Annotated in this window: 27 protein-coding genes (1 of these 27 running past the window's edge); 7 read left to right on the top strand and 20 right to left on the bottom strand. The window is 72.8% G+C overall.

What is annotated here, in order from left to right; translation table 11 throughout:
• From ACTMVF_RS34975 to ACTMVF_RS34935, 9 genes are all read right to left on the bottom strand, one after another.
• Positions 1–7,381, bottom strand: the 5' portion of a protein-coding gene (locus ACTMVF_RS34975) for an amino acid adenylation domain-containing protein (protein WP_441275078.1). 3,146 nt of this gene lie to the left of the window's left edge; only the first 7,381 of its 10,527 coding nucleotides appear in the window; it begins with the start codon at positions 7,379–7,381; its stop codon lies off the left edge, out of view.
• Positions 7,382–7,469: 88 nt separating this feature from the next.
• The gene (locus tag ACTMVF_RS34970; protein ID WP_441275077.1) at positions 7,470–10,661 is read right to left on the bottom strand and encodes a non-ribosomal peptide synthetase; all 3,192 of its coding nucleotides are present in this window, start codon (positions 10,659–10,661) and stop codon (positions 7,470–7,472) included.
• Complete coding sequence (locus ACTMVF_RS34965) at positions 10,658–18,616, bottom strand: amino acid adenylation domain-containing protein (RefSeq protein ID WP_441275076.1); 7,959 nt, start codon at positions 18,614–18,616, stop codon at positions 10,658–10,660. The genes ACTMVF_RS34970 and ACTMVF_RS34965 overlap by 4 nt, the downstream gene beginning before the upstream one ends.
• 44 nt (positions 18,617–18,660) lie before the next feature.
• Positions 18,661–20,442, bottom strand: a complete 1,782-nt coding sequence (locus ACTMVF_RS34960) for a fatty acyl-AMP ligase (protein WP_441275075.1) — start codon at positions 20,440–20,442, stop codon at positions 18,661–18,663.
• Positions 20,439–21,872 carry a class II 3-deoxy-7-phosphoheptulonate synthase gene (locus tag ACTMVF_RS34955; protein WP_441275074.1) on the bottom strand — a complete coding sequence of 478 codons (1,434 nt, stop codon included), beginning with the start codon at positions 21,870–21,872 and terminating at the stop codon, positions 20,439–20,441. Before ACTMVF_RS34955 ends, ACTMVF_RS34960 begins: the two co-directional genes overlap by 4 nt.
• Positions 21,869–22,645 carry an indole-3-glycerol phosphate synthase TrpC gene (gene trpC, locus ACTMVF_RS34950; RefSeq protein WP_441275073.1) on the bottom strand — a complete coding sequence of 259 codons (777 nt, stop codon included), beginning with the start codon at positions 22,643–22,645 and terminating at the stop codon, positions 21,869–21,871. Before trpC ends, ACTMVF_RS34955 begins: the two co-directional genes overlap by 4 nt.
• Positions 22,642–23,667 carry an anthranilate phosphoribosyltransferase gene (gene trpD / locus ACTMVF_RS34945; protein WP_441275072.1) on the bottom strand — a complete coding sequence of 342 codons (1,026 nt, stop codon included), beginning with the start codon at positions 23,665–23,667 and terminating at the stop codon, positions 22,642–22,644. The genes trpC and trpD overlap by 4 nt, the downstream gene beginning before the upstream one ends.
• On the bottom strand, positions 23,660–24,268 hold the full coding sequence (locus ACTMVF_RS34940; protein WP_441275071.1) for an anthranilate synthase component II: 609 nt from the start codon (positions 24,266–24,268) through the stop codon (positions 23,660–23,662). Before ACTMVF_RS34940 ends, trpD begins: the two co-directional genes overlap by 8 nt.
• Entirely contained in the window at positions 24,265–25,758 is a 1,494-nt protein-coding gene (locus tag ACTMVF_RS34935) for an anthranilate synthase component I family protein (protein WP_441275070.1), read from the bottom strand. Before ACTMVF_RS34935 ends, ACTMVF_RS34940 begins: the two co-directional genes overlap by 4 nt.
• A 256-nt stretch (positions 25,759–26,014) precedes the next feature.
• Between ACTMVF_RS34935 and ACTMVF_RS34930 the strand changes: the two genes are divergently transcribed.
• Together ACTMVF_RS34930 and ACTMVF_RS34925 are read left to right on the top strand one after the other, a co-directional pair.
• A complete protein-coding gene (locus ACTMVF_RS34930) occupies positions 26,015–26,311 on the top strand; it encodes an acyl carrier protein (protein WP_441275069.1) in 297 nt (98 codons plus the stop codon).
• An 18-nt stretch (positions 26,312–26,329) separates the two neighbouring features.
• The gene (locus tag ACTMVF_RS34925; RefSeq protein ID WP_441275068.1) at positions 26,330–27,349 is read left to right on the top strand and encodes a MupA/Atu3671 family FMN-dependent luciferase-like monooxygenase; all 1,020 of its coding nucleotides are present in this window, start codon (positions 26,330–26,332) and stop codon (positions 27,347–27,349) included.
• A 33-nt stretch (positions 27,350–27,382) separates the two neighbouring features.
• Here the strand turns inward: ACTMVF_RS34925 and ACTMVF_RS34920 are convergent, their stop codons facing one another.
• The gene (locus ACTMVF_RS34920; protein ID WP_441275067.1) at positions 27,383–28,429 is read right to left on the bottom strand and encodes a class I SAM-dependent methyltransferase; all 1,047 of its coding nucleotides are present in this window, start codon (positions 28,427–28,429) and stop codon (positions 27,383–27,385) included.
• 245 nt (positions 28,430–28,674) lie between these two features.
• Here ACTMVF_RS34920 and ACTMVF_RS34915 point away from each other — a divergent pair, with 245 nt between their 5' ends.
• Together ACTMVF_RS34915 and ACTMVF_RS34910 are read left to right on the top strand one after the other, a co-directional pair.
• Positions 28,675–31,110, top strand: coding sequence for an HAD-IC family P-type ATPase (locus ACTMVF_RS34915; RefSeq protein ID WP_441275066.1), 2,436 nt, complete (start codon positions 28,675–28,677; stop codon positions 31,108–31,110).
• 600 nt (positions 31,111–31,710) lie between these two features.
• Positions 31,711–33,600 (top strand): BTAD domain-containing putative transcriptional regulator, encoded by a 1,890-nt coding sequence (locus ACTMVF_RS34910; protein WP_441275065.1) that lies wholly within the window; start codon positions 31,711–31,713, stop codon positions 33,598–33,600.
• 228 nt (positions 33,601–33,828) lie between these two features.
• On the opposite strand, the gene ACTMVF_RS34905 is transcribed toward ACTMVF_RS34910, so the two are convergent.
• The 7 genes from ACTMVF_RS34905 to ACTMVF_RS34875 all read right to left on the bottom strand — a co-directional run bounded on the left by ACTMVF_RS34905 (position 33,829) and on the right by ACTMVF_RS34875 (position 39,338).
• A complete protein-coding gene (locus tag ACTMVF_RS34905; protein ID WP_030250624.1) occupies positions 33,829–34,044 on the bottom strand; it encodes an MbtH family protein in 216 nt (71 codons plus the stop codon).
• Positions 34,045–34,156: 112 nt separating this feature from the next.
• Complete coding sequence (locus ACTMVF_RS34900; protein ID WP_441275064.1) at positions 34,157–35,347, bottom strand: alpha/beta hydrolase family protein; 1,191 nt, start codon at positions 35,345–35,347, stop codon at positions 34,157–34,159.
• A 190-nt stretch (positions 35,348–35,537) separates the two neighbouring features.
• A complete protein-coding gene (locus ACTMVF_RS34895; RefSeq protein WP_441275063.1) occupies positions 35,538–35,975 on the bottom strand; it encodes a hypothetical protein in 438 nt (145 codons plus the stop codon).
• Positions 35,976–36,004: 29 nt separating this feature from the next.
• On the bottom strand, positions 36,005–36,862 hold the full coding sequence (locus tag ACTMVF_RS34890) for a prephenate dehydrogenase (protein ID WP_441275062.1): 858 nt from the start codon (positions 36,860–36,862) through the stop codon (positions 36,005–36,007).
• A gap of 80 nt (positions 36,863–36,942) precedes the next feature.
• Positions 36,943–37,395, bottom strand: a complete 453-nt coding sequence (locus ACTMVF_RS34885; RefSeq protein ID WP_302001148.1) for a phospholipase — start codon at positions 37,393–37,395, stop codon at positions 36,943–36,945.
• Between the two features lie 185 nt (positions 37,396–37,580).
• Complete coding sequence (locus tag ACTMVF_RS34880) at positions 37,581–38,378, bottom strand: ABC transporter permease subunit (RefSeq protein ID WP_302001147.1); 798 nt, start codon at positions 38,376–38,378, stop codon at positions 37,581–37,583.
• Positions 38,379–38,384: 6 nt separating this feature from the next.
• Positions 38,385–39,338, bottom strand: a complete 954-nt coding sequence (locus ACTMVF_RS34875) for an ABC transporter ATP-binding protein (RefSeq protein ID WP_441275061.1) — start codon at positions 39,336–39,338, stop codon at positions 38,385–38,387.
• A gap of 135 nt (positions 39,339–39,473) precedes the next feature.
• On the opposite strand from ACTMVF_RS34875, the gene ACTMVF_RS34870 reads away from it, so the two are divergent.
• Positions 39,474–41,174 (top strand): sensor histidine kinase, encoded by a 1,701-nt coding sequence (locus ACTMVF_RS34870; protein WP_441275060.1) that lies wholly within the window; start codon positions 39,474–39,476, stop codon positions 41,172–41,174.
• A gap of 65 nt (positions 41,175–41,239) precedes the next feature.
• Entirely contained in the window at positions 41,240–41,905 is a 666-nt protein-coding gene (gene absA2 / locus ACTMVF_RS34865; RefSeq protein ID WP_302001144.1) for a two component system response regulator, read from the top strand.
• A 59-nt stretch (positions 41,906–41,964) separates the two neighbouring features.
• Here absA2 and ACTMVF_RS34860 read toward each other — a convergent pair whose 3' ends face one another.
• From ACTMVF_RS34860 to hppD, 3 genes are read right to left on the bottom strand one after another with little or no spacing between them, the layout of a single operon-like run.
• The gene (locus ACTMVF_RS34860) at positions 41,965–43,290 is read right to left on the bottom strand and encodes a PLP-dependent aminotransferase family protein (RefSeq protein WP_441275059.1); all 1,326 of its coding nucleotides are present in this window, start codon (positions 43,288–43,290) and stop codon (positions 41,965–41,967) included.
• Positions 43,287–44,456 carry an alpha-hydroxy acid oxidase gene (locus ACTMVF_RS34855; RefSeq protein ID WP_441275058.1) on the bottom strand — a complete coding sequence of 390 codons (1,170 nt, stop codon included), beginning with the start codon at positions 44,454–44,456 and terminating at the stop codon, positions 43,287–43,289. Before ACTMVF_RS34855 ends, ACTMVF_RS34860 begins: the two co-directional genes overlap by 4 nt.
• On the bottom strand, positions 44,453–45,526 hold the full coding sequence (hppD, locus tag ACTMVF_RS34850) for a 4-hydroxyphenylpyruvate dioxygenase (protein ID WP_441275057.1): 1,074 nt from the start codon (positions 45,524–45,526) through the stop codon (positions 44,453–44,455). Before hppD ends, ACTMVF_RS34855 begins: the two co-directional genes overlap by 4 nt.
• Positions 45,527–45,840: 314 nt before the next feature.
• On the opposite strand from hppD, the gene ACTMVF_RS34845 reads away from it, so the two are divergent.
• Positions 45,841–57,671: amino acid adenylation domain-containing protein (locus ACTMVF_RS34845; protein ID WP_441275056.1), on the top strand; the 11,831-nt coding region annotated here is incomplete at its 3' end.

Raw genomic sequence — 57,671 nt, 5'->3', positions numbered from 1 at the left:
GATCCCCCGACACATCCGCCCGCAGCACCAACGTGTTCACGAAGAACCCGACCAGATCCTCCAGACCCTCATCCGAACGCCCCGCCACCGCCGTACCCAGCGCGATGTCCTCCCCCGCCCCCAACCGGGACAACAACCCCGCCACACCCGCCTGCAGCACCATGAACACACTCGCGCCCGAACCCTGCGCCAGCCCCACCAACCGCTCATGCGTCCCCGCCGACAACCCCAACGACACCACCCCGCCCCGACCGCTCGACACCGCAGGCCGCGACCGGTCCACCGGCAACACCAACTCCTCCGGCAGGTCCGTCAACTCCCTTCTCCAGAAGGACAGTTGCTCCGAGCCCAAGCTCCCCGGATCACCCACCTCGCCCAGCAACTCCCGCTGCCACAACGCGTAATCCGCGTACTGCACCGGCAACCGCGCCCACCCCGGGCCCCGCCCCTCACAACGCGCCGCATACGCCTGCCCCAGATCACGCGCCAGCGGCCCCATCGACCAGCCGTCGGCCGCGATGTGGTGCACCACGAGCAGCAGCACGCTCTCGCCCGGCGCGACCTCGAAGAGCCAGGCCCTCAGGGGTACTTCGGAGCTGAGGTCGAAGAGGTGGTCCGCGCGGGCGGCCAGCTCCCGGCCCAGTTCCGCCGGGGCCACCCGCGCCACCGTGAGCAACTCGCCCACCTCGGCCATGTCGAGCACCCGCTGATACGGCACTCCCCCCGGAGCCGGCGGGAACACGGTCCGCAGGCTCTCGTGCCGCTCGACCACGTCCCGCAGCGCCGCCGCGAGGGCGGCCGCGTCCACGGCGCCGGTCAGCCGGACCGCCATCGGGATGTCGTACGTCGCCGACGGGCCCTCCAACTGGCCGAGGAACCACAGCCGTTGCTGGGCGTACGACGCCGGGAGCCGGTGCGGCCTGGCCCGGGTGCCGAGCGCCGGGCGCGCCGTGCCACCGGACGGGAGCCGCCCGGCGAGCGCCGCGACCGTGGGGTGGTCGAAGAGGGTGTGGATGCGCAGCTCGACGTCGAGCGCGGACCGCACCCGGCTCACCAGGCGGGTCGCGAGCAGCGAATGCCCGCCCAGGGCGAAGAAGTCGTCGTCGACGGTGACCGACGGCACGCCGAGGACGTCGGCGAAGATCCCGCAGAGCACCTCCTCGCGCGGCGTCCGCGGCGCCCGGCCCGCCCTCGCGTGCCTCACTCGCGGCGCGGGCAGGGCCCGCTGGTCGAGCTTGCCGGTCACGGTCAGCGGCAGGGCGGCCACGGCCACCACGGCCGACGGCACCATGTACTCGGGCAGGTGCCCGCCGGTCAGCGCGGCGGGGTCCACGTCGTCGACGGCCTCCCGTGCCACGCCCGCGCCCGGCACCACGTATCCGACGAGCCGCCGGTCGCCGGGGCGGTCCTCGCGGACGACGGCCGCCGCCTGCGCGATGTCCGGATGGGCCAGGAGCGCCGCCTCGACCTCGACGAGCTCGATGCGGAAGCCGCGCACCTTCACCTGGGTGTCGACGCGCCCGACGAACTCGAGCCGCCCGTCGGGCGCCCAGCGCGCCAGGTCGCCGGTGCGGTACATGCGCGCACCGGACAGCCCGTACGTCGCCGCGAACGGGTCCGCCACGAAGCGCTCCGCCGTGAGGCCGGCGCGGTGCGCGTACCCGCGCGCCAGACCGGTGCCCGCCACGTACAGCTCTCCGACCACACCCGGCGGGACGAGGCCGAGGCCCGCGTCGAGCACATACGTCCGGGTCCCGTCCATGGGCCGCCCGATCGGCGGCGACACCGCGGTGAGGTCCGTGTCGGAGACGGCTCCGCACGTGGCGAAGGTCGTCGCCTCCGTCGGGCCGTAGACGTCGATCACGGTGGTCGTGGGGCAGGCTCGCCGTACCCTTCCGAGGACCGCCGAGGGCACCGGTTCGCCGCCGGTCCACACCTCCTCGAGTCCGGCGAAGCAGTCCGGCGCCTCCTCGGCGAGGACCCGGAAGAGACCGATCGTGAGGAACAGCGCGGTGACACCCCGCCCGCCGGCGACCCGCTCGACTCCCGCTGGGCTCAGCTCGCCCGGTCCGGCCACCACCACCGTTCCGCCGCCGAGCAGGGGCACCCAGATCTCGTACGTCGACGCGTCGAAGACGTGCGCCGAGTGGAACAGCACACGCCGGTGCGCGTCGGCGCCGAACCGCCGGTCCGCGGCCAGCCCCATGACACCCCGGTGGGTGACGGCGACCCCCTTGGGCCGCCCGGTCGAGCCGGATGTGTACATCACGTACATCAGGCCGTCGGGTCCGGCACCGCGCCCGCGCGGCATGTCCCCGAGGAAGGCCGGCCCGTTCTCGCCCGCCCCCTGCTGGTCCTCGCCGATGTGGACGCATACGAGACGGTCGTCGGCACCGGGCCCGAGGTCCGATGTGCCGTCCGTGAGGAGGATCGTCGCTCCCGTGTCCCGGAGGATGAAGTCGATCCGCGAGCCCGGCCACCGGCCGTCCAGCGGCACATAGGCACCCCCTGCCTTGACCACCGCGAGCAGCGCGACGACCAGTCGCGCCGAGCGCTCCATGAGTACCGCCACCGGGTGTTCGGGCCCCACGCCCGCCGCGACGAGGCGCCGGGCGAGGCGGTCGGCGCGGGCGCCGAGTTCGGCGTACGACAGCTCGGTTCCGTCCGCGTCGACGACGGCCGTCCGGTTCGGGATGTAGCGGGCCCGGGCCTCGAAGAGGTCCGCGACGTTCGGGTGCGGGAGTTCCTGGCGGGCGCCGTCCCCGACGGCGAGCAGGCGGGTGCGCTCGTGCGGGTCCAGGATGCGGAGGGCGCCGAGCCGCCGGTCCGGGTCGCCGGCGGCGGCGTCGAGGAGCCGGGTGAGGCGGTGCGCCATCGCCTCGATGGTCGCGTGGTCGAACAGATCGGCGGCGTAGGTGATGCCGCCCTCGACGCCGGCCGGGGCGCCGTCGGCCGTGAACCGTTCGGTGAAGTCGAAGGAGAGGTCGAACTTCGCGGCGCCGGGCTGGACGCCGACGGGCTCGGCCGTCACTCCGGGGAGCGCCAGCCCTGCCTGCCGGTCCGCGTGCTGGAAGCCGAGCATGACCTGGAACAGGGGGTGCCGGGCCGGCGACCGGACGGGATTGAGCGCTTCCACCAGCTGCTCGAAGGGCAGATCCTGATGCGCGAAGGCCGCCAGATCCACCGCCCGCACCCGCCCCACCAGCTCACGGAAACTCGGATCCCCCGACACATCCGCCCGCAGCACCAACGTGTTCACGAAGAACCCGACCAGATCCTCCAGACCCTCATCCGAACGCCCCGCCACCGCCGTACCCAGCGCGATGTCCTCCCCCGCCCCCAACCGGGACAACAACCCCGCCACACCCGCCTGCAGCACCATGAACACACTCGCGCCCGAACCCTGCGCCAGCCCCACCAACCGCTCATGCGTCCCCGCCGACAACCCCAACGCCACCACCCCGCCCCGACCGCTCGACACCGCAGGCCGCGACCGGTCCACCGGCAACACCAACTCCTCCGGCAGGTCCTTCAACTCCCCGCTCCAGAAGGACAGTTGCTCCGAGCCCAAGCTCCCCGGATCACTCACCTCGCCCAGCAACTCCCGCTGCCACAACGCGTAATCCGCGTACTGCACCGGCAACGGCCCCCACCCCGGGCCCCGCCCTTCACAACGCGCCGCGTACGCCCGCCCCAGGTCACGCAGCAGGACGTCCATCGACCAGCCGTCGGCCGCGATGTGGTGCACCGCCAGGGCGAGGGTGTGTTCGTCGGGGCCGGTCGTGGTCAACCACGCCCGTAGCGGCGGCTCCGCCGACAGGTCGAACTCGTGGGCCGCCGCCGTGTGCGGCAGTTCCTGCGGGTCCGCCTCCACCACGCCGAGCGGTTCGCCCACCTCGGCCATGTCGAGCACCCGCTGGTACGGCTCGCCCCCGGCCTGACCGATCACCGTCCGCAGGCTCTCGTGCCGCCCGACCACGTCCCGCAGCGCCGCCTTGAGGGCGGCGACGTCCAAGGGGCCGGTCAGCCGGGCCGTCAAGGGGATGTTGTAGGTCGCCGAGCGGCCCGACAACTCCCCCAGGAACCAGAGCCGTTGCTGGGCGAAGGACACCGGGAGCCGGTCGGGCCGGTGCCGGACGGCGCGTACGGGCGGGCGCGGGCTGCCGCCGGTCTCGGAGAGTTCGCGGGCCAGTGCCTCCACCGTCTGCGCCGCGTACAGCTCCGCCATGCCCAGGTCGACGCCGAGTTCGGTCCGCACCCGGCTCACCAGACGGGTGGCGAGCAGTGAATGCCCGCCCAGGGCGAAGAAGTTGTCGTCGATCGTCACCTCGGGCAGGCCGAGGATCTCGGCGAACAGCGCGCACAGGACGTGTTCGCGCGGGGAGCGGGGGGCGCGGCCGCCACGGGTCGCGGCGACGGGGCCGGGGTGCGGCAGGGCCGCGCGGTCCAACTTGCCGTTGGCGGTGAGCGGCAGCGTCCGAAGGAGCACGATCGCGGACGGCACCGCGTGGTCGGGGAGCACGGTCCGGGCGTGGCGGAGGATCGCCTCGGTGTCCACGGGCTCCGGGGCACCGTCGGGGGCCGGTTCCTGCCGACCGCGTTCCGGAACGACGTATCCGATCAGGTGCTTGTCGCCGGAGCCGTCCTCCTTGACCGCCGCGACCGTGCGCGCCACGTCGGGGTGGTCGAGGAGCGCGGCCTCGACCTCGCCCAGCTCGACGCGGAAGCCGCGCACCTTCACCTGGTCGTCGACGCGGCCCGCGAACTCCAGCTGCCCGTCGGGCAGTCGGCGGGCCAGGTCTCCGGTGCGGTACATGCGCTCGCCCCCGGCTCCGTACGCCGTCGCGTACGGGTCCGCCACGAAGCGCTCCGCGGTCAGGCCGGGGAGGTGGGCGTAACCGCGCGCGAGGCCCGTGCCCGCCACGTACAGCTCCCCCACCACTCCGGGCGGCACGAGGGCCAGGCGAGGGTCGAGGACGTAGGTGCGCATGCCGTCCATCGGGCGGCCGATCGGCACCGTGTTCGGGACGCGGTCCGGGTTCCCGGTGAAGGTGCTGAGCGTGCTGAAGGCCGTCGTCTCGGTGGGGCCGTACGCCGCCGTGACCACGGTGTCCGGGCAGGCGCGCAGCACGGCGCGGACCCCGGCGGCGGAGACGACGTCACCGCCGGTCGTCACCTCGCGCAGCTCCTTGAAGACCTCCGGTTCCTCCTCCGCCCAGACGCGGAAGAGGCCGGCGGTGACATGGAGGCGGGTCAGACCGTGCCGGGTGATGTGCTCGGCCACTGCCGCGCCGTTCAGGGGGCCCGGCGGCGCGATCACCACGCGGCCGCCGTGGGCGAGCGTGGCCCACACTTCGTAGGTCGACGCGTCGAAGGCGTGGTTGGCGTGGAAGAGCACGCCGTCCGGGGCGCCGTCGCGCAGCCACGGCCGGTGGGCCGCGAACGCCGCCACGGCCGCGTGCGGCGTCACGACGCCCTTCGGCCGGCCCGTCGAGCCGGACGTGTACATCACGTACAGGGTGCTGTCGGGGTGGATGAGGGCGGGCGGCGGCGTCCGGTGCGTACCGCCCTCGTCGCGGTGGGCCGTCGCGTCGTGGTCGGCGGTGACGTCGAGGACCGGGACGGCGATGTCCGGCGGGAGTTCGGCGGTTCCGTCGGTGAGCAGGAGCACCGCGCGCGTGTCGTCGAGGACGAGGCGGGTCCGTGCCGGGGGTGCGGCGCGTTCGAGCGGGACGTAGCCCGCGCCGGTCTTGAGGACCGCGAGGAGCGTCACGACGAGGTCGGCGGAGCGGTCCATGACCACCGCGACCAGGCGTTCGGGGCCCGCGCCCCGGGCGCGCAGGCGCTGGGCGAGACCGTCGGAGCGGGTGTCCAGGTCGCGGTAGGTGAGTTCGGTGTCCCCGAAGACGAGCGCGGTCGCGTCCGGGCGCCGCGCCACGCGCGCCGCGAACAGCCCTGTCACCGTGTCCGGCCGGGCGGCCGGGTGGTGGGTGCCGTGTCCCTCGGCCAGGAGGAGTGCGCGTTCGGCCGGGGCGAGGAGGTCGAGGGCGGTGACCGGCCGCCGTGGGTCGTCGGCGGCGGCGGTCAGGAGGCGGACGAGGCGCTCGGCGATGCGCCGGGCGGTGTCGGGGGTGTACAGGTCGGTGGCATGGCCGAGGGTGCCGGTGATGCCGGCCGGCCGGCCGTCGGCGTCGTGCCGTTCGGTGAGGTCGAAGGAGAGGTCGAAGTGGGCGGCGGGAGTGCCGAGCGGCAGCAACTCGGCCTGAAGCCCCGGGAGTCGGGGGGCGGTGTCGGTGAACTTTTGGAAGGCGAGCATCACCTGGAACAGCGGGTGGCGGGACGGCGAGCGCGTCGGGTTCAGCGCCTCCACGAGCCGCTCGAACGGGATCTCCTGGTGTGCGAGCGCCGCCAGGTCCGCGTCCCGTACGCGCTCCACGAGGTCCGTGAACGTCGGCTCACCGCTCGCGTCGGCGCGCAGCACGAGGGTGTTGACGAAGCAGCCCACCAGCTCGCTCAGGGCGTCGTCGGTGCGGCCCGCCACCGGTGTGCCGATGGTGATGTCGTCGCCCGCGCCGAGCCGGGACAGCAGGGCCACCAGCCCGGCTCGCACCACCATGAACAGGCTCGCGCCCAGCTCGTGGGCGACCTCGGTGAGGCGGCCGTGCAGCTCCGGGCCGAGCTCCAGGGGGACGGTGCCGCCGCGCCGGCTCGCGACCGGGGGCCGGGGCCGGTCCGTGGGCAGGGCCAGTTCCTCCGGAAGGCCCGCCAGCCGGTCCTGCCAGAAGGCCAGCTGGCGGGCGGCGAGACTGTGCGGGTCGCCCTCGTCGCCGAGCAGTTCGCGCTGCCACAGGGTGTAGTCCGCGTACTGCACCGGCAGCGCCTCCCACGCGGGGGCCCGCCCCTCGCGTCGTGCCGCATAGGCCTGCCCGAGGTCGCGCAGCAGGACGCCCATCGACCAGCCGTCGGCCGCGATGTGGTGCACGACCAGGGCGAGGAGGTGCTCGTCGGGCCCGGTCCCGTACAGCCGGGCCCGCAGCGGCGGCTCCGCCGTGAGATCGAACTCGTACGTGGCGAACTCGCCCAGGAGCACGGCGGGTTCGGTCTCGCTCGGGGCGCCCGTGGCGGTCGGTGTCACGTCCGTCAGGAGCTCGCCCACGTCGTCGGCGTCGAGGATCACCTGGCAGGGCTCGCCGTCGTGCCGCCCGATCACCGTCCGCAGGCTCTCGTGCCGCTCCACCAGGTCCCGCAGCGCCGCCGCCAGTGCCGCCCGGTCCAGGACCCCGGTCAGGCGCAGGGCGAGGGGGATGTTGTACGTGGCCGAGCGGCCCTCCAGCTGCCCGGTGAGCCACAGACTCCGCTGCGCGAACGATAGGGGGATCACTCCGGGTTCTCCTCTGTGCCGGGTGCGATGTACGGCGATGTACGGCGCCGGGTGCGGTGTACGGCGCCATGTGCGGTGTCCCTCCCGGTCAGCGCATGCGCCGCAGAGCGGGACGCCGCGGGGCGGCCGCGGTGGGCTGCTTCAGTCGGGGCTCCAGGGATGCCACCGTCGGGTGCCGGAACAGGAGCGGAAGGTCGAGGTCCACGCCCAGGGCGGAGCGGACCCGGCCCGCCAGGCGCAGGCTCGTCAGGCTGTCGCCGCCGAGCGCGAAGAAGCTGTCGTCGATGGTGACGTCGGGCAGCGCGAGCACCTCGGCGAACAGGGCGCACAGGGCGCGCTCACGCTCCGAGCGCGGCGCACGGCCGCCGGCCGCCGCGGCCCGCCCGGGAGCCGGGAGGGCCGCCCGGTCGAGCTTGCCGTTGACCGTCAGTGGCAGGGCGTCGAGGACGACGACCGCCGAGGGCACCAGAGGGCCCGGGAGGCGCTCGGCCGCCGCCGCGGTCACCTGCGCGGGGTCGACCTCCTCGCGTGCGACTCCGCCGGCCGGCACCACGTACGCGACGAGCCGCCGGTCGCCCGGGCGGTCCTCACGCACCACGACCGCCGCGTGCCCGACGCCTTCCTGCTCGCCCAGTACCGCCTCGACCTCGCCCGGCTCGATGCGGAAGCCGCGCACCTTCACCTGGTCGTCGACGCGCCCGGCGAACTCCAGCTGCCCGTCGGGCGTCCAGCGCGCCAGATCGCCGGTGCGGTACATGCGCTCACCGGACAGCCCGTACGTCGCCGCGAACGGGTCCGCCACGAAGCGCTCGGCGGTCGGGCCGGGGCGGTGGGCGTACCCGCGCGCGACGCCCGCGCCCGCCAGGTACAGCTCCCCCACGGTGCCGGGTGGCACGAGGCCGAGGGCGCCGTCCAGGACGTAGGCGCGCGTGCCGTCCAGCGGGCGGCCGAGCGGCACCGCGTCCGGGACTCGGTCGCCGGGGGCGAACGCCCGGCAGGTGGCGAAGGTCGTCGCTTCGGTCGGCCCGTACGCGGCGACCACGGTGGTGCCCGGGCACGCGTCCAGCACGGCGCGCAGCGGCTCGGGCGGCACCCGCTCGCCGCCCGTCCACACCTCGCGAAGCCCCGCGAAACAGCCCGCCGCCTCCTCGGCGAGGACCCGCAGCAGGCCGGCCGTCAGGAACATGCCGGTCAGCCCGTGCCCGGCGACCAGCTCCTCGACGCGGGGCGCGGTCAGGGGGCCGGGCGGTGCCACGACGATCCGGCCGCCGTTGAGGAGCGGCACCCATATCTCGTACGTGGACGCGTCGAAGGCGTGGGAGGAGTGCAGCAGGACCCGCTCGTGCGCGCCGCCGCTGAGCTTCGCGTCGGCCGCGAGGGCGATCACGTCCCGGTGCGTGACGGCGACGCCCTTGGGCACGCCCGTCGAGCCCGAGGTGTGGATCACGTACGCGAGGACGTCCGGGTGGGCGACCGTGGCGTGGCCGCGTGCGGTGACCGGGCCGAGGGCGCGCGCTGCCTCCCCGTCGGTGAGCAGGACGCTCGCGCCGGTGTCGGCCAGGACGAACCGCCGCCGTTCCTCGGGCCAGAGGGTGTCGAGCGGCACGTAGGAGGCGCCGGTCCGCACCACGGCGAGGAGCGCCACCACGAGGTCCGCCGAGCGGTCCATCGCGACGGCCACCCGGCGCTCCGGGCCCGCGCCGCACGCGACGAGCTCGCGGGCCAGCGCCGCGGCGCGCGCGTCCAGTTCACGGTAGGTGAGGCGGGTGCTGTTCTCCTCGACGGCCACCCGGTCGGGGGTCCTCGCCGCCTGGGCGGCGAAGAGTCCGGGCAGCGTGGGGGCGGGCTGCCGCCCGGGGCCGGCCGGGGGCGCGCCCCGGCCCCAGTCGGTGAGGGCGCGCCCGCGTTCCTCCTCGGTCAGGACGTCCGTTCGGGCCACTGGGCGCCCCGGGTCCGTGGCCGCCGTCCGAAGGATCCGGACCAGGCGGTCGAGGAAGCCGCGCGCCGTGGCGGCGTCGAAGAGGTCCGCGCGGTGCTCCAGGCGCAGCCTCAGCCGGTCGCCGGGGTGCGTGATCAGGGCCAGCGGGTAATGCGTGCCGCCCCGGTCCCGCGTGCCCGTGATGCGCGGACCGTTGCCGTCCGGGTCCACGGGCGCGAGGTCGACCGGATAGCTCTCGTGGACGACGACCGTGTCGAACAGCTCGCCGGTGCCCGCGAGACGCTGGAGCTCGGCGAGTCCGATGTGCTGATGGTCGATCAGCTGTGCCTGCCGCTCCTGGAGTCGCACGCAGACGGCGGCCAGGCTGTCGTCGGGGGCGGTCCGCACCCGCACGGGCACGGTGTTGATGAGCAGCCCCACCATGTCCGCGACACCGGGAAGTTCCGGCGGCCGCACCGCCACGACGCTGCCGAACACCACGTCGTCCTGCCCGGTCAGCTTGTGCAGGAGAACGCCCCAGGCGCCCTGGACCAGGGTGCTCAGGGTGACTCCGTGCGCGGCGGCGCACTCGCGCAGCTCCCGGGTGAGCCGCTCGGAGAGGTCCGTGGTGAGGTGCGCGGGCGCCCCGGGTGGCCGGTCGGCGCGGGTCACCTGCCGGTCCTGCCCGGGGCGGGCCGCCGTCGACAGGCGCGTGGGCCCTTCGAGTCCGGCGAGTGCCGAGGACCACGCCGCCCGGGTGGCGTCCTGATCCCGTTCGGCGAGCCAGACGAGGTAGTCGCGGTAGGGGTGGACCTTCGGCAGCCGCGCCGGGTCGCCGCGGTGCGCGTAGAGGGTGAGCAGTTCCCGTACGACGACGGGGACCGACCAGCCGTCGAGGAGGATGTGGTGGTACGTGAGGGTGAACAGGTGTTCCTCGTCGGCCAGTTGGAGGAGGGTGAAGCGCAGCAGAGGCGGGCGGGTCAGGTCGAAGCCGCGGTCGCGTTCGTCGGCGAGCAGCCGGTCCGCCGCCGCCTCCCGTGCGCGCGGCGCGTCCGCGCCCCGGCCCGTGTCCCGCAGGTCCCACTCCTGCCACGGGGTGTCCACGTCGGCGGCGATGACCTGGACGGGCCGGTCGAGGTCCTGGTGCAGGAAGCCCGCACGCAGGTTGGCGTGCCGGCGCAGCAGGGCCCGGCAGGCTGCGCGCAGCAGGCCGTGATCCACGGTGCCCGCCAGGCGCAGCGTCAGCTGCACGCCGTAGCCGTCCACCGTGCCCGCGGGGCCCGCCGTGCCGTGCTGGGCGTGGTACAGCAGTCCTTCCTGCAGCGGCGTCAGCGGCAGGATGTCTTCGATGTCCGCGCTCACCGCGCTGTCCTCCAGGTGTGTTCGAGCCGCTCGATCTGCTCCTGACTGAGGGAGACCAGGCCGAGGTCGGACGGGGACCGGCCGCCCGCGCCCGGCCGCTCGGCGTGGCGGGCGAGGCCCCGCAGAGCCTCCAGCCACGTCCGGGCGAGTGCGGCCACCTCCGCCTCGGCGAGCAGGCCGCCTGGCCAGGAGAGGGTGGCGCGCAGGCGCGGTCCCGTGCCGTGGTCCTCGACGAGCGTCGTGATCTCCAGTACGTGGGACAGGGCCGGGCCCGGCGTGCCGTGCGGCGGTCCCTGCGGGGCGGCGACGGGTCGCCAGGGGGTGGGCGCGAGGGAGTCGGCGACGGCGAGTCTGCCCAGGTGGTTGAAGAGGATCTGGGGGCGGGCGAGCGCGGCGAGCGTGTCCGCCGTGTCGCTGTTCAGATGGCGCAGCAGACCGTGGCCGACGCCGTTGTCCGGAACCGCCCGCAGCTGTTCCTTGACCCGCTTCAGCGCGGCACCGAGCGCGGGGCCCCCGGCCCGGATGTCGTCCCGGTCGGTGTCGTCGAGGCCCGCGTCCAGCCGTACGGGGTGCAGGGCCGTGAACCAGCCCACGGTGCGGGACACATCGGCGCCCGGCACGAGAGACGTCTCGCGGCCGTGCCCCTCCACGTCGATCAGCACGCTCCCGCCCCCGGCCCTGCCGCGGTCGCGGCGCCATGCGGTGAGGGCGACGGCGAGGCCGGTGAGCAGCACGGTGGGCACGTCGGTGCGGAAGGCGGCGGTCACCCGGTCCAGGAGCGGTTCCGTGTCCGCCGCCCGGAGTGTCACCGTGTGGGAACGGGCGGTCTCGCCCAGGTCGGTCCGCGGGTCCAACGGGCGCTCGCCCAGGGGCGGTTCGGTCTCTTTCAGGAGTGCGGTCCAGAAGGGCAGCTCCGCCAGCCGTTCCGGCGTCCGCGCCTGTGCCACGAGGGCGGCGGCCCAGCTCCGCAGGGAGGTCGGCACGGGCGCCAGTGCCGGACGGTACCCCTCGGCCACGGCCTCCCGGGCGGCGGCGAGGTCGGCGAGCAGGATGCGCCAGGACACCGCGTCGACCGCCAAGTGGTGTGCGGTCATGAGGAGTTGGCCGCTTCGCTCGCGGCCCGCGTCGAACCACACGGCCTGCAGTACGACCCCCTCGCGCGGCCTCAGGCGGCCCGCCGCGGCCCGGGCCTCCGCAGCGACGCGCTCGCGCAGCTCCGCGTCGTCCGCCCCGGCCACGTCGACCCTGCGCAGACAGCGGGCCGCGTCGACGGTGCCCGCCTCGCGGATGTGCGGGAGCCACCGCGTGTCGTCGCCGCCCAGACGCATTCGCAGGGCGTCATGGTGGTCGAGCAGGGCCCGCAGCGCCGTGGTGAGGCCCGCCTCGTCGAGCTCCGGCGGGGTCCAGACCAGCACCGACTGGTGGAAGCCGTCGATGGTGCCACCGCGCTCGCGGAGCCAGTGCATGACGGGCGTCGGGAGCAGGTCACCCGTTCCGGGTTCCGGGTCGGGCCCGGTGGGCGTGCGGTCGTCGGTCAGGTCGCGTGCCACGTCGGCGAGTTCCGCGACCGTCGAGCAGCGGAACACGTCACCGGGTGTGAGCCCGATACCGGCCGCGCGTGCCCGGCCGACCAGGTCGATCGAGAGGATGCTGTCGCCGCCGAGGTCGAAGAAGCCGTCGTCGACGGTGACCGCGTCCACCGCGAGCACCTCGGCGAACAGCGCGCACAGCGTCCGCTCGCGGGCCGTGCGGGGGGCGCGGCCGCCGGGTACGACGGTGAATCCGGGCGCCGGCAGCGCCGCACGGTCCAGCTTGCCGTTCGCCGTCACAGGCAGGGCGTCCAGGACGACGACGGCCGCCGGCACCATGTAGTCGGGCAGCAGCTCCCGCACGGAGCGCCGCACGTCCACCGGGTCGCACGCGTCGCTGCCGGTCCGGTCGGCACCGGCGGGCACCACATAGCCGATGAGCCGGGGCTCCCCGGGACCGTCCCCTCGGACCACCACCGCGGCCTGCGCCACCCCGGGGTGGCGGAGCAGGGCGGCCTCGATCTCGCCCGGCTCGATGCGGAAGCCGCGCACCTTCACCTGGTCGTCGACGCGTCCGACGTACTCCAGCTGCCCGTCGGGCCGCCGGCGCGCCAGGTCGCCGGTGCGGTACATGCGCTCACCGGACAGCCCGTACGCCGCCGCGAACGGGTCCGCCACGAAGCGCTCCGCCGTCAGCCCGGGCCGCCGCACATAGCCGCGTGCCAGTTGCACGCCCGCCACGTACAACTCTCCCACCACGCCCGGCGGGACGAGGCCGAGGCGGCTGTCCAGGACGTAGAGACGGGTGTTGGTGACCGGCTCACCGATCGGCACGGGCCCGGCGTCCGTCGCGTCGGCGGGGCGGCAGTCCCAGGCGGTGACGTCCACCGCGGTCTCGGTCGGCCCGTAGAGGTTGGTCAGCGGTGCGTCGACGGTGGCGAAGAAGTCCGCCTCCAGCTCCCGGGACAGGGCCTCACCGCTGCAGAACACCCGGCGCAGCGGCGAGGGTTCACCGGCACGCGGCGCCCGCAGGTAGGCCTGGAGCATCGACGGCACGAAGTGGGTCACGGTCACACCGCGCTCGCGGATCACGGCGGCCAGGTAGTCCGGGTCCTTGTGCCCCTCCGGTTCGGCGACGACCAGCGTCGCGCCCTGCGTCAGGGGCCAGAAGAACTCCCAGACGGACACGTCGAAGCTCATGGGGGTCTTCTGCAGCACACGGTCGCCGGGGGTGAGGGGGTAGCGCCGCTGCATCCAGGACAGGCGGTTGGCGAGGCCGTCCCGCGTCACCATGACGCCCTTCGGCCGCCCCGTCGAACCGGACGTGTAGATCACGTAGGCGGGATGCTCTCCGGGCGGGAACGGCGCCGGGGCGGGCTCGCGGGGACCGGACGGTTCCCCGGGTCCGTCCAGGCCGGGTTCTTCCAGGCCGAGTTCGTCCAGTACGAGCAGCGCGCACCCCGTGTCCGGCAGTCCCGCGACGAGGGAGTCGCGTGTCACGACGCACATCGGGGCCGTGTCCTCGACCATGAACTCGACGCGGCCCGGGGGAAGGTGCGGGTCCAGCGGCAGGAAGGCGGCGCCGGTCCTGAGGACCGCCAGGAGCGTGACGATCAGCTCGGTGGACCTCGGCAGCGCGATGCCGACGACGCGTTCGGGGCCCGCGCCGAGCCGGGCGAGGCGGCCGGCCAGACGGTCCACGCGGGCGTCCAGTTCGCGGTACGACAGCTCGGTGTCGCCGAAGACGAGCGCGGTGGCCTGCGGCGTACGGGCCACGTGGGCGGCGAAGAGGTCCGGCACCATGACTTCGGGAAGCGGGCCGCGGGTGTCGTTCCAGTCGGCCAACAGCCCGGTGCGCTCGGCGGGTTCGAGGATGTCGATGCCGCTGAGCGGAAGGCCCGCGTCGGTGGTCACCGCGTCGAGGAGGCGCACCAGGCGCCGCGCGACGGCGGCCGCCGTGCGCTCGTCGAACAGGTCACGGGCGTACTCGACGCTGCCGCTGATGCCGGCGGGCGCGCCGTCCGGCGCGAAGCGTTCGGCGAGCTCGAAGGAGAGGTCGAACTTGACGGCGGGCGCCGCGAGCGGCTCGCGCCGCACGCGCAGCCCGGTCAGTTCCGCCTCGGCGTCGGCCACGCTCTGGAAGGCGAGCATCACCTGGAACAGCGGATGCCGCGCCAGCGACCGCGGCGGGTTGAGCGCCTCGACGAGCCGGTCGAAGGGCAGGTCCTGGTGCGCGAACGCCGACAGGTCGCACTCCCGCACTCGGGCGAGGAGTTCGCGGAAGGTCGGGTCACCCGAGGTGTCGGTGCGCAGCACCAGCGTGTTGACGAAGAAGCCCACCAGGTCGTCGAGGGCGTCCTCCGCGCGCCCGGCCACGGGCGCCCCGAGGGGGATGTCCTCGCCCGCGCCGAGTCGGGTCAGGAGCGCGGCGACGGCGGCCTGCACGACCATGAACACGCTGGCCCCGGCATCGCGGGCCAGCCGTCCGAGCCGGTCGTGCAGCCACGCGTCGACGACGAGGGGCACGGAGCCGCCCCGGTGGGAGGCGGCCTGCGGGCGCGGGCGGTCGTAGGGCAGGGCCAGTTCCTGCGGGAGCCCCGCCAACGCCTCGCGCCAATAGGCGAGTTGGGAACCGGCGAGGCTGCCGGGGTCGTCCGGTGCGCCCAGCAGCTCCCGCTGCCAGAGGGTGTAGTCCGAGTAGCTCACGGGTAGCGGTGGCAGGTCGGCGTGGCTCCCCGAGCGGCGGGCCGCGTACGCCGCGGACAGGTCCCGCAGCAGCGGCGGCACCGACCAGGCGTCGCCCGCGATGTGGTGGACGACCAGGAGCAGGACGTGCTCGTCGGGGGCGACACCGAACAGCGTGGCGCGCAGGGGCGCCTGGCGGGTGAGGTCGAAGCCGCGTGCGGCCTGCGTGGCGAGCAGCCCCGGCAGCTCGCCGGGGTCCGACTCGACCACGGTGAGCGGCGGCCCGGCCTCCCGGCCGTCCAGGATCCGCTGGTGGGGCAGGCCGTCGGACCCCTGGGGAAAGACGGTGCGCAGGGGCGCGTGCCGGTCCGACACGTCGGCCAGCGCCCGGGCCAGGGCGGGCCGGTCGAGCGGCCCCGACAGCCGCAGGGCCAGCGGCATGTTGTAGGTCGCGTTCGGGCCCTCCAACTGCGCGATGAACCACAGGCGGCGCTGGGCGTACGACAGCGGCAGCGGATCGTGCGGGGACGCGGGGGACGCGGGCTCCAGCGGCGGCCGTACCCGTTTCGCCGCCGCCAGGTCCTGGGACAGCGCGGCGACCGTCGGCGTCTCGAACAGGGTCCGCATCTCGAGTTCCAGGCCGAGCCGCGAGCGCACCCGGCCCGCGAGGCGTGTCGCCGTCAGCGAGTGCCCGCCCAGGTCGAAGAAGCTGTCGTCGATCCCTGCCCGCTCGACGCCGAGGACGTCGGCGAAGAGCTCGCACAGCACCGCCTCCAGTGGGGTGCGGGGTGCCCGCCCCGGCGTCGGCGCGCCGAAGTCGGGCACGGGCAGGGCGGCGCGGTCGAGCTTGTCGTTCGCTGTGATCGGCAGGGTGTCCAGGACGACGACGGCGGCGGGCACCATGTAGTCCGGCAACCGCCGGGCCAGCGCGGCGCGCAGCTCCCCGGGGTGCGGTGCGCCGCCGGAGCCGGCCGTGGCCGAGGGCACCACGTAGGCGACGAGCCGCTTGTCCGCCGCGTCCGGCTGCCGCGCCGAACCGGATCCCGCCGTCGCCTGTGCGCCGAACTCCCTCACCACCGCGACCGCCTGGCCCACCTCGGGGTGGCGTCTGAGCGCCGATTCGACCTCGCCGAGTTCGATGCGGAAGCCGCGCACCTTGACCTGGTCGTCGGCGCGCTCCAGGTACTCGAGCGTGCCGTCCGGACGCCAGCGGGTGATGTCTCCCGTGCGGTACATGCGCTCGCCCGGTCCGCCGAAGGGGTCGGCCACGAACCGTTCGGCGGTCGGCGCGGGACGCCGCCAGTAGCCGCGGGCCAGGCCCGCGCCCGCCAGGTACAGCTCGCCCGGGACGCCGATGGGGACGGGGCGCAGCCGTGCGTCCAGGACGTGGGCGCGCGTGTGGTCCATGGGGCGGCCGATCGGCACGGCGTCGGGCACCGGGTCGGTGGCGGTGAACGGGATGTGGGTGGCGAAGGCGGTGGTCTCCGTCGGCCCGTAGGTGGAGCGGATCACCAGGTCCGGGCAGGCCCGCTGCAAGGCGCGGACGGCGTCCGCGGAGACGATGTCGCCGCCGGTGGAGATCTCCCGCAGCCCGGCGAAGATGTGGGGCGCCTCCTGGGCGAGGACCCGGAAGAGACCGGCGGTCGCGTGGAAGTTGGTGGCCCGGTGGGCGGCGATGAGCCGCCCGATGTGTGCGGCGGTGGGTGGCCCTGCCGGCGCCACGACCACGCGCCCGCCGCGCAGCAGGGGCACCCAGAGTTCGTACGTCGAGGCGTCGAAGGCGTGGTTGGCGTGGAAGACCACGCACTCGGCGACGGCGTCGCTCCAGCACCGGTCGAGTGCGAAGGCGGCCACGCCTGCGTGGGTGACCGCCACGCCCTTGGGCCGGCCGGTCGACCCGGAGGTGAACATCACGTACGCCAGAGCGTCTCCCGGCACGTCGGTGCCGAGGTCGGCACAGGCCCCGGCCCCCGCCCCGTCGTACTCACCCGGACCCACCTCGATCACGGGCAGGTTCCCCGCCACGGCCCCGTGCCCCGTCGCCGAGGCGTCGACGAGGAGCAGGCGCGCCGCCGTGTCGTCGAGGATCTGCCGGGACCGCTCCCCCGGGTGGCCGTGGTGCAGCGGCACATAGCCCGCGCCGGCCTTCAGCGTCGCGAGGATCGCCACCACGAGATGCGCCGAGCGCTCCATGAACACCCCCACGAGATCGCCGGGCCGCACGCCCCGCGCGACGAGGAGCCGGGCGAGCCGGTTCGCCCGTGCGTTCAACTCGGCGTAGGTGAGGGTCTGTTCGGCGTCGACGAGCGCCGTGTCCGCTGCGTGAGTCGCGGCCCGGCGCTCGAAGAGCCGCGCGAGGTTCTCCGTCGGCGGGGGTGCGTCCGGGCCGGGGTCGCGCCACGTGTGGAGCAGTCGGCGCTCCTCCCCGAAGAGCACGCCGACGTGGGCCATGGGCTCGTCGGGCGTACGTGCGAGGGCGTCCAGGTACGCGGTGAAGCGGTCGCGATGCCGGGCGAGTTCCGTCTCGTCGTACACGGCGGGGTTGGCTTCGAGTTCGACGAGGACGCCACCGCCGCCGTCCTGCGTGCCGACGGCGACGACCGACAGGTCCTTGACCGGTCCCGTCATGACCTGGTGGCGGGTGACGCGCAGGTCGGCGAAGGCCGGTTCCTCCTCGAAGGCGACGGTGTTGACGGACACCGCGTACAGGTCGTGCGAGACGCCCAACAGGCCCAGTTCCGCGCGGAGTTCCTCGCCCCGGTAGCGCTGGTGCCCGATGGCGTCGCTGACACGCCGTCGGGTCTGGGCGACGAGCTGGGAGAACGTCGTCGTGGGGTCGAGGGTGAGGCGCAGCGGCAGCACGTTCACCGCCATCGACGGGGTGGCCGCGGCCGCCCGTCCCACGCGTGCGGCCAGCGGCAGTCCGACGACCACCTCGGGCGCGCCGTCGAGCCGGTGCAGATACGCGGCGGTCGCGGCGACGACGAGCAGCGACCAGCGGCCCGCGGCGCCCGGCACCGCGTCGAGGAGCCCGCTCACCCGCTCCCCGGACAGCCGTACGGCGCTGCGCAGCACGGCTGCAGAGGGCGCGGCGGTGCGTCCGGCGAGGGTGACGGGGGCGGGTGGCTCGCGGAACTCGCGCAGCCAGTGGGCGCGGTCGCGCGCGTGGCGCGGGGAGCGACGGTACTCCTCGTCCTCGGTGAGGAGGCGGTCCAGTGGGGCGAAGGACCCGGCGCCGGGGGTGCGGCCCGCCGCCAGGGCGCTGTAGAGGTCCGCGAGGCGGCGCAGGTAGAGGTTCTGGCCGTAGCCGTCGAGGACGATGTGGTGGTAGCGCAGATGCAGCCAGGCCCGGTCGTCGGCCAGCCTGAGCAGGGTGTGCGCGGCCAGCGGGCCGCGCCCGGGGTCCATGGGGGTGGCCAGGTCGGCGTCGGTCCAGGCGCGGGCGGCGGCTTCCGCGCCGGCGGGCTCCGCGCGCAGGTCGACGACGGGCAGCGGGTCCTCGGGGACGTCCGCGAGGCGCAGGCGCAGTTCGTCCTCGTACGCGACGAACCGCGCCCGCAGGCTCTCCGCCTCCGTGAGCGCACGCCGCACGGCCGCTCGCAGTGACGGGACGTCCAGGTGGCCTTCGAGGGCGAGGCGGACACCGCAGTTGTACAGCGTGCTGTCGGGGTCCAGCTGGTGGGCCAGCCAGATGCCCTGGTGTGCGGCGCTCGCGGTCCGGTACGCGTTCGGGTCTGACACCACGCCAGTCTTGGCGACACCGGCATGCGCGCCCTATCGGCGCGTTATCGCTCAGCCCGTCCGTCCCGCCAGTCCGCGTAGAGCGGCCGCAGGGCGCCGGCGAGGAAGAGGTCCCGCATGGCGACCCGCTGGATCTTGCCGCTCGTCGTACGCCGGACCGTGCCCCGGCGCAGCAGCGCCACCCCCCGCACGGGGAGCCCGAACTCGCGCACGACCGTCCGCTTCATGTCGGCCGCGAGCCGCGCGTACTGCTCGTCGGGCAGTTGCCGTGCGATCTCCTGCGTCACCACGAGCGCCTCCTCGTGACGCTCGCCGCGCCGGTCGACGACGGTGAACGCGGCGCCGGGCAGCGAGGACAACTCGGGGTGGCGGCTGCGCAGTTCGTGCTCGATGTCCTGCGGGTAGAGATTGCGGCCGTTGATCGTCAGGGCCTCCTTCCTCCGGCCGGTGAGGAAGAGTTCACCGTCGACCAGCGCTCCCAGGTCGCCCGTGCGCAGATACCGCTCGCCGTCGAGTACGGCGCCGAAGATCTCCTCGGTCGCTTCCGCGTTGCCCCAGTAGCCCTGGGCGACGCTGGGTCCGCTGAGCCAGATCTCCCCGACGTTCCCGTCGGGGAGCGCGGCGCCGGTCGCGGGATCGACGATCCGGCAGGCGAGGTCGTGCAGTTCGCCGCAGCTGACCAGCTCGCGTGTGGTGGTCCGCGGGGCGCCGGCCGGCTTCGCGGCGACGAGCACGTTCCGTTCCAGCAGGGCGGCGTCGGCGAGGAGCGTGGCGGGGGGCCGCGACACCGTTCCCGACACGTACAGGGTGGCCTCCGCCATGCCGTAGCAGGGCACCAGGGCCTCCGGGCGGAAGCCGTAGGGCGCGAACCGTTCGGTGAACGCCCGCAGTGTGTCCGCGCGCACGGGTTCCGAGCCGTTGACCGCGTACCGCCAGCGCGAGAGGTCGAGCCCCTCGATCTGGTCGGGGCGGGTGCGCCTTAGACACAACTCGTAGGCGAAGTCGGGCGCGTTGGAGTGGCCGATGGCGAACCGGTCGATGACGCGCAGCCATTGGTGGGGCCGGCGCACGAAGGCGATCGGGTTCATCGTGACGGCGCCCCTGCCCAGCAGGACGCCGGTGAGCAGATGACCGACGAGGCCCATGTCGTGGTAGAGGGGAATCCAGCCACCGTGCCGGGTGCCGGGCGGGACGGCGAAGCTCTCCCCCATGACGGCGACGTTGTGCAGCAGATTGCCGTGGGTGACCACGACGCCCTTGGGGTCGGAGGTCGAGCCCGAGGTGTACTGGATCAGGGCGGGGGTGTCGTGGCGCGCGCTCTCGCCGGGCGGCGGGTGCGGGGCGTCGGCCGCGCCGGGCGCGGCCCCGTCCGGTCCCTCGGTCACCAGGAGCGGGACGTCCTCCAGTGATTCCGTGCTCATCCATGCGCACACCGCCGGGCGGTTCTCGCCGTCGGTGAGGATCGCGCGGACGCCTGCCTGGCGCACGATCCCCTTGACCCGCAGGAGTTCGCGCCGGTTGTTGCCGGGCAGCGGCGCGGGTACGGCGATGAGTCCCGCGTACAGACACCCGAAGAACGCGACGGGGAACCCCGTACCGGACGGGAACTGGAGGAGCACCCGGTCGCCGGGGACGAGCCCCGCCTCCGCGCGCAGCCGTGCCGCGAGCTCGCGCGCCGCCAGATCCAGCCCGGCATACGTCAGCGTGTCGTAGGCGTCGTCATCGTCCGGGACCCGGATGTGGATCACCGCCGCCTCGTCGGGCTGCGAGCGGGCCAGAGCGCGCAGGACCTCGGGCAGGCCGGCCGCCTCGCGTATGTCGTTCATCGTTCGCCGCGCCGGAGCTCACGCAGGAACTCCCCCACGCGGAAGGCGAGTTCGATGGACTGGACGGCGTTCAGGCGCGGGTCGCAGGCGGTTTCGTAGCGGGTGGCGAGGTGGGTGTCGAGCACTTCCTCGAGGTCGCCGCCGAGGCATTCGGTGACGTCGTCGCCGGTGAGTTCGAGGTGGATCCCGCCCGGGTGCAGGCCCTCCTGCCGGTGCACCGCGAAGAACTCGGCCACCTCGGTCGTGATGTCGGAGAGCCGGCGGGTCTTGTAGCCGCTCTCGGAGACGAAGGTGTTGCCGTGCATGGGGTCGCAGGCCCACACCGGGGTGTGTCCCGCGTCGCGTACGGCCCGCAGCAGCGGCGGCAGCAGCTCGGTGCCCTTTCCGGCGCCGAGCCTGCTGATCAGGACGAGCCGCCCCGGCGCGCGGTCCGGGTCGAGGCGCTCGCACAGTTCGCGCAGCTGTCCGGGTGTCGTGGTCGGGCCGACCTTGATCCCGAGGGGGTTGCCGATGCCGGACAGCAATTCCACGTGGGCGCCGTCGAGTTGGCGGGTGCGGTCACCGATCCACACCATGTGCGCACTGGTGTCGAACCATGTGCGCCGCTTCTCGTCGTAGCGGGTCAGCGCCTGCTCGTAGTGGGGCAGCAGCGCCTCGTGCGAGGTGTAGAGCTGGATCTGGTGCAGCGCGGCCTGGGAGCGGGTGTCGACGCCGCAGGCGGACATGAACCGCAGGGCCCAGGTGATGTCGTCGGCGGCCTTCTCGTACCGCTGCCCGGCGGCGCTGCCGCGGACGAACTCCTGGTTCCAGTCGTGGACCTGGCCGAGGTCGGCGTAACCGCCCAGGGTCAGGGCCCGCAGGACGTTCAGAGCCGCCGACGAGTGCTGGTAGGCGCGCAGCAGCCGGGTGGCGTCCGCGCGGCGTGCCTCGGCGGTGAACTCGGGGCCGTTGACGATGTCCCCGCGGTAGGCGGGCAGTTCGACCCCGTCGATCGTCTCGGTGGGGCGGCTGCGGGGCTTGCCGAACTGGCCGCCGATCCGCCCGACCTTCACCACGGGCAGGCCGGATCCGTAGGTGAGCAGGATGGCCACCTGGAGGATCACGCGCAGCTTGCCGCGGACGCCGGCCTCGGTGCAGGAGCTGAACCGTTCGGCGCAGTCTCCCGCCTGCAGCAGGAAGCCCTCTCCGGCGGCGACCCCGGCGAGGGAGTGCCGCAGATCGAGGATCTCGTCCGGGAGCACCAGCGGGGGCTGCAGGGCGAGGGTGTTCTCCACGCGCCGCAGTTCCTCCGGGTCGGGCCAGTCGGGCTGCTGCGCGGCGGGGCGGCCGCGCCACGATGCGGGGCTCCAGGCGTCCTCACCCGCGCCGGCCGCGGTGTCCGGGCGGTACGAGGCCGCCGGTGCCGTCGTGTGTGTGTCGCTCGCTGTCATCCGATCAGTTCCTTGATCGTGGCGCCGGGATCCCCGGCCCGCATGAGCAGTTCTCCGACGAGGACCGCGTCCACGCCGGCCCGTTCCAGATCGCGCGCGTCCTGTGCGCCGCGGACGCCGCTCTCGCCGACCATGACCCGCCGGCCGCCCACCCGCTCGCGCAGCCGGGCGGAGAGGGTCCGGTCGATCGAGAAGTCCCGCAGGTCGCGGTGGTTGACGCCGATGACGTCGGCACCCGCCGCCAGAGCGGTGTCCACCTCGTCCTCGTCGTGCACCTCGACGAGCGCCTCCATGCCGTACTTGCGGGTGTAGGCGAGGAGTTCGGCCAGGCGCTCGGGGGTCAGCGCGGCGACGATGAGCAGCAGGGCGTCGGCGCCGAGCGCCCGGGCCTCCAGGATCTGGTACTCGTCGACGATGAAGTCCTTGCGCAGGACGGGGACGTCGGAGGCGTCGCGGGCGACCACGAGGTGGTCGGGGCTGCCCCCGAAGCCGTCCTCGTGGGTGAGGACCGACAGGGCGCAGGCGCCGCCGCCCTGATAGGCGCGGGCCAGCTCGGCAGGCCGGTAGTCGTCGGTGAGCGGCCCCTTGGAGGGGCTGCGGGGCTTCATCTCGGCGATGACGCCGAGGCCCGGCCGGCGCAGGGCGGCGGCGAAGTCCCGGGGTGGGGGCGCGGCCGCGGCAAGCACGACCAGCTCCGTCTCGGGGCGGACCGCGCGCCGCCGTTCCGTCTGCCGTTCGGCGTCTGCGACGAGGATCGCGAGGATGTCGCTCAAGCGGGCACCTCCAGTTCCGCCCGCTGCCAGGAGGCGCGGGTCCAGCGTTCGAGCAGATCGGCGGCGGCGCCGCTGTCGACCGCCGAGCCGGCGAGGCGCAGCCCGTCGGCCCAGGTGTCGGCCAGGGCGGCGACGCGCAGGGCCGCGGCCGCGTTGAGCAGGACGACGTCCCGCGCGGGCCCCGGCTCACCGGCGAGGACGCGGCGGGCCACGGCCGCGTTGACGGCGCGGTCGCCGCCGGTCAGGTCGCCGGGGCGGGACCGCGGCAGCCCGTGGTCGGCGGGGTCGAAGCGGTGAGTGGTGCGCCACCCGTCGCGCAGTTCGACCACGTGGGCGGGTGCGCCGGTGCTCAGCTCGTCCATGCCGTCCTCGCTGTGGAACACCAGGGCGCGGGTGACGCCGAGCCGGTCGAGGACCTCGGTCATCGGCTCCACGAGATCCCGGCTCGGCACCCCGAGGGTGCGCAGGCGCGCGCCCGACGGGTTGCACAGCGGGCCGAGGAGGTTGAAGACGGTGCGCGCGCCCAGTTCCCGTCGCGGGCCGGACGTGTGCTTGAACGCCGGGTGGAAGAGCGGAGCGAACAGGAAGGTGATGCCGGTGCTCCGCAGACAGGCGGCGGCGTCGTCGGCACCGAGGTCGATGCGGACCCCGAGTTCCTCCAGGACGTCCGCGCTGCCGCAGGCGGACGACGCGCTGCGGTTGCCGTGCTTGGCGACGCGGACCCCGCAGGCCGCGGCGACGATCGCGGACACGGTGGAGATGTTGAAGGTGTTCAGGCCGTCGCCGCCGGTCCCGCAGGTGTCGAGCAGCTCTCCCTCGCACCGTACGGGGGTGGCGAACTCCTGGGCCGCGCGGGCCATTCCCACGAGGTCGTCGACGGAGACGCCGCGCACCGTGACGGCCAGCGCGAACCCCGCGATCTGTGCCGGCGTCGCCTCGCCGCGCATGATCACGCGCATCGCCTCGGCCGCCTCGGCCTCGGTCAGGCGCCGCCGGGCGACCGTTCTCAGTAGCTCAATCATCACCGCACTCCAGGAAGTTCGCGATCAGCTGCTTGCCCTCGGGGCTGAGCACCGATTCCGGGTGGAACTGCACGCCGTAGGTCGGGTGCTCGCGGTGGCGCAGGCCCATGATCGTGCCGTCCGCCGTGCGGGCCGTGACGACGAGCGCGTCCGGCAGACCGGCGGCGCTCACCACGAGCGAGTGGTACCGGGTGGCCGTGAACGGGTCGGGGAGCCCGGCGAGCACACCGCTGCCGTCGTGGTGCACCAGAGAGGTCTTGCCGTGCACCTGCTCTCCGCGGACCACCGAGCCGTCGAAGGCCGCGGCGATGCCCTGGTGGCCCAGGCAGACCCCGAGGATCGGCAGCCGTCCGCTCAGTTCGCGGACCGCCTCGACGGAGACCCCGGCGTCGGCCGGCGTACCGGGCCCCGGCGAGATCAACAGCAGGTCGAACCCGGCGAGTTCGGCGACACCGACGGCATCGTTGCGGAAGACCGTGGGCCGGCCGCCCATCTCGGTGACGTAGTGCACGAGGTTGTAGGTGAACGAGTCGTAGTTGTCGATCACCGCGACGCGCGGTCCCTCGGCGGGGCCGGGGCGGGTTCCGGTCGAGGTGCTCATGCCTGGGCCTCCGCCCGCCGTACGGCCGTGATCATCGCGCGCGACTTGTGCAGCGTCTCGCGGTACTCGGACGTGGCGTCCGAGTCGGCGACGATGCCCGCGCCCGCCTGCACATGTACCTGGCCGTCGGCCACGACCATGGTGCGCAGGGCGATCGCGAAGTCGGTCAGTCCGTCGAGGCCCACGAAGCCGAGGGCGCCGCCGTAGACACCGCGCTGCTGGGGCTCCAGCTCCGCGATGATCTCCATGGCGCGGATCTTGGGTGCCCCGGAGAGGGTTCCGGCGGGGAAGGTGGAGCGCAGGGCGTCCAGCGCGCCGTAGCCCGGTGCGAGCAGGCCCGAGACGGTGGACGACAGGTGCATCACGTGGGAGAAGCGCTCGACCCGCATGAGCTGCTCCACCTGTACGGTGCCCGGTTCGGTGACCCGGCCGAGGTCGTTGCGGCCGAGGTCGACCAGCATCACGTGCTCGGCGCGTTCCTTCTCGTCGGCGAGCAGTTCGTGCTCCAGGTCCAGGTCCTGACGGGGGTCGAGGTGCCGGGGCCGGGTGCCGGCCAGCGGCCGGGTCTCCACGCGGCGCCCTTCCGCCTTGACGAGCAGCTCGGGCGACGCCCCGATGATGTGGCGGCCCCCGCCCAGGCTCAGGTGGTACATGTACGGCGACGGGTTGGTCGCCCGCAGATGCCGGTACAGGTCGAGCGGTTCGGCACGCAGGGGCCTGCTGAGCCGCCGGGACAGCACGATCTGGAAGGCGTCGCCGGCCGCGATGTGCTCGCGGGCGCGGGCGACACGGTCCTTGAACTCGGCCTCGGTGAGGTTGGCGGTCCAGCCGTCCGTCGCCTCCGCGTCCGGCGGGGCGGTGTCCGCGAGCGGCCGGCCCGTGAACCCGTCGGGCCTGCCCGCGTCCCGCAGCCTGCGGTTGAGGTGGACGATCCGGGCCACGGCGTCGTCGTAGGACTCATGTGCCGGGCGGTACAGGGTCATCAGCAGGACGCGCCGGGTGGCGTGGTCGAAGACCACCAGGTCGTCGGCGGCCAGGAAGGCGGACTCGGGCAGGCCGGGCGGCGCGCCCGCGGAGACCGGCAGCTCTTCGAAGTGGCGTGCCGCCTCGTAGCCGAGATAGCCGACGACCCCTCCGTGGAACGGCGGCAGGCCGTGGAGCGGGGCCTCCGACACCGCGAGCAGGGGTTCCAGTGCGGCCAGCGGGTCACCGTCGGGCAGGTCGAGCGGGACCGGCCGGTGTCCCACGTACGAGTAGCGTGCGACGCCGCCGGAGACGGGCACGCTCTCCAGCAGGAAGCCCGCCTCGTCCGGCCCGCACAGCTGGGAGAACGCGGTGACAGGGCTGATCACATCGGCCAGGAACTCCTGGTGGAGCGGAATGACGTCGTACTCCCGCGCCAGCGCCGCGGCGGCGGCGCGGTGGGGCACGGTGGCGCGGGCGGCCTCGGCCGCGTCCGCCGTGAGTTCTGCGATGGGATGGGTGGTCATGTCGCCTTCCCTGTCGTAAATTATTCGCCTGCCGACGAAGGGCAGAAAATCAAATGCGGCCGTGAATCCACCGCTCCGCACTTTATGAATGAGCCTTATAGCTTCGCTATTGAAGGAATATCCATTGCGCGGCCTCGGAATGTCTTGACGCGACGTCACGCGCGCTGTTACTTTCCGATGGATCCATCGCATTTGCTCGCCCCGAGTTGCGGCCCGCGTCTCCACCATCTGCCAACGCATCAGCAACCGAGGGGACATGGTGGACATGGCGCACGCCCAGCACTCACCCGAGACCGTCCGGACCTGGCTCATCACCTGTTTCGCCGGTCAAGTCCGGCTCCCGGAACAGGACATCGACCCGGGACGGCCGTTCTCGGACCACGGCTTGAACTCCGTCGCCTTCGCGGGTCTGGCCGCCGATATCGAGGACCACTTCGGCGTCGTGGTCACAGCCGACGAAATGTGGGACCACCCGAGCGTCGACGCACTCAGCCTGCTCATCGCGCGGAAACTGGCGGACACGCCGGCCGGCGCGCTGGGCAGCGCGAGCTGAGAAGGCGGGCAATCAGCCGTGGATTTCAGTCTGTTGTACTTCGCGAACAGGAAAGTGGACGACGCGCCCGCCGAGTACGACCTGCTCTTCGACAGCGCGCGCTTCGCCGACCGCAACGGCTTCACCGCGGTGTGGCTGCCCGAGCGGCACTTCCACCCCTTCGGGGGCGCCTACCCCAATCCGGCACTGGCCGCGGCCGCCCTCGCGGCACAGACCGAACGGGTCCGGCTGCGGGCGGGCAGTGTCGTCGCCCCGCTCCACGACCCGCTGACCGTGGTGGAGGACTGGGCGTTCGTCGACAACCTCTCCCGCGGACGTGTCGACCTGGCCCTGGCCACCGGCTGGAACGCGCACGACTTCGTGCTGGCCCCGGAGCGCTACGCCGCCCGTCGCGCCCACACGCTGGACAGCCTGGCCGAGGTGCGGGACCTGTGGGCGGGCAGGACCGTCGAGCGCACCGACGGCAAGGGCCGGCGGGCGCGGGTCGCGACCTATCCGCGCCCCGTCCAGCCGGACTTGGACCTGTGGCTGACCTGCTCGTCGCACCCCGCGGGATTCGAGGAGGCCGGCGCGCTCGGACTCCATGTGCTGACCGCTCTGCTCTTCCAGCGCGTGGAGGACCTGGTGCCACGGATCCGCGCGTACCGTGCCGCGCGCGAGCGGGCCGGCCACGACCCGGACACCGGCCGGGTGACGCTGATGGTGCACACCTTCGTCGGTGAGTCCGACGACGCGGTACGTGAGGTGGTGCGCGCCCCGTTCCTGGAGTACCTGGCGTCGTCCGTGGACCTGTGGCGGGACCGCTGGCCGGAACTGGGTGCCCACAGCGGCCCCCAGCTCCTCCACCACGCCTTCGAGCGCTACTTCCGCACCGCGGCTCTGTTCGGCTCGGTCGACAAGTGCGTGCGCTTCGTGGCACGGCTGCGGGAGGCCGGGGTCGACGAGGTGGCCTCGCTCATCGACTTCGGCGCGCCGGCCCCGGCCACCCTGGACGCCCTGCGCCGACTGGACCGGGTGCGGCGCGCCTTCGTCCGCTGAACAGGCCCTGCCGGGCCCGCCGTTGCCGCTGGTTCAGCGGCCGTCGGGCCCGGCGGCGGCGATGCGCCCGACGCCGACGACCGCGCGCCGCGGGATGGTGATGCGCCACTTGCCGGTGGCTTCCTCATAGCGCAGCTCGCTCGCCCGGAGGGACCCTTCGCCCTCCGGGTAGCGGAAGATGGACTTCGCGGTCTCGGTCACCCAGCGGTACGCCTCGTTCTCGGTCCGGCCGTCGAAGACCTTGACCAGGCCGTACATGTTGAGCAGGTACCGGCCGATCTCGATCTCGGCCTCTTCCGGGGTGGCGCCGACGGCGGTGTACGGGTCGTCGATCTCCACGACCTCGCGGTGGTCGTACCCGGCCTTCTCCAGATAACCGTCGATCTCGTCGCGGGTGAAGTGCAGGAACTTGTGGCCGGTCGCCGAGTACACGTCGGTCACCTCCTCGAACCAGACGTCCACGGGCGAGCCGACGAGGAAGTCGTGCAGGATGAACGTCCCGCCGGGGCGGAGCATGCGGTGGGCCTCGGTGGCCACCGTCTGACGGTCCGAGGGCGGCACGTGGTGCGAACCGTAGGCCAGCAGCACGGCGTCGACGGTCCGGTCGCGCAGCAGGGGCTGCTCCGCGCGCTGCAGCAGCGCCGGCATGCCCGCCGCCCACGCCGACGCGACCATGTGCGGGGACGCGTCGCACGTCAGGATGTTGAAGTCGCCGATGCCCAGCTCCTCGCACACCTTGCGCACCAGGCCGTCCCCGCCCAACAGGTCGACCAGGACGGGCCGTTCGCCGTCCGGTGTTCGGCGGGCGGTGTCGGCGAAGCCGAGGAGTTCGCGGATACCCGTCTCGCGGGCCAGCGAGTTCAGCGTCTGGGCCTGCACGTACTCCACGCCGCGGCTGCCTTCCGTGTCGGCGCCGAAGTCGTCGTGCTGCTCCAGGGCGGTGCACAGGGCGGCCTCCCAGGCGGCGAGCCGCTGCGGATCGGCAAGGGCGTGCAGCTCGGGATGGCTCCGCCGGAGTTCTTCCAGCTGACTCTGCACGTCATCCCCTGTCACGGTGTATCCGCTCGTCTGTGCGTGCATGAGTGAGGATCTCCTCTGCCTGGGGGGAAGGGACTTGCGAGCACGAGGCTAGAAGCGCGCACTTTCCCCTCGATATTGATCCGTTTTCGCTCTGCCGGACGGCGGGGACGTCCCTGCCGAAAGTAAGGCCGAAGAGACGTCGTTCGTGCGTGGTGACGATGGGAGGCGGGCTCCTACTGTCGATGCGCGGAGAGATCATCCGCCAAAAGTGCAGAGCGCGGAGCCGAGTCCGGAGGACGTCAGGGATGAAGAAGCAGTTGGACGAGCCCGGCGGCCCCGCCGACGCCGTGGCCCGGGGCGTCGGCGACGCCCCGCCACCCGGAACGCTCGTCGACGGGCACGCCGGGCTGACGTCGGCTCAGGTCGCCGAGCGCGTCGCCGCCGGCCGTGTCAACGACGTGCCGACCCGGTCGAGCCGCAGCATCGGCGAGATCGTCCGGAGCAACCTGTTCACCCGCATCAACGCGATCATCGGTGTGCTGTTCGTCATCATCATGATCGTCGGCCCTGTGCAGGACGGGCTGTTCGGCGGCGTCATCCTCGCCAACACGCTGATCGGCATCATCCAGGAGGTGCGCGCCAAGCGGACCCTCGACCAGCTCGCGATCGTCGGCGAGAGCCGTCCGCGCGTCTGGCGCGACGGGCAGCGCGTCACGCTCAGCGCCTCCGAGATCGTCATGGACGACGTCATCGACCTGGGCCAGGGCGACAAGATCGTGGTGGACGGCACGGTCACCACGGCCGAGAACCTGGAGGTCGACGAGTCGCTGCTCACGGGCGAGGCGGATCCGGTCGTCAAGCGACCCGGCGACGCGGTGATGTCCGGCAGCTTCGTGGTGGCCGGGTCCGGCGCCTTCACCGCCACCCGGGTGGGACGGGAGGCGTACGCCTCCCAACTCGCCGAGGAGGCCCGGCGCTTCAGCCTCGTCAACTCCGAGCTGCGCAACGGCATCGACCGGATCCTGAAGTTCGTCACCTACGCGATCATCCCGGCGGGCATCTCGCTGATCATCACGCAGTTCATGGTGAACGACGACGATCTGCCCGAGGCGATCCGCCGCATGGTGGGCGGTCTCGTACCCATGGTCCCCGAGGGTCTCGTCCTGCTGACCTCGCTGGCCTTCGCGGTCGGGGTGGTCCGGCTCGGCAAGAAGCAGTGCCTGGTCCAGGAGCTGCCCGCCATCGAGGGCCTGGCCCGGGTGGACACCGTGTGCCTGGACAAGACGGGAACGCTCACCGAGGCGTCGATGGACGTCGACGAGGTCCTTCCGCTGCTGCCGTCCGTACCCGTCGCGGAGGTGCTCGGTGCCCTCGGCGCCGCCGACGAGCGCCCCAACTCCAGCCTGCAGGCGATCATCGAGGCCTACCCCGCTCCCGAGGGCTGGCGGCGCACCGCGACCGCGCCGTTCTCCTCGGCCCGGCGGTGGAGCGGCGCCACGTTCACCCAGCCGTCCGGTGAGGGGTCGACCTGGCTGCTCGGCGCGCCCGACACGATGCTGCCGGCCGGGCACTCCGTGCTCACCGCCGCCGACTCCTACGGCGCGCGGGGTCTGCGCGTCCTGCTCCTGGCGCGCTGCTCACGGCCGCTGGACGAGCTCCTGGACGACGCGGCGACCGTGTCCGACGCGGTCACGCCGGCCGCGCTCGTCGTCATCAAGCAGCGCATCCGGCAGGAGGCGCCCGCCACCCTGCGGTACTTCGCCGACCAGGGCGTCTCGGCCAAGGTGATCTCGGGCGACAACGCGGTGTCCGTCGGCGCCGTCGCGTCGAGCCTGTCCCTGCCCGGCGCGGACAACCCGGTGGACGCCCGGTTCCTCCCGGAGCACCCGGAGGAACTGGCCGACGCCGTCGAGCAGAACGCCATCTTCGGGCGGGTGGGCCCCCAGCAGAAGCGGGACATGGTGGGCGCCCTGCAGTCCCGGGGCCACACCGTGGCGATGACCGGCGACGGCGTCAACGACGTCCTCGCGCTCAAGGACGCCGACATCGGCGTGGGAATGGGCTCGGGCAGCCCGGCGACCCGGGCGGTGGCCCAGATCGTGCTGCTCAACAACAACTTCGCCTCGCTGCCCTCGGTGGTCGCGGAGGGCCGCCGGGTCATCGGCAACATCGAGCGCGTGGCCAACCTGTTCCTCACCAAGACCGTGTACTCGGTGCTGATGGCCATCGTCATCGTGATCGCCCAGGTGCCGTACCCCTTCCTGCCGCGTCACATCACGCTGGTCGGCTCCCTCACCATCGGCATCCCCGCGTTCTTCCTCGCGCTGGCCCCCAACTCGGAGCGCGCCAGGTCGAACTTCGTGGGCCGCGTCCTGCGGTTCGCCATTCCCGCCGGCGCGCTCGCGGCGACGGCCACCTCGGTCGCCTATCTGTTCGCCCGGTCCGTGTACGACGACAACCTGGACGCCGAGACCTCGGCGGCGACCCTCGCGCTGTTCCTCACGGCCCTGTGGGCGCTGGCCATCATCGCCCGCCCCTACACCTGGTGGCGGATCCTGCTGGTCCTGACGATGGCGGTGTCGTTCGCCGTCGTGCTGGTGGTGCCGTATCTCCAGGAGTTCTTCCAGCTGAAGCTGGTCGGTGTCGCGGCGCCGTGGACGGCGGTCGCCTGTGCCGCGGTCGCCGGACTGGTGCTGGAGTTCGTATGGGCCCGTATGCGTCGGCGGCTGGCCGACGACTGAACCAGCGAAGGCGGTGACATCCCCCGGACCGCCCTCGCGAGAGGAAGGGACGCCCGGCCCGTGCCGGGCGTCCCTTTCGTCTGTCCGCTGCCCGGTCACGTGGTGCGATCCAGCCAATCCCCCGACGTGACCGATCCCGGTCCCTCGCCCTCGGACCGCCGCGGCCCCACCGCCCCGCCGGCCCCCGCGATCAGGGGGCGGGCGCCGTCGCCACCAGGGACGATCATGCCTGAGCGGGGCCAGGTCCCGAATGAGGCGTTCGCGGAATAGGCGCGGCGAACTATCGAAAGCAAGGTGTGATACCTGCCGAAAGTTGAGTGTTGAGTCCAACGAAGATCCGTATCATTTAACAGAAGGCAGGGGGGAGCCAGCTACGAACGATAAATCTGATGCATCAAACGACCCGTACTCGCCACGCCCGCTAACGCGCACAAATGCGGAGCCGAGCATTCCATTTTGCTCAGGAGGCGCACGAGCGAGAGGTCTCCCGAGGATCGCGGCGCAGGCCGGTCCCATGCATCGAGTCGGCCACGCCCAGCAGATCCAGGATCTTCATTGCACAGACATTACTGAAACTTGACGCGGGGGTCTCAAGAAATCATGAATGTTCACCTCATAGGTCCGATACCCCAGGGAGTCGGCAAGCCCAATACGAAAGAAGCCATCGAATCCGGCCTGGAATTCCGAATACTCGGGCCGCTCGAAGTGCAGATGAATGGCCAAGGTCTCACGGTCGGCGGGCCTCGGCAGCGGGCGGTTCTCTCCGCATTACTGCTCTCCGTGAATCAGGTCGTGTCTTTCGATTCACTGATAGAAAAGGTCTGGAACGGCCGCCCGCCGAGCACGGCCCGCACCCAGGTGGCGATCTGCATCGCCACCCTGCGCAAGATCTTCCGCAGCGCGGGCTGGGGACAGGACACGATCATCACGGCCACCCCCGGGTACATGCTCAACCTCGCCGGCCACTCGCTCGACTCCCTGCGCTTCGAGCAACTGATCGCCCGGGCCACGGAGTGGACGGCGGACAACCGCCCGGCGGAGGCGGCGGCAGCCCTGCGGGAGGCGCTGGCACTGTGGCGCGGCCCGGCTCTCGGCGGCGTGTACGCGCCCTTCGCCGAGACCGAGGCGGCCCGTCTCGACGAACAGCGGATGCTGGCCGTGGAGCAGCAGATGGCGCTGCGTCTCCAACTCGGCGAGCACCAGGCCGTGCTCGGTGAGCTCCAGGCGCTGGTCGGCGCCTGCCCGCTGCGCGACCGGCTGCGCTACTACCTGATGCTCGCCCAGTACCGTTCGGGCCGGCGCGCTGAGGCGCTCACGACATTCCGCGACGGAATGCGGCACTCCATTGAGGAGATCGGCCTCGAACTGGGCGCCGAGCTGCAGTCGCTCCACGACTCGATCCTGCGGGACGAATTCCCCCAGCTCGACGTTCCCGGCATTGCCGCGCCACAAAGAGACAGACCCCAGCCGGTACCGTGCCAGCTCCCGGAAAGCGACGCGTACTTCACCGGACGTAGTCGCGAGCAGTGGCTTATGGATGACGCGCTGCTCAACAGTTCTCCGCAGAATCCATCCCCCATCGCGTACATCACGGGAAGCCCGGGAATCGGAAAGACGAGCCTCGCCGTCAACTGGGCGCACCGGGCGGCGCACAGGTTTCCCGACGGGCAGCTGTTCGCCGACCTCCGGCAGGGCCGGACCCTGGACGTGCTCCACCAGTTCCTTCGCCAGCTGGGAGCCGAGGGGCCGCTGCCCACGGACGTCTCGGAGGCCGCCGAGCGCTATCGCGCGCTGCTGGAGGGCAAGCGGGTCCTGGTGGTCCTCGACCACGCGTCGTCGTACGCCAGGCTGCGTCATCTGCTGCCCGGGAGCGGTGAGTGCTGCGTACTCATCACCGGACAGGCCAACCTGGACGAACTCCTGCAGAAGTACTGCGCCCTGCGGCTGCGCGTCGGCCCGTTGTCCGACGAGGAGTCGCGGGAGGTGCTGACCAGCGTGCTGCGGGACTCCAGGGCCGAGGACAACCCCCGGGCCACCCGGCAGCTCAGCGCGCTGTGCGGTCACACACCCCTGGCGCTGCGTGCCGCGGCGGCCAGGCTGCTCACCAAGCAGCACTGGCAGGTGTCCGATCTGGTACGCCGCCTGGAACGCTCCGCCGACCGGCTGGCGGAACTCAGCATCGGTGAGGATTCGCTGCGCGCCCGACTCGACCGCAGCATGCGGGAGTTGGACCCGAGTGCGGCCGACGCCTACCGCGAGTTGAGCCGTCTCGACGACGCCGACTTCGAGGCGGCGGAGGCGGCGAAGGTGCTCGGCGCGGATCTGCTGGACGCCGAGGACCTCATCGAGACCCTGGTGGACGCGCAGCTCCTGGAAGTGGTGGGCCGCAGCCCCTGGGGCGAGATGCGCTACCGATGGCAGGAGTTGGTGCGACTCCACGCGTTCCACTCCCTGCGTGCCGCCGCGGGCCTGGCGGACTGCGTCGGCTGAGCCGAGCGAACCGGCACCGCGCACCGACCCGGACAGCGCGCTCGACGACGGCCCGTACGAACCCGAGAGGGTCGTACGGGCCGTAGCGTTCCGTAATCAGGGTTCGGGCGTACGCCGCCGAATCCGCCCCGGACAGCACTGCGCCCCGCCGGATCTCATCCGGCGGGGCGGCAGCGGTGCGGCGCGATCCGGCGGCGCGGGCGCGCCTGTGCCGGGGCCGCCGCCGGGTCAGCTGTCGACGCTCATCGCCTCGACGAGGCTCCTGGGCCGCATGTCGGTCCAGTTCTTCTCCACGTACTCCAGGCAGGCCTCCCTGTCGGACTCGCCGAAGGCGACCGTCCATCCGGCCGGCACGTCCACGAAGGACGGCCACAGCGAATGCTGGCCCTCATCATTGACAAGCACGAGATAGCGGCCGTCTGCGTCTTCGAACGGATTGGTCACTTCGCATTCCTTCCGGGAACGTCGGCGGAGATTCTGCGCGGGCTGCGGCCCCTGCTTCCGACCTTGGCCAAGATACTGAGCCCGCGTTTCCTTCCGATATTGGTTCGTTTTTTCAACCAGTGGCCGGGGCCACCGGGCTGTCGTGGCGGCGGACCTCCGGTAGGTGCTGCGCCACCGCGTCGAGGCGAGGACCGAAGCGGTGCGGGAGCCGTTCGTCGAGAAGGGCCACGATCAGCTCCCGGGTGATCCGGCTGCCGTCCCCGGAGGGCAGCGTGACATCCGGGCCGGCCCGCCCGATCCGTTCCAGCAGGGGCGCGTAGTCGGTGAAGGACAGATGGCCCGCGCCGTCCACCGAGAACCAGCGGCGCCAGCCGGAGAGGTCCTGCCAGGCCCGGTCCCAGGTCCGGTCGCTGCCGGGCCGGCCGTGCTCGCCCGCGCCCAGCAGCACGAACGGCCTCTCGACCGTGGTGGTGCCGGATGTGTGGACCGTGCCGTCCATGTTCACCCCGAGCGCGAACCCGGAATCGGTGCGCAGCGCCTCGAACGCGGCGGCCCCGCCCATGGAGTGGCCCACCAGCGCGACCCTCGACGGGTCCAGCCGCGGCAGCCCGCCGGCCCGGGCCGAACGGATCAACCGTTGCCGTACGAACGACAGATCAGCCGCGCGGGTCGCGGCGACCACCGCTCCCTCCGGTCGCCGCTCGCAGGCCAGGCAGCCCGTCACGCGGCCGTCGGGATGGCGGATGGCCGCGGCCTCGTAGGCGTGGTCGACCGCGGCCACCGCGTACCCCCTGCTCGCCAGTTCCTCGGCGAGCCCCGTCAGCGACGACCGGGGCAGCGCGAAACCGGGCGACAACAGCACCAGAGGCAGACCGCGTCCGGGCGCGGCCACCGGCGGCGCGGCCACCCGCGCGTGGACGCGGATGCGGCTGAGCAGGTCGGCGGGTACGCCCTCGACCCGGTGCCGGCGCAGGATCATCTCCGATTCCCGCACCGTGACGTAGCGGGCGCGCGGCGCCGTGGAGGCCCGGGCCGGATACCAGAGCGAGACCGTCAACTCCCGGACGCGCGCGGGGTTCCAGGGGTCGCGCCGGGAGGTGTCGCGCAGCTCCGTCGTCCGCAGGCCGACCGGCCGGGCGCCGGTCGGCGCGGGCAGGGCGGGCGCGGTCCAGGCGGCCTCTTCGGGTGCCGGTGCGGCCACGCCCGGACCGCTCGCGGCGGCGGGCGCGACCGCCAGCATCGCGGCCACCACGAGGGCGGCACATCGACGCACCGGGCGTCCTGCTCCGGTCACCTTCAGCATCAGCGCTCAATTCGTCGAGAAGTACTGAACGCTGATGACGTTAGGAGCGGAGAATGCAATCCGAAAGCGCTGGCGGCATTTACATCACCATGGTCAGTGAGGATTCGTTTCGAAATCCGTCCCGGCCCGGGGATACGCCTGCACTTCCGTCATTCATTCCGGTGTGCTGCCCTTCCCTTCGGCAGGGCGGTCACCAGGATTCCGTGTGGAGGCGCAGCGACGTCACACCGGTGACGTCCCTCGGACCGTACTCGTCCTCGGTGGGGTCGTAGTCGAACTCGATGTACGCCTCGCCGCCCGGGAAGTGAGGGCAGGCCACAGGAGTGCCGCTGGACGTGCTTCCGGAGGCGGTCTCCCAGCCGATGGTCCAGCCCACGCAGTAGCTGTCTCCTCCGGTGAAGGGGCCGCCGGGCTTGAGGTCCTCGACGTGACCGGTCACCCGCGCCCGGCCGTCCTCGACACAGACGGTGATCTCGCCCCTGGCGAAGTCCTGGGTGTCACTCTTGGTGACACAGTCCGCCGTTGTCGCCTCGGCGGGAGCGGCGGAGGCCGTCGGTGTCGCGAGGAGCGCGGCCGCTCCCAGCGCTCCGGCGACGGCCGTGGCGCGCAGGGTCCTACGCATGGTCATGTCCCTTCCGTCGGTGGTGTTTCGGTGCATCAGGGCCGGGGCGCGTCCAGCTCCCGGATGCGGGCCCGCCCTGCCACGCCGAAGCGCAGGGTCTCCCGCAGCCGGACCGGGCGGGCCGCGTCCCCGGATCGGGCGACGTCGCGCAACTCCCGTGCCATGGCCTGCGCTTCGGCCGCCCAGTCGTCCAGTTGGTCGGCGACCGGGCCGGCGTTGGCCGTGAGGATCTCGGCCCACCGCTCGGGGTTGCCGTCCGCGGTCCTGGTGACGTCGCGCAGGTCCTGGCCGGCCAGCCGTACGGCCGACTCGTCGCCGCCGAGCAGCCGGGCGGCGACGAGGCTGGAGACGAGGTGCGGCGTGTGCGAGACGAGGGCGACCGCGCGGTCGTGGGTCTCGGGGTCCAGCAGCACCGAGACCGCCCCGCACAGAGCGACCAGTTCCAGTGCGGTGTTCAGGGCGAGATTCCCGGTGAGCTCGGTCGGGGTGAGGGCCCAGGGCCTGCCGTCGAAGAGATCGGCCCGCGCCTGCGACCGGCCCGCTCCCCCGCCGACCACGGGTGCCCCGCTGACCAGAGAGGTCATATCGCAGCCGTGCGCCCGGGCCTCCTGGTGCAGCCGGACCTTGACGCCGGAGACATCCGTGTAGCAGCGGGCGGTGCCGAGCTTCTGGTGCTCGGCGAGCACCGGAGCGACGAGCGCGGGCGGTACCGCGATCACCGCGATGTCGGCCTGCTGCGGTGGGTGCGCGGCGAAGCCCGCGCCGCACTCCTCGCCGGCCAGCGCCGCCTCGGGGTCCGCGTCGATCAGATAGGTGGTCACGCCGTGTCGCCGCAGTGCGAGCCCCACGGAGCGACCGATCAGTCCGGCGCCCACTATGACGGCGCTGCGCATGCGTCTCCCTCTCTCACCGTCGGCCCCGATCCGGCAGGCGCGGACCGGCTCCGCCAGGCGCCGGTCCGCGCGGATCCGCGTCAGCCGAACAGCTTGACGGCCTGGTAGTAGGTCCAGGCCGTGCTGTTGCAGGCCGTGTTCTTCTCGCCGGTGTAGTCGACGCAGACGCGCTTCATGTCCTCGTAGAAGGCGCTGTCGACGCGGCTCTTGTTGGCGTCGAACTGGCCCGCCGCCTTGTAGTTGCGGTAACCGAAGTCGTGCCGCGCACAGGCCGTCTGGAACGGGAAGCCGAACGGGTTGTCGGGTGACGCGGTGCAGTAGTCGGTCGACCAGTCGAACTCGTAGGCGGACCAGGCGGCCTGGTTCCGCTGGGCCGCGATCCACGCGTTCTGGCTCGACGCGCTGGTCTGAGTGAAGGAGGAGAGCACCTGCGGCTTGTCGGCGGGGGCCGCATACGCGGGAGCGGCCGCCACACCGAGCGCGAGCGCGCATCCGGCGGCGACCGTGAGGGTCGTGGTCGTACGACGACGCATGGAACAGCCTCCAGGGTGGGGTGAGGATCCAGCGCTCCCACCTTGGCGATGACCGCTATAGGGCCCTTATCGCGCTGTTATCAGGATCTGTTCCGCGTACGGCGAAGGGGCCGCATGCCTGGCAGAGCATGCGGCCCCTGGAGGGGGGAGGATCGGTCCGCCGAGGACTGTCCGGCGGGGTGGCGCTAGGCGTCGCGTCGGCGCAGGACCGCGGATCCGGCCAGGTACGCGGCGAGCGCCCACAGCAGGAGGACCAGCAACGCGGTTCCGCCGCCGTAGGGGTCGTTGTCCTGGGTCAGCAGTACGGTGCCGGCGACGCTCGGCATGTAGTCGGACGCGGTCTCCAGCCACTTGGCGCCGACGACGCCCATCAGCTGGGGCAGCGCGAGCAGCACCATGATGAGGGTCGTGATGGTGCCGGCGGCGCTGCGCAGGACGGTGCCGAGACCGATGGCCATCACCGCGAGGAGGGCGAGGTACACCCCGGCCCCGAGCGCGGTCCCCAGCAACTGGCCGCCCGTGTACTCGCCGTGGTCCCCCATCAAGGGGGCGGCGACCAGGGTCCCCAGCACGCTGAAGACGAAGCCCGCGGCGACCACGACCGCCATGACGACCAGCGTCTTGGACCGGAGCATCCGGCCGCGGGCGGGGACGCTCTGCAGCGTGGTGCGGATGGAACCGCTGGAGTACTCGCTGGTGAGCGCGAGGGTGGCGAGCACCACCACGGTCAACTGGGAGATGAGGAAGGCCTGTGACGCGTGGTGCGGGGCCGGCATGGTGACGTCGACGCCCTTCTTCGCGCTGGCGTCGGCCGAAGCGCCGACGATCGCGGCGAAGCCCACGGTGAGCAGCAGGCCGACGGCGAGGTTCCACCAGGTGGCGCGGACGCTCCAGAACTTCGTCCACTCGAACGCCACGGCGCCCTTGAATCCTCCACCTTTGACGGGGCCTACGAGCTTGGGGGCGGTTGTTGTTGTCGTCATTTCCAGTTACGCCTTCTGGTGATCAGGAGCATGGGTGACCTGGGAGAGCGTGGGCGAGCCGTACTCCACGCTGGCGGCGGTGAGTTCCATGTACGCCTGTTCCAGGCTGGCCTTGCGCATGCTCAGCTCATGGATGGGGACACGATGGTTGAAGGCCAGGTCGCCGATCTCCTCCAGCGTGCCGCCGACGACGAGGAGTTCCTCGGGTTCGGAGGTCGCGTCCTGTTCCACCCTCATCCCGAACTGCAGCAGTTCCCGCCTGAGCACGTCGGGCTGCGGAGTCCGGACCCGGACGGCGGTGAGTGAACTGCCCGCGATGACCTCCTCGATGGGGGCGTCGGCGATGATCTTTCCTCGGCCGATGACCAGCAGATGGTCGGCGGTCTCCTGCATCTCACTCATCAGGTGACTGGACACGAAGACCGTCCGGCCCTCCGCGGCCAGGGACCGCATCAACTCCCGCACCCAGCGCACTCCGTCCGGGTCGAGGCCGTTGACCGGCTCGTCGAAGAGCAGCACCTTGGGATCGCCGAGGAGCGCCCCGGCGATACCGAGCCGCTGGCCCATGCCGAGGGAGAAGGAGCCGATGCGCTTCTTCGCCACCTCGGTCAGGCCGACGGTCTCCAGCACCTCGCCGACCCTGGACGCCGGGATTCCGTTGCTGCGGGCCAGGCCGAGCAGGTGGTGGTAGGCCGAGCGGCCGGGATGCCCGGCGCGGGCGTCGAGCAGTGCGCCCACCTCGCGCAGGGGGTGCCGTAGTTCCTCGTACCGCTTGCCTCCCACCAGCGCCCGTCCCGACGTCGGCGCGTCAAGACCGACGATCATCCGCATGGTGGTCGACTTGCCCGCGCCGTTCGGGCCGAGGAAGCCCGTGACCTTCCCCGGGTTGATCTCGAACGAGAGGTCCGAGACGGCCGTCTTGTCGCCGTACCGCTTGGTCAGTCGGTCCAAAGTGATCATCGCCTGGTGGCTCCTTCCAAAGTCACGTCCACAACGCTAGGGAGCCGGCGGGCCCGGAACATCTGGCGAACGGCAACGACCGCATTCGACTTTCGGCAGGTTCGAAGGCCGTGGTGCCTCTTGTAGCGTGCTGGAATGCAGCGATGGCAGGCCGTGCGCCGACGAACCGGACCATTACTACGGGCCCTTGGCTCCGAGCGGCCCTTCGCCAGGCGTGGCGATCTGGTGCTGCTCCTCGTGCTCCTCGCGCCCTCCGCGTTCAACACGGAAGGGCTCGCGGCCACGACGGCCAGCTGGGCGGCCGCCTGTCTGACCATCACGGCCGCGGTCGTGGTGCGGCGCACGGCGCCGTTGCTGTCCCTGCTGCTCGCCGCGCTCCTCGCCCTCTTCTACCCCTGGTTCGGCGCGAGCCTGTGGCCGGCGATCGCGGCCGCGGTGCTGAGCTTCCTGGCGGGCCGCAGACTGACCCGGCTCTGGCCCGCGCACCTGGTGTTCCTCTGTGTCGCGGTGGCCGGACTCCTCCTGGTCAGTGCCCTGGCCGACACCAAGGACTGGCTGAGCCTGCTGATGACCGAGTTCGCCTCCAGCGTCCTGCCGTGGTGGGCGGGCAACTGGTGGAGTCAGCGCACCGCGCTGGCGCACGCCGGCTGGGAGCACGCCGAGCAACTGGAGTGGAAGCAGCGCTATATCGCCGAGCAGGCCAGGCTCAAGGAGCGGGCCAGGATCGCGCAGGACATCCACGACTCCCTGGGGCACGAGCTGAGCGTGATGGCCCTGCTCGCCGGCGGTCTCGAGCTGGCCCCCGGGCTCTCCGAGCAACACCGCGATTCCGTGGGCCAGTTGCGGCAGCGGTGCACCATGGCCACCGAGCGCCTGCACGAGGTGATCGGGCTGCTGCGGGAGGACCCCACGCCGTCGCTGACTCCCCCCCACGAGTCGATCGCCCAACTCGTGCGCCGCTTCGAGCAGTCCGCCACGCCGGTGGACTTCCATGAGGAGGGCACGCCCCCGAGGGCGGACAAGCCGCCTCTGCTGTCCGACCTCGCGGCGTACCGGGTGGTGCAGGAGTCCCTGACGAACGCGGCCAAGCACGCGCCGGGTGCCGCGATCACCGTGCGGGTGACCCACGGGACGCGCGAGACCGTGGTGTCGGTCGTCAACGAGCGGCCGGAGAACGGCGAGAGCGCGCCCGCGACGGGCAGCGGATCCGGACTGATCGGTCTTGACGAGCGCGTCCGTCTCGCGGGCGGCACCCTGCGGACGGGCCCGCGGGCGGGCGGCTTCGAGGTGTACGCACGGCTGCCGCACACCGCGTCGGCGCCGTCACGGGCGGCCGCGGGGCCCGGCCTCGACGCCACCCGCCCGCGCTCCGGCGCCGCCGACGGCGATGTCTCCGGTACGGGCGACACGGAAGCGGTGCCGGGCCGTGCCGTCCCCGCCCCTCCCGCGCCGAGGTGGAGCGCGTCGAGGGCCGCGCTGCTGCGGACCAGGGCCCGGCTGCGGCGCGACGCCCGACGGGCCGCGCTGATCCCGGCGCTGCTCGGTGCGGCCATCGTGGCGCTCCTCGTGGGCCTTTACGTCTTCACCTCGGCGACCACCTCCATCTCCCCCGACGACTACGCGCGCATACGGGTCGGTGAGACGCGCGCGGAGCTGGAGTCGGCGCTCCCGTCGCGGCGGATCAGGAAGCCGCCACCGGTCGTCACGGAACCTCTTGTGCCGCAGGGCGCCACGTGCGAGTACTACCGGGCCGGCGCGAGTCCTCTGCACTTCACCGACACGATGTACCGGCTGTGCTTCCAGGATGATGTCCTGGTGGCCAAGGACACGCTCTGAGCACAGCGCGCCCGGCGGCGGCCGCCCGCGGGGCCGATGAACAGAAACCAGCAGGGAAGGATCGGATGATTCGCGTATTGCTCGCCGACGACGAGACCATCATCAGGGCCGGGGTTCGCTCCATCCTCACCACCGAGCCGGGCATCGAGGTGGTCGCCGAGGCGTCCGACGGGCGTGAGGCGGTCGAACTGGCCCGCAAACACCGCCCCGATGTGGCGTTGCTCGACATCCGGATGCCGGAGATGGACGGCCTGACAGCCGCGGGTGAACTGCGGACCACCAACCCGGACACCGGGGTGGTCATCCTCACCACCTTCGGCGAGGACAAGTACATCGAGCGGGCCCTGGACCAGGGAGTGGCCGGGTTCCTGCTCAAGGCGTCCGATCCGCGGGACCTGATCTCCGGGGTGCGGGCCGTGGCGGCCGGGGGCTCCTGTCTCTCCCCGCTGGTGGCGCGCCGGCTGATGACCGAACTGCGCCGGGCCCCGTCGCCCCGCGCGGAGGTCTCGGGCGAGCGCACGACCCTGCTGACCAAGCGTGAGCAGGAGGTCCTGGGGATGCTGGGCGCCGGCCTGTCGAACGCCGAGATCGCCCAGCGGCTGCACCTGGTCGAGGGCACCATCAAGACGTATGTCAGCGCGATCTTCAACCAGTTGGAGGTGCGCAACCGGGTGCAGGCGGCGATCATCGCCTACGAGGCGGGCCTGGTGAAGGACATCGATCTCAACTAGGCCAGGGGCCTGCGCTGCCGATCCGGCGGCGCAGGCCCCTGGCTACATCGGGGGGGGGTTCAGTTCCGCGCCTGGTCCTTGATGAAGCGGGCCAGTCGCGCCGCCCCCTCGGCGGCCTGGTCGGTGGTGAGGTAGCTGCAGGAGAGCCGGATCTGCCGGTCCCCCGCGTCGTCCAGGTGGAAGTGGCGCATCGGCGTCCAGATGACGCCGTATTTCTCCGCCGAGATGTCCAACGCGGCCCCGTCCGCGGCGAACGGGACGTCGAGCGTCAGAAAGAACCCGCCGTCGGGGTCGTTCCACCGCACCCCGGCCGACTCCGGTGCTCCCGCGGGCAGTTCGGCGGCGAGCGACTCCCGCAGACACCTCATGGTGGACTGGTAGTGGCGTGCCGAGGCCTCGTTCGCCGCCCGCAGCCCGCCGCCGTTCTGCAGGAGCAGCCCGGCGACCGCTGCCTGGCTCAGGCTGGAGGTGTTGACGGTGACCATGCTCTTGACCTTGGCCAGTTCGTCGGCGAGCAGCCCCGGGGCCCGGCCGTCCGCGCTCTCGACCGGCTGGTCGGCGACCACGAACCCGACGCGCGCGCCCGGGAAGGCGGTCTTCGCGAAGGAGCCGAGGTAGATGACGCGCCGCTGGGTGTCGAGGGACTTGAGCGTAGGCCGCCGCACCGTGCTGAAGACGCCGTAGGGGTTGTCCTCCAGGAGCAGCAGTCCGAGCCGGTCCGCGGCGTCGAGCAGGGCCGTACGGGCCTCGCGGCGCATGCTGACCCCGGTGGGGTTGGAGCAGTCGGGCACCACGTACAGACACCTGGCGCGCCGGCCGCTCGCCTCGATCTCCCGTACGGCGCGCTCGATTCCCTCCAGGCTCGGCCCGTGCGGGGTGCCGGGCACCGCGACGACGGGGATCCCGAGCAGACTGGCCGCGCCGGTGACGCCGACGTACGAGGGACTGTCGACGAGGAGCACGTCGTCGGGGCCCGTGAACAGCGCGCGGAGCGTGAGCAGGACGGCTTCCTGGCAGCCGACCGTCACCACCACGGACGCGGGGTCCACCGTCATGTCCTCGTCGACGTCGAGCATGCGGGCGACGATGTCCCTGATCTGTCCCGCGGTCTCGCCGTACTGGTAGAGCGCCGTGCGCACGCGTTCCTCGGAGTGGCCCTGCTCGCGCAGGTGGTCGAGGTAGGTCTCGATGAGTCCGGGTACGCGCGCGACGTCGAAGTCGCCTTCGTACGGCCGCCCCGGGGCGAAGGAGATCGCCTGCGGATGGCGGAGGGTGACCTCGTTGAGGAAGGTCATCGTGTCGAGCAGCGGCGCGGACAGGCTGGCGTGCAGAGCGGTCCGCGGCAGGACGCCTGTCCGGTCCGTGCTCCCTGACATGGTCGTCATCCGGGACTCCTGTCTGTGTACGACATGGTGTGCGGCACGGTGTGCGGCAGGGTGTGCGGCGCTGTGTTCTCGGGGTTCGGGCGGCTGTGTCCCGGCAGGATCACGGTGTCCGCGTCGATCGTGCCGGGCGACGCGTGGCCGGTGAGCACCATGGTGTCGGCGAACTCCGCGATCAGCAGGGTGAGCATCCGGTGCACGCCCTCGCTGCCGCCGGCGGCCAGGGCGTACAGTGCGGGCCGGCCGACGAACACGGCGCGGGCGCCGAGGGCCAGCGCGACCAGGACGTCGGCGCCGGAGCGGATGCCGCCGTCGAGGAAGACGGGGCAGCGGCCGCGCACGGCGGACACGACCTCGGGCAGCGCCTCCAAACTGGCCTGGACGCCGTCGAGTTGGCGGCCGCCGTGGTTGGAGACGATGATGCCCGCGACGCCCGCGGCCACCGCCGCCTCGGCGTCCCGCGCGGTGAGGACGCCTTTGGCGAGTACGGGCAGCCCGCTCAGGTCCCGCAGCCGTGCCACGGCGGACCAGTCGAGGGAGCGGTCGAAGGCCAGCCTGCTGTGCGCTCCGGGAGTCGCGCTCCCCGCGGCGGCCGACCCGGCCAGGTTGGCCGGGGTCACATGGGCGGGGACCGCGAAGCCGTTGCGCAGGTCGCGCAGACGACGGCCGGTGAAGGGGGTGTCGACGGTGAGCACCAGGGCCTGGTAGCCGCTGTCGCGCGCACGACGGGCGAGGCCGAGCGTGGTCTCGGCGTCGCGGAAGCAGTACAGCTGGAGCCACAGCGGGGCGCCGGCCGCGTCGGCCACCTCTTCGAGGGTCCGGCCCGCGAAGGTGCTGACGACGAGCGGGAGTCCGAGCCGGCCCGTGGCGGCGGCCGTGCCCGTCTCGCCGTCCGGGTGGGCGAGTGAGTGGTAGGCCACGGGTGCGATCCCGACAGGCGCCGACCAGCGGGAGCCGAACACCTCGACGGAGGTGTCCGGTTCCTCGATGCCGGGCAGCGCCCTGGGGCGCAGCCGTACGGTGTCGAAGACGGCCTCGTTGGCGGCCAGCGTCCGCTCCCTGCCCGCGCCACCGGCGATGAAGTCCCATACATCGGGCGGCAGTTCGTGCCGTGCCCGCTCGGCGAAGTCGTCGAGCGTGAGCGGCTCCCGCTCGGTGGCGGACGTCATCGACCGGCCACTTCCCGCTCCCTCTCGACGGCCTCGTACAGCGCCTTGATGTTCGAACTGCCGAAGCCGCGGGCGCCGTTGCGCTGGATGTACTCGTAGAAGAGGGTGCCGCGCGGGTAGGGCGAGCGGGTGAAGATCTGCAGCAGGTAGCCCCACTCGTCGCGGTCGGCGAGGACGTTGGTCTCGCGCAGGTCGGCGATGGCGTCGGCCATGTCGCTGACGCGCTCGGTGAGAAGGTCGTAGTAGGCGCCGGGGGTGCGCAGGAAGGCCACGCCGCGGTCGCCGAGCGCGCGGACCGAACCGACGATGTCGTCCACGAGGAAGGCCAGGTGCTGGACTCCCGGACCGTTGTGGGCGTTCAGGAACTGGTTGATCTGGCCCGGCACCCGAGTGTCGTCGGGCTCGATGAGGGTGAAGGTGATGCCCCCCTCGGCGTTGCGCACCACGATGGAGTCCATCGCCTGGTCGCCCACCTCGATGTACTCGGAGGAGTAGAAGGGCATGTCGAAGGCGGCCTCGTAGAACTCGGCGGTGCGGCGCAGGGTGCCGGCTTCGAGGCAGACCGCGACGTGGTCGAGGACCGGCCGGGGCGCCGCGGGGTCCGTGGCGGCCGGCAGGAGCGCCCAGTCCCGGTCGGGCGGCAGCTGCCCCGCACGGTCGTCGGTCGCGGCGATCAGGGTGTGCCGGACGTCCCCGAACCCGGAGACGGCGGCGAACCAGGTGTCCTGGCCGCGCCGGAGCGAAGGGGTCGGCTGCTGCAGTGCGGTGGCGCCGGCGAGGACGGCCCGGTCGAAGCAGGACTGGACGTCGTCACAGCTGAGCGCGAGGTCGGCGATGGAGTCACCGTGCTCCTCGACGTGCCGGGCGACGGCCGTTCCCGGCTGCAGCGCCTGGGTGACCACGAGGGTGACCTCGCCGCTGCGCAGCACGGTGGACCTGCGGTCGTGCGTACCGGTGGCGGGGCCCGCCACGGCCAGGGGCACGAAGCCGAGGCTGTCGATGAGGAAGCCGGAGGCATCCCGGTCGTCCGTGACGTACAGCTCGGCGTACGCAATGGCACTTGGCGGCATGGCGGCTCTCCAATGAAGAGAAAGGGAGAAACGCGGGAACACCCGTCGGAAAGACGGCTCCCGAAATTCTCGATCAGGAAAGGGAAATGCACGTGACTACACTCTACAAATCGCTCGTATACCCTCGCTATCGGCTGGATATCAAGCTCCCTACCTGCGGTTATCCACCTGGATAAGTATGTTGACCAGCTCCTCCGAGCCTTGCTAGCGTCCCAGTTCGCCCTTAATTGAATGTCACTCAAGCGGCACCTCGATTATTTTTCTGCGCGGCATGAAAAGGCCGGGGGTTCCGGCGGAAGATTGTGAGGAGACAGGTGTCTGAGCTCTCGTCCATTCGGCACGGCCTGACCAGTGCGCAGCACGAGGTGTGGCTCGCGCAGCAGCTGGACCCGCGAGGTGCGCACTACAAGACCGGCTCCTGCCTGGAGATCGACGGCCCGCTGGACCACGCCGTACTGAGCGCGGCCCTGCGGCACACGATGGCCGAGACGGAGACCCTCTGCTCCCGCTTCCTCACCGACGAGCAGGGACGCCCGTACCGCGCGTACTGCCCCCTCGCCCCGGAGGGCGCGGACGAGACCGAGGGCCCGGACGGCGTGCCGTACACCCCGGTGCTGCTGCGGCACTTCGACCTCACCGGGCACGAGGACCCGCAGGCCGAGGCGATCCGCTGGATGGAGCGGGACCGCGCGACGCCGGTGGCGCTCGACCGGCCCGGCCTCAGCAGCCACGCGCTGTTCACGCTCGGCGGCGGCCGGCACCTGTACTACCTGGGCGTCCATCACATCGTGATCGACGGCACCAGCATGTCCCTGTTCTACGAGCGGCTCGCCGAGGTCTACCGGGCGCTGACGCAGGGGCGTGCCGTACCGCCCTGCTCCTTCGGCGACATGGACCAGCTGGTCGCCACCGAGGAGACCTACCGCGCCTCCGCCCGGCACGCCAAGGACCGCGCCTACTGGACCGAGCTGTTCGCCGACGTTCCCGAGCCCGTCTCGCTCACCGGCCGCAGCAGCGGGCTCGTCCTGGCGCCCACCGTGGCGAGCCTCGCCCTCGGCCCGGAGCGCACGGGTGTGCTGGAGCGTGCCGCCGAGGCGACCGGCTCCGCCTGGGCGCGCGTGGTGATCGCCGGCGTGGGCGCCTTCCTGCACCGGGTGACGGGCGCTCAGGACATCGTGCTGTCGGTGCCGGTCACGGGCCGGTACGGCGCCAACGCCCGCACCACGCCCGGCATGGTCTCCAACCGGCTGCCGCTGCGGCTGACCGTGCGCCCGGGCCAGACCTTCGCCCAGCTGATCGAGACCGTGTCCGACGCGTTGCGCGGCCTCATGGCGCACAGCCGGTACCGCGGCGAGGACCTGAACCGCGAACTCGGCGGCTCGGGCGTGCTCGCCCCGACGGTCAACGTCATGCCCTACCGGCCCGTCGACTTCGGCGGCCCGCTCGGCGTGATGCGCAGCATCAGTTCCGGCCCGACGACCGACCTGAACTTCGTCCTGACCGGCACCCCCGACTCCGGGCTCCGCGTCGACTTCGAGGGCAACCCGCAGGTGTACGACGCGCGGGACCTGACCTCCCTCCAGGAGCGCTTCGTCCGGTTCCTCGAGGACCTGGCGGCCGACCCCACCGCACCTCTCGACCAGGCCGCCCTGCTCACGCCGGACGAACGGCACCGCATCCTCACGCAGTGGAACGACACCGCGCACGAGGTGTCCGACGCGACGCTGCCCCGGCTGCTCGCCGCGCAGGCCGCCCGCACCCCGGACCACGAGGCCGTCGCGTACGAGGGAAGCTCTCTGACGTACGCCGAACTGGACGGCCGCGCCGATGAGTTGGCCAGGAGCCTGGTCGCCCGCGGAGCCGGCCCGGAGCGCTTCGTCGCGGTCGCCGTCCCCCGGTCGACGGAACTCGTCGTCGCCCTGCTCGCCGTGCTGAAGTCGGGCGCGGCGTACGTCCCCGTCGACCCCGGCTATCCGGCGGACCGCATCGCGCACATCCTGCACGACGCGGGCGCCATGCTCGTCCTGACCACGTCGGACACCGAGGAGCGGCTGCCGGACGACGGCACCCCCCGGCTGGTCCTGGACGGACCGGCCCCTGCCCCGGCCCCGGAGCCCGCCGGGGCGGCACCGGCGCCGGCGCTCGATCCGCGGCACCCCGCCTACGTCATCTACACCTCCGGGTCCACCGGCCGGCCCAAGGGTGTGGTGATCTCCCACCGGTCGATCGTCAACCGCCTGGCCTGGATGCAGCACGCCTACGGCCTCGATGCCTCCGACCGGGTGCTGCAGAAGACCCCGTCCGGCTTCGACGTGTCCGTGTGGGAGTTCTTCTGGCCCCTCACCCAGGGCGCCACGCTGGTCGTCGCGCGGCCCGAGGGCCATCTGGACCCGGCCTATCTGGCCGATGTCATCCGGCGCGAGGGCGTCACCACCCTGCACTTCGTGCCGTCGATGCTCGACGTGTTCCTGCGCGAGCCCGCCGCGGCCTCACTGACGGGGCTGCGCCGGGTCTTCTGCAGCGGCGAGGCCCTCTCGGCCGAGCTGCGCACGCGGTTCCAGGCCGTGTCGGACGTCCCGCTGCACAACCTGTACGGGCCCACGGAAGCCGCCGTCGACGTGACGTACTGGCCGTGCGCCGAGGACTCGGGCACCGGCCCGGTGCCGATCGGCCGCCCGGTGTGGAACACCCGGATGCAGGTGCTCGACGCCGCGCTGCGCCCGGTGCCCGCGGGCGTGCCCGGCGAGCTGTACATCGCCGGTGTCCAGCTCGCCCGCGGCTACCTGGGCCGCCCCGGCCTCAGTGCCGAGCGCTTCACCGCCGACCCGCACGGCGCGCCGGGCAGCCGGATGTACCGCACGGGCGACCTCGCGCGCTGGAACCACGACGGCAGCCTCGACTATCTCGGCCGCGCCGACCAGCAGGTCAAGCTGCGCGGCTTCCGCATCGAACTCGGCGAGATCGAGGCCGCCCTCGTCCGGCAGCCGGAGGTGGGCCAGGCCGCGGTGGTGCTGCGCGAGGACCGGCCCGGCGACCAGCGCCTCGTCGCCTACACCGTCCCCTCGGGCGACACCGGGCCCGGCTCCGCGGCGCTCACCGCCCGGCTGCGCGAGCTGCTGCCCGACTACATGGTCCCCTCGGCGTACGTCACCCTGCCGGAGCTGCCGGTCACGCCGAACGGCAAGCTCGACCGCAGGGCCCTGCCCGTCCCCGACCGCACGGAGCGGTCCGGCGGCCGGGCACCGCGCACGCCGCGCGAGGAGCTGCTGTGCACGCTGTTCGCCGAGGTCCTCGGGGTGGACGCGGTCGGCGTCGACGACGGCTTCTTCGAGCTGGGCGGCCACTCGCTGCTCGCCACACAGCTGATCAGCCGCATCCGCACCGCCCTCGGGGCGGAGCTGTCGATCCAGCGGGTCTTCGAGTCGCCGAGCGTGGCGGAGCTCGCTGTGGCGCTCGACGAGACCGGCCGGGCCCGTACGGCGGTCACCGCCCGGCAGCGGCCCGACCGCCTTCCCCTCTCCTTCGCCCAGCGACGCCTGTGGTTCATCCACCAGTTCGAGGGCCCGTCGCCGCTGTACAACATCCCGGCCGCGCTGCGGCTCACCGGCCACCTGGACGACGCCGCCCTGTCGGCGGCGATCGGTGATGTGGTCGCCCGGCACGAGAGCCTGCGCACCGTCTTCGCGGAGGACGAGCACGGCCCGCACCAGGTGATCCTGTCCGCGGAGCAGGCGGCGCCCCGCCTGGAGATGGTCGACAGCGACGCGGAGCGGCTGACCGAGGACATCGCCCGGGTGGCCCGCCACCCCTTCGACCTCACCGGTGAAGTGCCGTTGCGCACCGCGCTGTTGCGGGTGGCACCGGACGAGCACGTGCTGCTGCTGGTGCTGCACCACATCGCCGGGGACGGCTGGTCGCTGGCCCCGCTCGCCCGTGATCTGGGGGCCGCCTACGCCGCCCGGCTCGGCGGCGCGGCCCCCGACTGGGCGCCGCTGCCGGTGCAGTACGCCGACTACACGCTCTGGCAGCACGAACTCCTCGGCGCCGACGGGGACGGCGAGAGCGAGGGCACCCGGCAGCTCTCCCACTGGCGACAGGCCCTGGCCGGCCTGCCGGAGCGGCTCGAACTGCCCACCGACCGGCCGCGTCCCGCACGGCGCGACAACGCCGGGGACCGGCTCGACGTGACCGTGCCCGCCGATCTGCACCGCTCGCTGGCCGGGCTGGCCACCGAGACCCGGACCAGCGTGTTCATGGTGCTCCAGGCCGCGCTCGCGGGGCTCCTGACGCGGCTCGGCGCGGGTGAGGACGTACCGATCGGCTCCACCATCGCGGGGCGTACCGACGCGGCGGTGGAGAACCTGATCGGCTTCTTCGTCAACACGCTCGTGCTGCGCACGGACACCAGCGGCGACCCGACCTTCCGCGAGCTCCTCGGCCGGGTCCGCGACACCGACCTGGCCGCTTACGCCCACCAGGACGTGCCCTTCGAGCGGCTCGTCGAGGCGCTCAACCCGGACCGCAGCACCTCCCACCACCCGCTGTTCCAGGTGGCGCTGACCTTCGACACCACCCAGCAGGACGCCTTGGGCGAGCTGGGCCGGCTGCCCGGCGTCAGCGCGACGCTCATGCCCGTGCACACCGGCCTGTCCAGGTTCGACCTCGTGTTCGCCTTCGACGAGAACCGCGACGCCGAGGGCGAGCCGGCCGGGCTGAACCTCGCGGTGGAGTTCAGCACGGAGCTGTTCGACGCCGGGACCGTCCGCGCCCTCACCGAGCGGCTGGTGCGGCTCCTCACGGAGGTCGTCGCGGAGCCCGACGCGCGCCTGGGCGACGTCGACGTCCTCGTCCCCGGCGAACACCACGCGCTGCTCGTGGCGGCCAACCGGCCTGACTCCGCCGCCGCCCTCGGCGAGTCCGTCGCGGCCACGCTGCCCGAGCTCTTCGAGCAGCAGGCGGCCCGCCACGCCGACCGCACGGCACTGACCTTCGAGGGCACATCCCTGTCGTACGGCGAGCTCAACTCGCGTGCCAACCGCCTCGCCCGGCTGCTCGTCGCCCGCGGGATCGGGCCCGACGCGCTGGTCGCGCTCGCGCTGCCCCGTTCGGCCGAACTGGTCGTGGCGCTGCTCGCCGTGGTCAAGTCGGGTGCCGCCTATGTGCCGCTCGACCCCGGCTATCCGGCCGACCGGCTCGCCTACGCGCTGACCGACGCGGCGCCCGCGGTGCTGCTCACCGACCGCGACACCGCCGGGCGGCTGCCCGCCCACGAGGTGCCCCGCATCGTCCTCGGCGACCTCGCGGAAGCGGACGGCGACGGGCCGGACGCGTACCGCTCGGACGACCTCGCCCAGAGCGAGCGGGTCAGGCCGCTCGACCCACAGGACACCGCGTACGTCATCTACACCTCGGGCTCGACGGGGCGGCCCAAGGGTGTGGCCGTGCCGCACCACAACGTCGTGCGGCTCTTCTCCGCCACCGAGCACTGGTTCGGCTTCGACGAGCGGGACGTGTGGACCCTCTTCCACTCCTACGCGTTCGACTTCTCCGTCTGGGAGCTGTGGGGGCCGCTTCTGCACGGCGGCCGGCTCGTCGTCGTACCGCACGCCGTCAGCCGGGACCCCGCCGCGTTCCTGACCCTTCTCGAACGGGAGCGGGTCACCGTCCTGAACCAGACGCCTTCGGCGTTCTACCAGCTGGCCGCGGCCGACCGCGAGCAGCGGCCCGAACTCGCCCTGCGCTACGTGGTGTTCGGCGGCGAGGCGCTCGACCTGTCCCGCCTCGCGGACTGGTACGAGCGGCACGCCGAGGACGCCCCGGTCCTGGTCAACATGTACGGCATCACCGAAACCACCGTCCACGTCTCCCACTTCGCGCTCGACCGGGCCACCGCTGCCGCCGCCTCGGCGAGCACCATCGGCGTCAACATCCCCGACCTGCGGGTCTACGTCCTCGACGACCGACTGCGCCCCACCGCGCCCGGCGTCACCGGGGAGATGTACGTCGCCGGGGCCGGCCTCGCCCGCGGCTACCTGGGACGCCCCGGCCTCACCGCGGACCGCTTCCCCGCCGACCCGTACGCCGCGCGTTTCGGCGAGACGGGCACCCGGATGTACCGCACGGGCGACCTGGCCAGGCGCCGGACCGACGGCGGCCTCGACTACCTGGGGCGCGCCGACCAGCAGGTGAAGATCCGCGGCTTCCGGATCGAGCTCGGCGAGATCGAGGCCGTGCTCGCCGCCCACTCCTCGGTCGACGACGTGACCGTGGTGCCGCGCGAGGACGTCCCGGGCGATCTGCGGCTCGTCGCGTACGTGGTGACCGGTGCCGACGTGAGTGCCCGCGCGCTCCACGACCATGCCGCCGCCCAACTGCCGGACTACATGCTGCCCTCGGCGTTCGTCACCCTGGACGCCCTGCCGTTGACGCCCAACGGCAAGCTCGACAGCAAGGCGCTGCCCGCCCCCGCCCACTCCGGGCAGGTCACGGGACGCGCTCCGCGCGGGCCGCGCGAGGAGATCCTGTGCTCCCTCTTCGTCGAGGTGCTCGCGGTTCCCCGCCTGACCATCGACGACAACTTCTTCGACCTCGGCGGCCACTCCCTGCTCGCCACCAAGCTGGCCGGCCGCATCCGCAGCACCCTGGGGGTCGAGCTGTCGGTGCGGCAGCTCTTCGAGACGCCCACGGTCGCCGGGCTCGCCGCGGCCCTGGACCGGGCGGAGCACGCCAGGACACCGCTGACGGCCGGCGAGCGTCCCGAGCGGCTGCCGCTGTCGTACGCACAGCAGCGGCTGTGGTTCCTGCACCAGCTCGAAGGCCCCTCACCCACCTACAACATCACCGGTGCGCTGCGGCTGACCGGCGGGCTCGACCCGGAGGCGCTGCGCGCGGCCTTCCAGGACGTGATCGCCCGCCACGAAAGCCTGCGGACCGTCTTCACCGAGGACGAGCAGGGCGCCCGGCAGACCGTGCTCGACGCCGCCGGCGTGCGCTTCGAGCTGCCGCTGACCGACACCGTCGAGGAGCGGCTCGACCAGCTCCTCGCAGAGGCCGCCCGGCACTGCTTCGACCTGCGGACCGACATCCCGGTGAAGGCGGAACTGTTCCGGCTCGCCGACGACGAGCACGTGCTGCTGCTGATGGTGCATCACATCGCGGGTGACGGCTGGTCCCTCGGCCCGCTGGTCCACGACCTCGCCACGGCGTACACGGCCCGCGCGGCCGGTCGCGCCCCCGACTGGACGCCCCTGCCCGTGCAGTACGCGGACTTCGCGCTGTGGCAGCGCGCGTCGCTCGGCGACGCGTCCGACGCCACCAGCCCGGCCGGCCGCCAGCTCGCCCACTGGAAGCAGGCCCTGGCCGGTCTGCCCGACCGGCTCGACCTGCCCGCGGACCGGCCGCTCCCGGCCGTCGCCTCGCACCGCGGCGACCGTGTTCCGCTGACCGTCCGCGCGGAGCTGCATCGGGGCGTCGTGGAGCTGGCCAGGGAGTCCCGCACCAGCGTCTTCATGGTGCTCCAGGCTGCTCTGGCCGCCCTGCTGTCCCGGATGGGGGCTGGTGACGACATCCCCGTCGGCACGCCGGTGGCCGGACGGACCGACGACGCCCTCGACCAGGTCGTCGGCTTCTTCGTCAACACCCTGGTGCTGCGCACCGACACCAGCGGCAACCCCACCTTCCGCGAGCTGCTCGACCGGGTGCGGGCCACCGACCTGACCGCCTACGACCACCAGGAGCTGCCCTTCGAACACCTGGTGGATGTCCTCAGCCCGACCAGGTCGCTCTCCCACAACCCGCTGTTCCAGGTGCTGTTGAGCCTGGACACCACCCAGCAGGACGCGCTCGCCGCGCTGGCCGCGACCGGCCTCGGCGTGACGCTGCTGCCCGTCGCCACCGGGATCGCCAAGCTCGACCTGGCCTTCGAGATCGCCGAGCACCGCGACGCCGAGGGCGCTCCCGCCGGACTGTTCGGCGCGGCCGAGTACAGCACCGACCTCTTCGACGAGGGCACGGTCAGCGCACTGGTGGACCGCTTCCTGCGGCTCCTCGACGCCCTGGTCGGCGACCCCGGGCGACGCATCGGTGACGTCGACGTCCTCAGCCGTCAGGAGCTGGACCGCGTCCTGGTCGAGTGGAACGACACACCGCGCGAGCCGGTCGGCCGGACCTTCGCCGAGTATGTCGAGACCCATGCCGCCGAGGCGCCGGAGCGCATCGCCGTCGAGTTCGACGGGCAGGCCCTGTCGTACGGCGAGCTCAACGCGCGGGCGAACCAGCTGGCCCGCCGCTTCCTCGAACTGGGCGCGGGCCCCGAGGAGTTCGTGGCGATGGCCCTGCCCCGCTCGGCCGACCTGGTGGTCTCGGCGCTCGCCGCCTTCAAGGCGGGCGCGGCCTATCTGCCCGTCGACCCCGCGTACCCGGCCGAACGGATCGCCCATCTCGTCGGGGACGCCGCGCCCACGCTCGTCGTCACCACGTCCGCCGGCGCCGCCGGGCTCCCGGACACAGCCGCACCACTTCTCCTGATCGACAGCGCCGAGACCGCGGCGGCCGTCGCCGGACTGCCCGCGCACGATGTCACCGACGCGGAACGGCCGACGCCGCTGCGCCCCGAACACCCGGCGTACATGATCTACACCTCCGGCACCACGGGCCGGCCCAAGGGTGTCGTCGTCACCCACACCGGTCTGCCGGGCCTGGTCGACATCTTCACCCGCGACTGCGCGGCCGGGCCGGACAGCAGGATCCTGCAGCACCTCTCCCCGAGCTTCGACGCGTCGTTCTGGGAGCTGGCGATGGCTCTCCTCACCGGCGCCACCCTCGTCGTCGCGCCCCAGGAGACCACGCCGGGGCCCGAACTGGCCGAGCTGGCGACCCGGTACGCGGCGACCCATCTCAGCCTGACGACCTCCGTCCTCGGGCTGCTGCCCGAGGGTTCGCTGCCCGACGGGCTCACCCTCGTCGTGGGCGCGGAGACGATCCCGCCGGAGCTGGTGGAGCGCTGGTCCGGCGGCCGTACGATGCTCAACTCCTACGGCCCCACGGAGACCACGGTCTGCTCGACGATGAGCGGTCCGCTGTCCGGGCCCCTCACCCCGCCCATCGGCTCCCCCGTCACCAACACCGCGGTGTACGTGCTGGACGCCGCGCTGCGCCCGGTCGCCCCCGGTGTCCCCGGCGAGCTCTACGCTGCCGGTCCGCACCTGGCCCGCGGCTACCACGGGCGGCCCGCGCTCTCCGCGGAGCGGTTCGTGGCCAACCCGTTCGGGGCGCCCGGCACCCGGCTGTACCGGACCGGTGACCTGGTGCGCTGGCTGCCGAACGGTGAGCTGGAGTATCTGGGACGGGTCGACACCCAGGTCAAGATCCGCGGCCTGCGGATCGAGCCGACCGAGATCGAGGCGGTCATCACCGAGCGCCCGCACCTGGCGAGGGCGGCCGTGATCGTGCGGGAGGACCGGCCGGGCGACCGGCGGCTCGTGGCGTACGTCGTCCCCGAGCCCGGTCACACCCTGGACGCCGCCGCGCTCCGCGCCGAACTGCGCGAGACGCTGCCCGACCACATGATCCCGACCGCGTTCGTCGCCCTGGACGCCCTGCCGCTGACGATCAACGGCAAGCTGGACCGCAAAGCGCTGCCCGCCCCCAACTACTCCGCGCGGACGTCGGGGCGCACCGCCCGCAACCCGCGGGAGCGGCTGCTGTCCGAGCTGTTCGCCGACGTCCTCGGGGTGGAGTCCGTCGGGATCGACGACGGCTTCTTCGACCTCGGCGGGGACAGCATCCTGTCCATCCAGCTCGTCGGCCGGGCCCGCGGGGCAGGTCTCGTCCTGTCGGTGCGCGACGTCTTCGAACACCAGACGCCCGCGCTGCTCGCCGAGTCGGCCACGGCCGGACCCGACACCGACCGCCGGCAGCAAGGCGCCGACATCCCGGCCCACGGCCCGGCCCCCCGCACGCCGATGATGGGCTGGTTCGCCGAACTCGGCTCCGACGTGGCCGAGTTCAACCAGTCCCTGGTGCTCCGCGTGCCCGCCGCCCTCGACTTCGACGCGCTCGGCGCCGCTCTCCTGACCGTGCTCGACCACCATGACGCCCTGCGCATGCGGGTGGCCGACGACTGGACGATCCAGGTTCCCGAACCGGGCTCCGTGGCCGTGGCCGACTGCCTGATCCGGTACGACGCCGTGGGCCTCGACGAGTCCGACGTCCGGTCCGCGGTCACCGAGCAGGCACGTGCGGCCCGTTCGCGGCTGGCCCCGGCGGACGGCCGTATGGTCCAGGCCGTCTGGCTCGACCGGGGTGCCGACCGGGACGGTCTGCTCGTGCTCGTCGCCAACCACCTGGTCATGGACGGCGTCACCTGGCGCATCCTCATACCCGACCTGGCCGCCGCCTACGCGGGCGAGCCGCTCGCCCCGGTGGACACACCGTGGCGGCGGTGGGCGCTGTCCCTCGCGGACATCGCCGGGGAACCGCGCGTCGAGGCGGAGCTCGACCACTGGCGTTCGGTGCTCGGCGACACCCCGCGCACACTGCGCCTCGACCGCGCGCGGGACACCCATGTGAGCGCGGGCGAGATCACCGCCGAACTCGACGCGGACATCACCGAGGCGCTGCTCACCTGGGTTCCCGGCGTCTGCCACGCGACGATCAACGACGTACTCCTGAGCACCTTCGCGTTCGCCGTCGCCGAGTGGCGGCATGGCCGCGGTGAGAACCCCGACGCGCCCGTCGTGGTCGACCTGGAGAGCCACGGACGCCACGAGGACACCGTGCCGGGCGCGGAACTCAGCCGTACCGCGGGCTGGTTCACCGCCATGTACCCGGTCCTGCTCGCACCGCCCGCCGCCCCCGCCACCAACGGCGACGCGCCGACGATCCGGGCGCTGAAGGCCGTGAAGGAGCAGCTGCGCGCCGTGCCCGGCGACGGCATCGGCTACGGCCTGCTGCGCTACCTCAACCCCCGTACCCGCACCGCGCTCGCGCGGTTCCCGGTCCCCGAGTTCGGCTTCAACTACCTCGGGCAGCTCGGCCAGGACGGCGCCCAGGAGGATCCCTGGAGCATCGAGGGCGGTGATGTCGCGGGAATCGACGGCGCCATGCCGCTGGCCCACCCCGTGGACCTCAACGCCGTCGCCCGGGAGACGCCTTCGGGCACCCGGCTGCGGGCGCGCTGGACCTACTCCCGGACCCAGCTGGAGCCCGAGGACGCCCGACGTCTGGCCGACGCCTGGTTCCGGGCGCTGAAGCAGCTCGTCGAAGAGGCCCGCCGCCCCGGCGCCGGCGGACTGACCCCGTCGGACATCACCCACGCGGCGCTCGACCAGGGCGAGATCGAGCGCCTGGAGCGCCTCGTCCCCGCGGTCCAGGACATCCTGCCGCTCGCTCCCCTCCAGGAGGGCTTCCTCTTCCTCAACCTGTACGACGAGAACGCCCGTGACGTCTACGTGGGCCAGCTCGCGTTCGACCTGGAGGGCACGTTCGACGGTGCCCGGATGCGCGCCGCGGCGCAGGCCCTGCTGCGGCGGCACGCGAACCTGCGCGCCGGGTTCCGGCAGACCGGCTCGGGCGCATGGGTGCAGGTGGTGCCCGCCGACGTCGAACCCGACTGGCGGGAGGCCGACTTGACCGGCCTGCCCGCGGACGAGCGGGGTGCTCAGGCCGACCGGCTCGCCGCCGAGGACCGGGAGCGCCGCTTCGACCTGACGTGCCCGCCGCTGATGCGGTTCACGGCGATACGCCTGTCCGGGGACCGGGTCCGGCTGGTGATGACGAACCATCACATCGTGCTCGACGGCTGGTCGATGCCCTTGCTCTGGCAGGAGCTGACCGAGCTGTACGCGTCCGGCGGCGACCCCGCGGCGCTGCCCCGCGTCCGCCCGTACCGCGACTACCTCACCTGGCTCGACGCCCGTGACCGGGACGGCGCCCGGGAGGCCTGGCAGGAGTCCCTCGCCGGGCTCGACGAGGCCACCCTGCTCGCCCCGGACGCCGGTCCGGTCGACTCGGCCCCGCTGGGCGTCACCTTCGGCTTGGACGCGAAGGCGACCGCGGAGCTGTCGGCGTGGGCGCGGAGCCAGGGCGTCACGATGAACACGGTGGTGCAGGGTGCCTGGGCCCTGGCCCTGGCTCACTCCACCGG

Source organism: Streptomyces sp. SD31, from assembly GCF_052068475.1.
GTDB lineage: Bacteria > Actinomycetota > Actinomycetes > Streptomycetales > Streptomycetaceae > Streptomyces.
Note: the sequence above shows the minus strand (reverse complement) of the source record. Positions and strands in the feature narration are given on the sequence as shown.

What these genes read in the sequence shown, in the direction of transcription:
- absA2 (WP_302001144.1), top strand. Translation starts at nt 41,240, where the DNA reads ATGATTCGCGTATTGCTCGCCGACGACGAGACCATCATCAGGGCCGGG.
- ACTMVF_RS34915 (WP_441275066.1), top strand. Translation starts at nt 28,675, where the DNA reads ATGAAGAAGCAGTTGGACGAGCCCGGCGGCCCCGCCGACGCCGTGGCC.
- ACTMVF_RS34930 (WP_441275069.1), top strand. Translation starts at nt 26,015, where the DNA reads ATGGTGGACATGGCGCACGCCCAGCACTCACCCGAGACCGTCCGGACC.
- ACTMVF_RS34900 (WP_441275064.1), bottom strand. Translation starts at nt 35,347, where the DNA reads ATGCTGAAGGTGACCGGAGCAGGACGCCCGGTGCGTCGATGTGCCGCC.
- ACTMVF_RS34940 (WP_441275071.1), bottom strand. Translation starts at nt 24,268, where the DNA reads ATGAGCACCTCGACCGGAACCCGCCCCGGCCCCGCCGAGGGACCGCGC.
- ACTMVF_RS34855 (WP_441275058.1), bottom strand. Translation starts at nt 44,456, where the DNA reads ATGACGTCCGCCACCGAGCGGGAGCCGCTCACGCTCGACGACTTCGCC.
- ACTMVF_RS34920 (WP_441275067.1), bottom strand. Translation starts at nt 28,429, where the DNA reads ATGCACGCACAGACGAGCGGATACACCGTGACAGGGGATGACGTGCAG.
- ACTMVF_RS34895 (WP_441275063.1), bottom strand. Translation starts at nt 35,975, where the DNA reads ATGACCATGCGTAGGACCCTGCGCGCCACGGCCGTCGCCGGAGCGCTG.
- ACTMVF_RS34885 (WP_302001148.1), bottom strand. Translation starts at nt 37,395, where the DNA reads ATGCGTCGTCGTACGACCACGACCCTCACGGTCGCCGCCGGATGCGCG.
- ACTMVF_RS34875 (WP_441275061.1), bottom strand. Translation starts at nt 39,338, where the DNA reads ATGATCACTTTGGACCGACTGACCAAGCGGTACGGCGACAAGACGGCC.
- ACTMVF_RS34890 (WP_441275062.1), bottom strand. Translation starts at nt 36,862, where the DNA reads ATGCGCAGCGCCGTCATAGTGGGCGCCGGACTGATCGGTCGCTCCGTG.
- ACTMVF_RS34935 (WP_441275070.1), bottom strand. Translation starts at nt 25,758, where the DNA reads ATGACCACCCATCCCATCGCAGAACTCACGGCGGACGCGGCCGAGGCC.
- hppD (WP_441275057.1), bottom strand. Translation starts at nt 45,526, where the DNA reads ATGCCGCCAAGTGCCATTGCGTACGCCGAGCTGTACGTCACGGACGAC.
- trpD (WP_441275072.1), bottom strand. Translation starts at nt 23,667, where the DNA reads ATGATTGAGCTACTGAGAACGGTCGCCCGGCGGCGCCTGACCGAGGCC.
- ACTMVF_RS34870 (WP_441275060.1), top strand. Translation starts at nt 39,474, where the DNA reads ATGCAGCGATGGCAGGCCGTGCGCCGACGAACCGGACCATTACTACGG.
- ACTMVF_RS34910 (WP_441275065.1), top strand. Translation starts at nt 31,711, where the DNA reads ATGAATGTTCACCTCATAGGTCCGATACCCCAGGGAGTCGGCAAGCCC.
- ACTMVF_RS34860 (WP_441275059.1), bottom strand. Translation starts at nt 43,290, where the DNA reads ATGACGACCATGTCAGGGAGCACGGACCGGACAGGCGTCCTGCCGCGG.
- ACTMVF_RS34955 (WP_441275074.1), bottom strand. Translation starts at nt 21,872, where the DNA reads ATGACAGCGAGCGACACACACACGACGGCACCGGCGGCCTCGTACCGC.
- ACTMVF_RS34880 (WP_302001147.1), bottom strand. Translation starts at nt 38,378, where the DNA reads ATGACGACAACAACAACCGCCCCCAAGCTCGTAGGCCCCGTCAAAGGT.
- ACTMVF_RS34960 (WP_441275075.1), bottom strand. Translation starts at nt 20,442, where the DNA reads ATGAACGACATACGCGAGGCGGCCGGCCTGCCCGAGGTCCTGCGCGCT.